This window comes from Priestia sp. MDV22-iso46 (genome assembly GCF_058629175.1).
Map to the genome: position 1 here is coordinate 1 of NZ_JBZVWT010000018.1, position 49,410 is coordinate 49,410.

Genomic DNA, 49,410 nt, shown 5'->3' on the forward strand with positions numbered 1-49,410 from the left:
TGGGACTTTGTCCCTGTGAGAGTAGGACGTTGCCAGGCACCTGAAAAAGGACTAGCTATTTTAGCTAGTCCTTTTTTTATTATTCACAGAGTATAAGCTATCTACATAAAATGGGTTAAATGAACTGCATAAAGAAGTTGCATCTTGTCGATACTTATTTAGTGGAGGTGGAGAGTAATGGAAAAACAAATTAAAACATGTTCCGTTTGTCATGAACAGCATACAAAGGGTATTGAGGTGTTTTCCAGCTTTATATGCCAACACTGCGAGGTAGAGATTGTAGAGGTGGATTCATCTCATTTTCGTTATCAATTGTTAGTAGATCAATTAAAGAGAATATCAGGAGCGTTTTCTTACTAAAAGCCCTTTTTTATAAGGGCTTCTTTATATGGTTCAAAAAAATCATCTAAGTTTGTTATAATGAAAGAAAAATGAATTTTGATAGGAAAAATACTTACATATTATATTCTTTTATCAAGTTAACAATGTTATATTTACAAAAAGTAAGGAATGGATGTATGGATACATATTTACCTTTATATAACTGTTTAGTAAGGCACAGTGAAAAGAGGTCACTCTCTTATCACGTGCCCGGCCATAAAAATGGTCAAATTCTACCTTCACATATTCAGTCTTCTTACGCAGACTTTTTGCAATACGATCTAACAGAAATTAGCGGATTAGATGATTTACATGAAGCAGAATCTGTTATTAAAGAAGCACAAGAGTTAACGGCAAAGTTGTATGGAGTAGATGAAAGCTTTTTTTTAGTTAATGGTTCTACTGTAGGCAATCTCGCAGCAATTTTATCTCTTTGTCAAGAAGGAGATAAAATTGCTGTCCAAAGAGATTCTCATAAATCTATTTTTAATGCTATTGCTTTATCAAAGGCATCACCTATTTTTTTAGCTCCTGAAATAGATTCAAAAACACATCTTAGTACAGGTGTATCCATTAAAACAATTAAGGCGGCTTTAGAGCATTCTGAGGATATAAAAGCATTTGTGTTAACAAATCCTACTTACTACGGGGTGGCGCGAGATTTAAAGGAGATCATTGACTTTATTCATGGCTACAATATTCCTATAATTATTGATGAAGCTCATGGAGCCCATTTTATTTTAGGCAATCCTTTTCCTTCTTCAGCTGTTACGTATGGAGCCGACCTTGTCGTTCAGTCAGCACATAAAACGCTGCCAGCTATGACAATGGGTTCTTATTTACATATGCAAGGAACATTAGTAAATAAGCAAGCCGTGCGGCATTATCTACAAGTACTGCAGTCAAGCAGTCCTTCATACCCTATTATGGCTTCTCTCGATTTGGCACGGTATTATCTTCAGCAGTTTACACAGCATGATATCGATAGAATGACTGACAATATTCATTCGTTTGCTGAAAAAATTAATGAGATTGATACACTTTCAACTATCGATGTGAAAACAGATCAAACTGCTACCGACCTTTTGAAAATGACGTTGACTTGTTCGGCGGCAACAGGATATCATTTGCAAAAGGAACTGGAAAAGCAAAATATTTATACAGAACTAGCTGACGTTAACTATGTATTGTTTGTTCTACCGTTAAGCAGCAGTTGGGATTTTAATGATACAATTAAGCGGGTTAGACAAGCAGTAGAGAATATACAGCGTAAGTCATATGAAAAACCACTAATCAAACCATTTCGTTTTTCAAGAGCAACCGTTCTCCTGTCTATGGAAGAAAGAAAACTAAGATCAAAGCATATGTGTTCGTTTGAAGAAGCGATTGGGTGTGTAAGCGCACAATCTGTTATTCCATATCCTCCTGGAATTCCTATTTTAATGGAGGGAGAAACGATTACGAGCAATCATATTGACTATATTTTGCATATTCAAAGGTTAAACGGTCATATTCAAGGCGGCTCTTGTATGGAAAAAGGAAAGATAGAAGTATTTAAATAGAGAAAGGAATTTATACATGTCAGGAACGTTTATTACATTCGAAGGGCCAGAGGGTGCTGGTAAGACGACCATCATCCATATGGTTCAACAAAAATTAATACAAGAGGGCTATACCATTGTATTAACAAGAGAGCCTGGAGGCATACGAATTGCTGAACAAATTCGTGAAATCATCTTAAATCCATCTAACACGGAAATGGATGCCAGAACCGAAGCACTTCTTTACGCTGCGGCTAGAAGACAACATCTTGTGGAAAAAGTGATTCCTGAGCTAAATAAAGGGAATATAGTATTATGTGACCGTTTTATTGATAGCTCACTTGCTTATCAAGGAAATGCGCGGGGTATAGGCGTAGAAGATATTTTTGCTATCAATCAATTTGCTATTGAGCAAACGATGCCACAGGCCACTTTATATTTTGATATTGAGCCTGAGGTAGGGTTAGAAAGAATTAATAATGGTCGAAAAGATGAGATTAATCGATTAGATTTAGAATCCTTAGACTTTCATTACAAAGTACGAGATGGATATTTATCTCTTTTGAGTGAATTTCCAGAGCGTATTCGACGAATTGATGCAAATCAATCCGTTGAAAAAGTCTGTGAAGAAGCTTATAAACAAATAAAATTGATTTTAAAATAAATACAGATGATCGTTATTCTTGCTATACTATTCTTAACAAAAAAGTAAAATGAGGTGTTATTCATGAAATTAGTAATGGCCGTTATTCAAGATTCAGATAGCTCAAAGCTTTTAAATGCACTTGTAGAAAGAGGGTTTCGTTCAACCAAATTATCAAGTACGGGCGGATTCTTAAAATCAGGGAATACAACAATTATGATTGGTACAGATGATCATAAAGTAGATGAAGTACTTGATATTATTAAGGGCCAATGTGAAAACCGCAGACAGATGATTTCTCCTGTGGCACCGATGGGCGGTAATGCAGATTCATACATTCCGTATCCTGTTGAAGTTGAAGTGGGCGGAGCTACAGTATTCGTACTACCAGTAGATCAATTTCATCAATTTTGAGAGAGAAGATTTTAAATAGAAAGTGATGATTGAATGGGAAATACATGGGAACAGCTTGAAGCTCTTCAGCCGAACGTATTAAAGATTTTGCAAAACAGCTTACTTAAAGAGCGAGTTGCTCATGCTTATTTATTTGAAGGAAGCAAAGGAACAGGTAAAAAACAAATTAGTTTTTTGTTTGCTAAAGCGCTGTTTTGCCAAAATCCAGTTAATCATAGGCCATGTCATGAGTGCAGTAACTGCCGGCGAATTGATTCAGGTAATCATCCAGATATTCACTTGATTGAGCCAGCTGGTCTATCGATTAAAAAAGAGCAAATTCAATTCTTGCAATCAGAATTCACAAAAACTGGTGTTGAATCTAATAAAAAGTTATATATTGTGAATCATGTTGATAAAATGACAGTAAGCGCAGCAAATAGTTTACTGAAATTTTTAGAAGAGCCTGGCAACGGAACTTATGCAATTTTATTAACAGAAAATATACAGCGCTTATTAGATACGATTATCTCACGTTGCCAAGTAATATCATTTCGATCTCTTACACCAGAACAGTTAGCTGAAAAACTAGTAGAAAATGGCCTTTCGGCAGTAGATGCGTCCATCTTGTCTAATTTAACAAACAGCATTGATGAAGCAATTGAATTAAGTAAAGATGAATGGTTTGGACTTGCAATAAAGTTAGTGATACAATTATATGAAGTGTTAACAACGAGACCTCAACAAGCTCTTCTTTTTATTCATGAAAAGTGGGTAACACATTTTAAAGAAAAAGAACAAGCTCATATTGGTTTAACTTTATTGATGCTTCTTTATCGTGATTTGTTGACGCTGCAAGTTGGACAAGAGTCTAAAATCGTCTATCGTCATAAAATAGAAGAATTAAAACAGCAAGCTCTTCAGACAACGCAGGAAAAAGCGATTTATCGCTTAGAGGTTATCTTGAAGGCCAAAAATAAATTAAATTCAAATATGAATCTACAGTTATTAATGGAACAGCTGGTGTTGGATTTGCAGGAGGGATAAAAGCTTGTATGATGTAGTAGGCGTTCGCTTTAAAAAAGCGGGAAAAATATATTATTTTGACCCTGGAGAACTTACAATTCCAGATGGTGAGTTTGTTATTGTAGAAACAGTTCGTGGTGTTGAATTTGGCAGAGTGGTTATTAATAAAAAGCAAGTAAGTGAACATGATGTCGTACTTCCTTTAAAAAAAGTAATCCGCATTGCCGAACAAAAAGACAGGCTGATTGTGGATGAAAATAAACAAGCTGCTAGAGAAGCGTATGACGTATGCGTGCAAAAAATTCAATCACACGATTTAGATATGAAGTTAGTAGATGTAGAATATACGTTTGATCGTAATAAAGTCATTTTTTATTTTACAGCAGACGGCCGTATTGATTTTAGAGAGTTAGTTAAAGATTTAGCTGCTATTTTCCGTACGCGAATTGAGCTTCGTCAAATCGGTGTACGAGACGAGGCAAAGCTGTTGGGCGGGATAGGTCCTTGTGGACGTATGCTATGTTGCTCAACGTTTTTAGGTGATTTTGAGCCGGTTTCTATTAAAATGGCCAAAGACCAAAACCTATCGCTTAATCCAACGAAAATTTCTGGTTTATGCGGACGTTTAATGTGTTGTTTAAAATATGAAAATGATGAGTATGAAACGGCAAAAGAACAGCTTCCTGATATAGGCTCAACAATTAAAACTTCAGATGGTTCAGGACGTGTAGTGGGGTTGAATATTTTGGAAAGAATTATTCAAGTGGAACTGTCAGATCACGAACAAATTTTAGAGTATACTCTGGATGAGATCAATAATGAAGGTGCTGTTTCGTTTCAAGCCACAGATTAACGAGGTGGGCAAAGGTGGATAAAAAAGAGATTTTTGATTCGGTGACAAACATGGAGGAACAAATTGGTCATTTATATAAGCAGTTAGGTGAGTTGAAAGAGCATCTTGCTGAGCTAATTGAAGAAAATCATCACCTGCAAATAGAAAATGATCATTTGCGCCGTCGCCTTGACCAGACAAACTTCGAAACGAAGCTGAAAAATAGACATTCAAAAGCAAGCGCTCAAACAAAAGAGCAAAAACAAATTGATATCGGAGAAGGATATGACAATTTGGCTCGCCTTTACCAAGAGGGTTTTCATATTTGTAACATTCATTATGGAAGTGTGCGTAAAGATGGAGACTGTTTGTTTTGCTTGTCATTTTTAAATAAAAAGTAACAACACCTCTCCCTTTTGGAGAGGTTCTTTTTATGAGTAAAAGATATAAATAATAGATGTACAAGGAGAAGAACGACTATGGTTGAGTTATATGGAGATGAACGTTTAGATTATCTATTAGCCGATGAGGAGATGCGCATTATTCAAAGTCCGTCTGTCTTTTCCTTTTCATTGGATGCTGTGCTTTTATCTCACTTTGCTTATGTCCCAATTCGTAAAGGTAACTTGGTTGATTTATGTTCAGGAAACGGTGTAATCCCACTGTTTTTATCTAAACGAACAAAGGGAAAAATCATTGGTGTAGAAATTCAAGAGCGGCTACACAGTATGGCGCAAAGAAGTATTGCGTATAATCAGCTGGACGGACAGATTAAAATGATACATGGCGATTTAAAAAATGCGCCTCAAGAACTGGGTTATGGAAAATATGATGTTGTAACATGTAATCCTCCTTATTTCACCACATCCAATAAAGAAGAGATAAATGAAAACGAACACTTTGCAATCGCTCGCCACGAAATTCATTGTTCGTTGGAAGATGTGATTAGAGCCAGCAGTCAACTAGTGAAGCAAGGCGGAAAAGTGGCATTAGTTCACCGTCCAGGAAGACTATTAGATATCGTTACGTTAATGAGGCAGTACCGTTTAGAGCCAAAGAGACTTCAGTTTGTCTATCCTAAAGATGGGAAAGAAGCAAATACACTTTTAATTGAAGGTACGAAGGATGGAAGTCCAGATTTAAAGATTCTTCCTCCGCTTGTGGTCTACCAAGATAATGATGAATACACGGACGAATTAAAAAGGATTTTATATGGAACAAAATAATCATTATTTTTATGTAGTTGAATGCAAGGACTGTACGTATTACGCTGGTTACACGAATAATTTGCAAAAACGTATTTCTGTCCATAATGAAGGAAAAGGGGCAAAATATACGAGAGCAAGAAGGCCTGTTTCACTAATTTGGCATGAGGTGTTTACTTCTAAAACAGAAGCTATGCAAAAAGAATATTGGTTCAAACAGTTAAGCAGAGTGCAAAAACAGGCTTACATTCGAAGGGAGCAAGAAAAGCAGAATGAAATCACAAAAAAGTTATGATGTATCAAATGAACGAGGCGTTTTATATTTAGTTCCCACTCCTATTGGAAACTTAGAGGATATGACATTTCGTGCGATTCGAATTTTAAAAGAAGTTGATTATATTGCCGCAGAAGATACGAGACAAACGAAAAAACTATGTAACCACTTTGAGATCGATACGCCTATTACAAGTTATCATGAACATAATAAACATACAAAAAGTGAACAGCTGTTAAGCGACTTAGACGGTGAAAAAAATATTGCTTTAGTAAGCGACGCGGGCATGCCTTGTATTTCAGATCCCGGTTATGAGTTAGTGGTAGCTGCCGTTAAAAAAGGGTATACGGTTGTTCCGCTGCCGGGGCCTAACGCAGCATTAACAGCTTTAATTGCTTCGGGACTACCTACAGGGCAGTTTTATTTTTATGGATTTTTAAACAGAAATAAAAAACAGCGTAAAGAACAGCTTCAAGAGCTTCAGTATATTAAGGAAAGCATGATATTTTATGAAGCCCCTCATCGATTAAAAGAAACACTAAAGAGTATAGAAGAAATTTTAGGGAACCGATCTATTGTGTTATGTAGAGAGTTAACAAAACGCTATGAAGAATTTTTAAGAGGAAGCGTATTAGAAGCAATTGAATGGACAAATGCCACAGATATTAGAGGCGAATTCTGCTTAATTCTTGAAGGGACAAATGAAGAAGCGCCAGATGAAAGTAATCTATGGTGGGAACAGCTCACCATTATCGAGCATGTTGATCACTATGTAGAAGAAGGACTTTCAAACAAAGAAGCTATTAAGCAAGTGGCAAAAGACCGAGATGTGTCAAAGCGAGACATTTATAGTGAATATCACGTACATTAAAAAAAGCTGTCTATCATAGACAGCTTTTCGTTTTATTTAGAAGCTTGTAAAGAATCTTGAAGTTCTTTCATGATTTGTTCTGCACCTTCACGGCTTAGAATTAATTTGCCGCTAGCAAGTTGAATGTTATCATCAGATACTTCACCTGTTACTTGGCAAGTCATGTTTGGTTTGTATTTTTTTAAGATGATGCGCTCTTCATCTACATAGATTTCTAGAGCATCTTTCTCTGCAATTCCTAATGTACGACGTAATTCAATTGGAATTACTACGCGTCCTAATTCATCAACTTTACGAACAATACCTGTAGATTTCATGTTAATCGTTCTCCTCTCAGTAATCATTTTTCTATGTTATTACTTTCGTCATTATTCGACAATTTCAATGTACTTTCATAATACCAGCGTTTCCAAAACTAGTCAATCATTTTATATGTAAAAAAATGTAGCTGGTAAAAAAATTTTTTTTCGACTTGTTTACAAGCTAATTGTGACCGTCAGTCAAGGAATGACAAGGGGTTTCATTGGAAAAAAGATTAATCGTCTAAATAGCTTGATATTAACTATTTTGAAGATAGGGTAAATATAATTCGACATAAAACGACAAAATTAGACCTATTTGTCGTTTTCATCAAAGTGACTTTTTGAATGAGGGTATATTTTATATAAAAATAGGGCGAAGCTGATACAATTAACAGGATTATTTTTTGGAAAAATAACGATTATTTAAAAATGAAGTGAATCAGTCATATTCCCGTGTATATAGGAAGAGAATGTTTTGAAATTATCATGTAAAATAGTATGATAGATAGTAGAATAAGAAGACAGGGTTTATATGATTACATACATATAAATCAAAATGTTGAAATGGAATGTTGGAGGTTATGAACATGGCAGATGGAAATAATACATTTTATATTACTACGCCGATTTATTATCCGAGTGGTAAATTACATATAGGGCATGCATATACGACGGTAGCGGGAGATGCAATGGCTCGTTATAAACGTTTGAGAGGGTTTGACGTACGTTATTTAACAGGTACAGATGAACATGGTCAAAAAATTCAGCGAAAAGCAGAAGAGAAAAACGTGACACCTCAGCAATACGTAGATGATATTGTATCTGGAATCAAAGAGCTGTGGGATAAGATGGATATTTCGTATGATGATTTTATCCGTACAACGGAACCAAGACATAAAGAAATCGTGGAAAAGATTTTCGCACGCCTTTTAGAACAAGGTGATATTTATCTTGATGAATATGAAGGCTGGTATTCAGTTCCCGATGAGACGTACTATACAGAGCATCAGCTAGTAGATCCAATCGTTGAAAATGGAAAAGTTGTAGGCGGAAAAAGCCCGGATAGCGGACACCCTGTAGAGCTCGTTCGAGAAGAGTCCTATTTCTTTAAAATGGGGAAATACGTAGATCGTTTACTAGCTTTTTATGAAGAAAACCCTTCATTTATTCAACCAGAGTCCCGTAAAAACGAAATGATCAATAATTTTATTAAGCCTGGCCTTGAAGACTTAGCTGTTTCTCGCACGACGTTTGATTGGGGGGTAAAAGTTCCAGGTAACCCAAAACACGTTATTTACGTATGGATTGATGCGCTTTCTAACTATATCACCTCTCTTGGGTATGATACAGAGAACGATGAAAGCTATCGAAAATATTGGCCGGCTAACGTACATTTAGTAGGAAAAGAAATCGTACGTTTCCATACTATTTATTGGCCAATCATGTTGATGGCACTTGATTTGCCACTTCCTAAGAAAGTATTTGCTCACGGCTGGTTATTAATGAAAGATGGAAAAATGTCGAAGTCAAAAGGGAATGTAGTAGACCCAGTGACATTGATTGACCGCTATGGATTAGATGCCCTTCGTTACTACTTACTTCGTGAAGTTCCATTCGGTTCAGACGGTGTATTCACACCAGAAGCGTTTGTTGAACGTATTAACTTTGACTTAGCAAATGATCTTGGCAACCTAGTTAATCGTACAGTGGCGATGATTAATAAGTATTTTGATGGTGTTATTCCGACTTATGAAGGCAATGTAACAGAGTTTGATGCACTTATCGTCCAAGCTCAAAAAGATACAGTGAATAAATATGAAGAAGCGATGGAAGATATGGAGTTTTCAGTGGCTCTTGCTTCTATCTGGCAATATGTAAGCCGCACGAATAAATACATTGATGAAACGCAGCCTTGGGCGTTAGCAAAAGATGAGAATAAGCGTGCAGAACTTGCTTCCGTTATGACACATCTAGCTGAATCAATTCGTCACATTGCGGTATTACTGCAGCCATTCTTAACGCGTACGCCTGAGAAAATTTTTGCTCAGATTGGTGTAAAAGAAGATGTATTAAAAACGTGGGAAAGCACGACGCGTTTTAATATGCTTAAAGAAGGCACAAAAGTAGAAAAAGGTGAGCCAATGTTCCCTCGTCTAGATCGAGAAGAAGAGGTAGCGTTTATTAAAGAGCAGATGCAAGGGAGTGCTCCAAAGGAAGAAAAACCTGTTGTGAAGGAAGAGCCTTCTGAAGAGATTATGATTGATGATTTCATGAAAGTAGAGCTTCGTGTAGCGCAAGTTACGGAAGTAGAACCAGTTAAAAAGGCAGATAAACTATTAAAGCTGCAGCTTGATCTTGGCTATGAAAAACGCCAGGTTGTATCAGGTATTGCCAAGTTTTATAAGCCTGAAGAATTAGTAGGTCGAAAAGTAATTTGTGTAACCAACTTAAAACCTGTGAAACTGCGCGGTGAACTATCACAAGGAATGATTTTAGCGGGGGAAGATGAGAATGGTCTTTCACTAGCAAGCGTAGATCAAAACTTAGCAAACGGCACGAAGATAAAATAAGTATAGGTAAAAGGGGTGTTTCACGTGTAACATGCGAGGACCCCCTTTTATTCATGGAAAGGATCGATTAGATGTTATTTGATACACATGTTCATTTAAACGCAGAACAGTATGAAGATGATTTGCAAGAAGTAATTAATCGTGCGTTAGAAAAAGGTGTTCAAAACATGGTAGTTGTTGGATTCGATGAACCTACCATCAAAAAGGCTATTCAAATAGCTGAAACGTATGACTTTATCTATGCTAGTGTAGGATGGCATCCAGTAGATGCAGTTGATATGACGGATGAGCACTTAGCTTGGATTGAAGAGTTAGCTCAGCATCCGAAAGTTGTTGCTTTAGGAGAAATGGGATTAGACTACCATTGGGATAAATCATCTAAAGAAGTTCAAAAAGACGTATTTCGCCGTCAAATTCGCTTAGCTCGCAAAGTGAATTTACCTATCATTATTCATAATCGTGATGCAACGGAAGACGTGGTAACCATTTTAAAAGAAGAGCACGTAGAAGAAGTAGGCGGGATTATGCATTGCTTCACGGGCAGTATTGAAGTAGCGAAGCAGTGTATGGATATGAATATGTATATTTCTTTTGGCGGACCTGTTACTTTTAAAAATGCGAAAAAGCCAAAAGAAGTTGCTACAGAGCTTCCTTTAGATAAACTATTAATTGAAACAGACTGTCCTTATCTAACTCCTCATCCATTCCGCGGCAAGCGCAATGAACCTGGTTATGTTTCATACGTAGCAGAGCAAATTGCAGAGTTAAAAGGTATAACGTATGAAGAATTAGCTGCTATGACAACAGCTAACGCCAAAAAGCTATTTGGCATTAATGATTAAAACTTTTTCTCATATAACAATCATTTTCGTGTTAAAGTAAAGATAGGCGCAGAGGAGAATGTTATCCTCTGCCTTTTTCAGTTAAAATAACAGGTAGATGTTTTTTAATTTAGTTGATAATAAGATAAAACGTTGATTTCATAGAAGAAAAATGATGTGCGTAACGAGCATTTCATTTTTACTGAAAAGCAAATGAACAAAACTGAATGTTTTGGAGGAAGCAATGAAGATTAAAGAAATTATTGTAGTAGAAGGCCGAGATGACACTGTAGCGATTAAACGTGCAGTGGATGCGGATACCATCGAGACAAATGGATCAGCTGTAAATGAAGAAACCATTGAGAAAGTAAAATTAGCTCAAAAAACAAGAGGCGTGATTATTTTTACAGATCCAGATTATCCAGGACAGCGAATTCGAAATATTGTTTCAGAACGTGTTCCCGGATGTAAACATGCATTCTTAGATAAAGAAGAGGCTCGCCCTAAAAATGGCAAAGGTATTGGAGTTGAACATGCTTCTATTGCATCTATTCAAAAAGCACTAGAAGATGTGAAGCAAGAGTGGATGGGGGCAGCTATGGAGATTTCTCAAGAGGATTTAATCGTAGCTCGTTTGATAGGAGATAGTAAAGCCAAGTCTCGACGTGAAAGAATAGGGAAGTTATTAAAAATTGGTTATGCCAACGGAAAGCAGCTCCATAAACGATTACAGATGTTCCAAATTTCAAAAGAGGACTTTATCAGAGCTGTTGAGCAGATAAATAAGGAGGAAAAGGGATCGTGTTAAAAGATATTGCAACGCCTAATCGAACCAAGGAAATTTTAAAGAAATACGGTTTTACATTTAAAAAGAGTTTGGGACAAAATTTTTTAATTGATACGAACATTTTACATCGTATTGTTGATCATGCGGAAATAACAGAAGAAACGGGAGCTATTGAAATTGGACCTGGTATCGGTGCCTTAACTGAACAGCTAGCAAAGCGCGCAAAAAAAGTGCTGGCATTTGAAATCGATCAGCGTTTGCTTCCGATTTTAGCTGATACTCTTTCTCCTTACTCAAATGCAAAAGTTATTCATCAAGATGTGTTAAAAGCGGATTTAAAAGGGACGCTCGAACAAGAATTTGAAAACATAGAAGATTTAATGGTCGTTGCGAATTTACCGTATTACGTGACGACACCCATTTTGATGAAATTATTAGAAGAGCAAATTCCGGTACGTGGAATCGTCGTTATGCTTCAAAAAGAAGTTGCCGACCGTATAGCAGCTAAACCGGGAACAAAAGAGTACGGTTCACTTTCTATTGCGATTCAATACTATACAGAGGCTGAGACGGTTATGATCGTGCCTAAAACAGTGTTTAATCCGCAGCCTAATGTAGATTCAGCTGTTATTCGATTGTTGAGAAGACCAAAGCCCGCGGTAGAAGTACAAGATGAAGCATTCTTCTTCCAAGTTGTACGAGCAAGTTTTGGACAGCGTCGAAAAACAATTTTAAACAATCTAGTGAACAACTTGCCAAATGGTAAGCAGAAAAAAGCGGACATTGAGCAAGCACTTTCAACTGCTGAAATTGATCCGAAACGAAGAGGCGAAACTTTATCTATTCAAGAATTTGGAAAGCTAAGTGATCAACTTTTAAAATCATTTCGCTAAATCATCACATTTTTATCATGAAGTCATAGGCTATGAAGAGAATTTATTTTTGAAGTAGCAAAGACGGAGTGAAGCATATGAACATCAAAATTGGTGATATAGTTACACGACCTTCTTATCAAAGAGATTTGCTTTTTCGTGTTATAGCTATTAATGACAGCGAAGCGGGGAAATATGCGACTTTAATAGGGGAAGACGTTCGGTTGATCGCCGACGCTCCTTGTACAGATCTAGAGGTTGTGGATGCTAAAGAACAGGATCAAAGAAAAAAACAAGAAGAAGAACTTTTAGAAAGATCTTTGGAGCTTATTCAACAGGATTATCGGCTCGTTCGAGAGAAAACTGAATATAGCATGACAAATGGATACAGCCATTCACATCGCTTATTTCAAATTCCAGGAAAGGTCCTGCACGTAGACGGAGACCCTAATTATTTACGTAAATGTTTGTTGGTTTACGAAAAAATTGGTGTTCCTGTTTATGGTGTTCATTGCGTCGAGCCAGAAATGCCGGAGAAAGTTGGAAAGCTAATTGAGGATGTAAGACCCGATATTCTGGTGCTGACAGGCCATGATGCCTATTCCAAAGGAAAAGGAAATAAAGATGATCTCCTTGCTTATAGACATTCCAAGCACTATATTCAAACAGTCCAAGAAGCAAGAAAAAGAGTTGGTAATTTAGATCAGCTGGTGATTTTTGCAGGTGCCTGTCAATCGCATTTTGAATTATTGATTCAAGCTGGAGCAAACTTTGCTAGTTCACCTTCACGTGTAAATATTCATGCGCTTGACCCTGTGTATGTAGTAGCAAAACTAAGTTTTACTCCTTTCACGGATCGTATTAATGTATGGGACGTCTTACGTAATACATTAACGGGTGCTAAAGGTTTAGGAGGAGTAGAAACAAAAGGGCTGCTTCGCACGGGCATGCCTTATGAAAGCGATGAGTAGCAATAAAAACAACTGGTTACAGCATGTACACGCATGATGTGCAACCAGTTGTTTTTTCGTATGAAGCCAAAGTATACGCTTAATTATACAAAATCATTTTCAATATTTGCTAAAGATATACATATTTCGTTGAAAAACGAGCATACTAACAGCGAAATGTAGATTCATGTTGAAAATTATTTATTGACACAATTAGAGATAGATTGTTATAATTTTATGTTTTTGACTATTTTTCTAACATGTGTTACACTATACATAGTGAGGTGGACCAATATGGCGAAAACTTTGTCTGATATTAAGCAAGCGCTGGATTTGCACCTAGGCCAACGATTAACTTTAAAAGCAAACGGTGGTCGTAGAAAAACAGTAGAACGTTCAGGTGTATTAACAGAAACGTACCCATCTGTTTTTATCGTTGAATTAGATCAAGAGGAAAACTCTTTGGAGCGCGTTTCGTATAGTTACGCAGATGTGTTAACGGAAACAGTGCAACTAAAATTTTTCTAAGAATGACATAGGCAATATAGCAAGTGGTGATGAGCAGTGGACATTGGTTTACTGCTTTTTTATTGGTCTTTTTTTCAAATTATATATGCATTATTTTTTATACATACTATACATATCGTCCTCGCGTTTCTTATGTAAAAGAGCGAGGAGATTCAGGTTGAAATTTCATTTTATACGTAAAGGAGCCATGTGCAATGTCAAGGCGTAGAGGGATTATGTCATCGAAGCTGAAAGAAGAACTGGCTAAAGAACTTGGTTTTTACGATACTGTACAAGCAGAAGGCTGGGGCGCTATTCGGGCAAAAGACGCAGGCAATATGGTGAAGCGAGCTGTAGAGCTTGCACAGCAGCAGCTAAAGCAATAGCATAGTGAAAATCAATGCTTATACGACTATTTAAAGTGAAATGAGGAAAACCGAAGTGTATAACCGCTTCGGTTTTTTTGTCCCAAAATGAAAGATAAAACAGAGGATTAAACAAAGATGTTTAAATGAACAGCTATATCTTGTTCATTTTATGATAAAATAGCGTTAAACTCGATAAGATGAAGTAGGTGAAGTAAGTTGAAATTAATGGTGAAAGCACCGGCTAAAATAAATTTGTCACTTGATGTGTTACATAAACGTCCAGATGGTTACCATGAAGTTAAGATGATTATGACAACAATTGATTTAGCGGACAGAATTGAACTTTCTGACCGTGAAGATGGACGAATTGTTATCTATTCTCATAATCGCTTTGTTCCAGATGACCAGCGAAATCTCGCTTATCAGGCAGCGCAGATTTTGAAGCGACGTTATAACATTTCAAAAGGTGTAAATATATTAATTGATAAACATATTCCAGTAGCTGCTGGATTAGCTGGAGGCAGCAGTGACGCGGCTGCTACATTACGCGGTTTAAATACGTTATGGGAATTAGGGTTATCATTAGACACACTTGCAGAAATAGGGGCTGAGATTGGCTCTGACGTATCTTTTTGCGTGTACGGAGGGACAGCTCTTGCTACAGGGCGCGGAGAGATTGTAGAGCATATTGAGGCACCTCCAAGCTGCTGGGTGATTTTGGCTAAGCCTGAAATAGGTGTTTCTACAGCAGATGTATATCGAAACTTAAAAATTGAAGAGATGGATCATCCTAAAGTAGATGAGATGGTTCACGCCATACAATCAGGAAATTATGATCAAATGTGTAGCCTTGTAGGAAATGTATTGGAAGCAGTAACGCTGAAAATGCATCCGGAAGTAGCTCTCATTAAAGAACAAATAAAGCGTTTTGGCGCCGATGCTGTGCTCATGAGCGGCAGTGGGCCAACTGTATTTGGACTTGTACAGCATGATTCACGTATGCATCGCATTTATAATGGATTACGTGGCTTTTGTGATAAAGTTTATGCAGTTAGGCTACTAGGTGAACGAATAACGCTTGAATAAATCCGTATGTTAATGTTATATTTACATTACAATATTCGGATTTTCAGGAGGATGTTATGAAGTTTCGACGTAGTGGACGATTAATTGATATGACCAACTATTTCATTCAAAACCCTCAGCGCCTTATCCCTCTTACGTATTTTGCAGATAAATATGACTCCGCAAAATCATCTATTAGCGAAGATATGGCGATTATTAAACAAACTTTTGAACAGCAGGGTATCGGAACTTTGGTTACGCTACCAGGGGCTGCCGGCGGAGTTAAATTCATTCCAAAGATGACGAATGAAGAAGCCGGTCAGCTTGTTCAAGAATTATGTGGGTTGATTGAAAAACCTGAGCGTTTACTGCCAGGTGGATATTTATATTTAACTGATATTTTAGGGAACCCCCGCGTTGTGAATAAAATCGGTCGCTTGTATGCATCGCTTTTTGCTAACCGCAAAATCGATGTGGTGATGACTGTAGCAACAAAAGGTATTCCTATTGCGTATGCGGTTGCTCAGTATTTAGACGTGCCCGTTGTTATTGTGCGCAGAGACAGTAAAGTAACTGAAGGATCGACCGTTAGTATTAACTACGTGTCGGGTTCATCTAAGCGCATTCAAACGATGCTGTTAGCTAAAAGAAGTTTAGCGGTGGGGTCAAATGTACTCATCATTGATGATTTCATGAAAGCTGGCGGTACTGTAAATGGAATGGTTAGCTTGCTTGAAGAGTTCGATGCAACTGTTGCTGGTATTGGAGTTTTAGTAGAATCAGAAGATATTGAAGAACGTTTAGTGGATGAGTATGTGTCCCTTGTACAATTAACAGATGTAAATATCAAAGATAAACAAATTCGTGTACAAGAAGGCAATTACTTAAAATATATTTGATCAAGTAAGGGAGAGGAACATATGTTACAGGTTCAAACAAAAAATGCACCGCAAGCTATTGGTCCATATTCACAGGGAATTGTTGTGAATAACTTGTTTTACAGTTCAGGTCAAATTCCACTTCGTCCAGATGGTACGTTGGTCGAAGGAGATGTTCAAGTACAAGCTACTCAAGTATTTGAAAATCTAAAAGCAGTTCTTGAAGAAGCTGGAGCTTCTCTAAATACAGTTGTAAAGGCAACCGTGTTCATTAAAGATATGAACGACTTCGCAGCGTTAAATGAAGTCTATGGCGACTACTTTGGCGACCATAAGCCGGCACGTTCATGTGTAGAGGTAGCGAGACTACCTAAAGATGTACTTGTTGAAATCGAAGTTATTGCGCTCGTTAAAGGGTAATTAAATTAACAAATTTCTAACAAAAAGCAAGTAACTTCCAATTGTTCACTTTTTTTGCGAAAATTTTCTAAAAATTTTTTCTGAATAGCAGGAAAACACAAAATTCTGTGGAATTAAGTATGTAAAGCTTCGCATAGAAAAAGGTGGTGAACAAGATGGAAGTAACTGACGTAAGATTACGCCGCGTGAACACTGAAGGACGTATGAGAGCGATTGCTTCAATCACATTAGATGGTGAATTTGTTGTTCATGATATTCGTGTGATTGATGGTAATAATGGCTTATTTGTAGCCATGCCAAGTAAACGTACACCGGATGGTGAGTTCCGTGATATTGCACATCCAATCAATTCAAATACTCGCGGAAAGATTCAAGATGCTGTTTTAGCAGAATATCATCGTTTAGGTGAGGTAGAAGTTGAATTTGAAGAAGCGGGTGCTTCGTAAACATATGATACATTAAGAGTCTACTGAAAAGTAGGCTCTTTTCTTTTTGATTACCACTTATATAATTTCACACCTTTGTAAAACTTTAGCATTACCAAAAAATAAAATTCATGACTTATAAATGATTCCTTGAAATGCTGTCATTTTTGATATAATATTCTTAATGGATAAAAAGGTAAAATTGGAGGCCTGTTATGTCAAAAAGATATGCAGTCATATTGGCAGCTGGTCAGGGTACACGTATGAAGTCATCTTTATATAAAGTGTTACACCCTGTGTGTGGCAAACCGATGGTGCAACACGTAATTGATCAGTTATCACGTTTGGATTTAACAAATTTAATTACAGTTGTAGGTCACGGTGCCGAAAAAGTGAAATCACATGTTGGAGATACAAGCTTATTTGCTTTACAAGAAGAGCAGTTAGGAACAGCTCATGCAGTAATGCAAGCAGAATCTTTACTTGCACATGAAAAAGGTACGACAATTGTTGTATGTGGAGATACTCCGCTTATTACAGCTGAAACAATTGAATCTTTATTAAAGCATCATGAAGCAACAAATGCAATGGCAACTATTTTAACAGCTCATGCAGAAGATCCAACAGGATATGGACGCATCATTCGAAATGAACAAGGTTCTGTTGAAAAGATTGTTGAGCATAAAGATGCCACGGAACAAGAGCGTCTTGTACAGGAAATTAATACTGGTACGTATTGTTTTGATAATGAGAAATTATTTGAGACACTTTCAAAAGTTTCAAATGATAATGTACAGGGAGAGTATTATTTACCTGATGTTATCGAAATTCTAAAAAATGAAGGTCAAATTATTTCTGCATATCAAACATCCGATTTTGCTGAAACATTGGGCGTTAATGATCGATTTGCTCTGTCTCAAGCAGAAGAAACAATGAAAAAGCGCATCAACAAGCAGCATATGTTAAATGGAGTGACGATTGTGGATCCTTCTAACACGTACATTTCAGCAGATGCTGTCATTGGCAGAGATACGTTTATTTATCCTGGTACGGTTATTCAAGGAACAGTTGTAATTGGAGAGAATTGTGAAGTAGGACCTAACAGTGAAATTAAAGACTGCAAAATAGGTAATAATACTTCTATTCGCCATTCTGTTGCTCACGATAGTGAAATTGGTCACGAAGTCACAATTGGCCCATTTGCACATATTCGTCCTCAATCATTAATTGGAGATGAAGTGCGCGTAGGAAACTTTGTAGAAATTAAAAAAGCATCTTTTGGCAAAGGTAGCAAAGCTTCTCATTTAAGTTATATTGGAGACGCAGAGGTCGGAAAAGGTGTAAACTTAGGGTGCGGATCTATTACAGTTAACTACGATGGGAAAAATAAATTTTTAACAAAGATTGAAGATGGGGCATTCGTAGGATGTAACTCAAACTTAATTGCACCTGTAACAATTGGTGAAGGCGCCTATGTTGCAGCTGGTTCAACCGTAACGGATGATGTGCCAGGAAAAGCATTATCAATTGCTCGTGCGAAACAAGTAAATAAAGAAAACTATGCTGAAAAGCTTGATATTAATAAAAAATCCTGACGGAGGTTTCACAATAAAATGTCAAATGTATATGCTGATGAAAATTTAAAGTTATTTACGCTAAATTCAAACAAGGCTTTAGCTGAAGAGATCGCAAAAGTAATTGGTGTGGAATTAGGTAAATGTTCGGTTGATCGTTTCAGTGACGGTGAAATTCAAATTAACATTGAAGAAAGTATCCGTGGTTGTGATGTATTTATCATTCAATCAACAAGTGCTCCAGTTAACGAACACTTAATGGAATTATTAATTATGATTGATGCATTAAAACGTGCATCAGCTAAAACGATTAACATCGTTATGCCTTACTATGGCTATGCTCGTCAGGATCGTAAAGCTCGTGCACGTGAACCAATCACTGCCAAATTAGCAGCAAATATCATTGAAAAAGCGGGAGCTACTCGTATTATCACATTAGATTTACATGCTCCTCAAATTCAAGGTTTCTTCGATATTCCAATTGACCATTTAGTAGGTGTTCCAATTTTAGGTGAATACTTCAAGAGTAAAAACCTTGATGACGTTGTTGTTGTATCTCCGGACCACGGTGGCGTAACGCGTGCTCGCCGTTTGGCGGAACGTCTAAAAGCGCCGATCGCTATCATTGACAAACGTCGCCCACGTCCAAACGTAGCAGAAGTTATGAACATTGTTGGACAAGTGGAAGGAAAAACAGCAATCTTGATTGATGACATGATTGATACAGCTGGTACAATTACAATTGGTGCAAGTGCATTAATTGAAGCAGGTGCAAAAGAAGTATATGCTTGTTGTACACACCCAGTGCTTTCAGGCCCTGCGATTGAGCGTATTCAAAACTCTACAATCAAAGAGCTAGCTGTAACAAACTCTATTGCTTTAACAGAAGATAAGAAAATTGATAAAGTAACAGAACTTTCAGTAGCTCCGTTAATCGGTGAAGCGATTATTCGTGTTCACGAAGAGCAATCAGTTAGTACATTATTTGATTGATAAATAGAACCTCTTTCCATTTGGAAAGAGGTTTTTTTGAAAAAAATTTAAATGTGCTAACCCTTGATTTTAAAGCGCTTTGGACGGAATGACCAAAGATATATTACTGTTCAAACTGGGTTTCATGTTTAGCAACCTTCTAAAAAGGGTACATTTTAAGTAGAAAACATACTGGAAGGTGAATAAAATGAGTATTTCAATTCAAGCAAATAAAAGAACGGATTTCAAAAATTCTACAAATAGAAAGATTCGCGACGAAGGAAACTTCCCAGCGGTTGTTTACGGAAATAAAACAGAATCCACACCTATTTACTTAAACAGTGCTGATTTTATTAAGACTATTCGTGAAGCAGGACGCAATGGAGTGTTAACATTACAAGTGGATAAGCAAAAATATTCCGTAATGTTACATGATATTCAAACCGATCCATTAAAAAACGAAATTGTCCACGCCGATTTCCAAGTGGTCGACATGAAGAAAGAAATTGATACTGAAGTTTCTTTATCTCTAGTAGGAGAAGCAAAAGGAACAAAAGAAGGCGGCGTATTACAGCAGTCCCTACATGAAATTTCATTAAAAGGCTTGCCGCAAGATATCCCATCATCTATTGATGTAGATGTATCAGGTTTAGGAATTAATGATACAATCACAGTAGCGGATATTAAGGTAGATAAAAAGCTAGAAATTACGCATGATGCACAAGATACAGTTGCTTCTGTACTACCTCCTCAACAGGAAGAAGAGCCGGACAGCGGCGAAGTTCAGGATGCTGAAGGCGATGTTGAAGCAACAAAAGAAAAAGATAACGAAGAATAATATAAAAAGACGTAACCAAAAGGTTACGTCTTTTTGTGTGAATTGATTATAATAAAAGTGATACTATATAGTAATGTAAAACATTAAAGACATTTACCTATTATGTACAACTTACATAGAGTGGAAAGGAGTATCTATTTTGAAATTAATCGTTGGTTTAGGAAATCCTGGAAAAGAATATGACCGTACTCGTCATAACATAGGATTTATGGCAATTGATAAAATTGCTGAACAGTTTATGATTTCATTAGATAAAACAAAGTTTAACGGAATATATGGAACAGGTATAATAAAAGGAGAAAAAGTCATATTATTAAAGCCTCTAACATATATGAATTTATCAGGAGAAAGTATTCGCCCGTTAATGGACTATTTTGATATAGACGTCGAAGACTTGCTTGTTATTTACGATGACTTAGATTTACCGTGCGGAAAAGTAAGATTGCGTACAAAAGGAAGTCCGGGCGGCCATAACGGAATAAAATCAATTATTCAGCATTTAAAAACCCAAGAGTTTAACCGAATTCGTATTGGAATTGATCGTCCGAAAAACGGTATGAAAGTAGTTGATTACGTACTAGGGCGCTTTACAGAAGATGAAATGGTTCATATGGAAGAAGCGATGAAAACGTCTGTACACGCGAGTGAAGATTTTTTAGGTAAAACGTTCTTAGAAGTAATGAATCGCTATAATTAAGTAGAATAAAATTTCTCTCAATCGTCCATACTAACACTAAAAGATTTGGGAGGATTTGTATGTCTATTCATTATTTCTGTAGACATTGTGGCGCAAAAGTCGGTATGATAGAAAAGACAGCTCACAATACAGAAGCACTCGGTTTTAATCACCTAACCGCAGATGAACGAAAAGACTTTATTCACTACCATAATAGTGGAGATATCGTGGTTAAAATTATTTGTGAAGACTGTCAAGAAGCGCTAGAACGAAATCCAGACTATCATCAGTACGAAACATTTATACAATAAAAAGCTTTGGTCTCAAACCAAAGCGTTTTTCTGTTTAGTTTAGACATATCATGGGAGGAGGGAATTCCTTTGCGAGGGATTAGACAGCAATTTGAAGAAAATAAAGAAATTGGAGCTGTTGTCAGCAGTTTAGAAGAAGGTTTGAAAGAACAGTTAGTAACGGGAATTTCCGGTTCAGCTCGATCTGTATTAATGGCACTCTTAAATGAGGATAAAAAATACCCCTTATTAGTAGTGACTCATAATTTATATCAAGCTCAAAAAGTGTATGAAGACCTTTTGCATCTTTTACCGGAAAAAGACGTTTTCTTATACCCTGTTAACGATTTAGTTGCTACAGAAGTGGGGATTGCAAGTCCAGAATTAAAGGCTCAGCGAATTGAAGTACTCAATTATTGGAGTCAACATACAGGTGGAGTAGTTGTAACACCGCTTGCAGGAATTCGAAAGCTGCTGCCTCCTAAAGCAAGATGGGAGCAAACGCAGCTGCCGTTTCAAATGGGAATTGACATCGACGTTGATCATTATTTAAAAAGGTTAGTTGAGTTGGGTTATGAGCGGGCATCGATGGTTTCAGCTCCGGGTGAGTTTAGTGTGCGCGGAGGAATCATTGACATTTATCCGTTAACAGAAGAGCTACCTGTCCGAATTGAACTATTTGATACGGAGATTGATTCCATTCGTACTTTTACAATCGAGGATCAACGCTCTCAAGAGCAGTTAAAAGAAATTTCAATCGGCCCTGCTACGGAAATCATTGTGAACCGAAATGAAGTGGCCCAAGGAATTGAAGAACTAGAAGCACAGCTGGCTTCGACGCTGCAACAAGTGAAAAACGCAGCGCTAAAAGCTACCTTAACAGAAAATATTAAAGGTGAAATTGAACAGCTGCGTCAAGGTCAACTTCTTGAAAATATGTTCAAGTATTTATCATTCTTCTACGAATCGCCTGCTAGTTTACTAGATTATTTACCAGAAGGCGGCCTTGTCATCTTTGATGAGACAACTCGAATTCAAGAAACGTCTGATCAGCTTGAAACAGAGGAAGCTGAATGGATAACAGAATTATTAGGACAGGGGCAAATTGTTCGAGACGTTCAATTATCTCATAAGCTCCCATCTCTTATTCAGCGAGCAAAACATCAGTTTTTATACTTATCGTTATTTTTGAAGCACGTATCGTATACGAGCCCGCAAAATATTATTAATATTTCATGTAAGCAGATGCAGCAGTTTTACGGCCAAATGAACTTATTAAAAAATGAAATTGAACGTTGGAAAAATGCTAATTATACGGTAGTCCTCTTAGGAGCAGATAAAGAGCGCGTGAAAAAACTCGAAGGTGTGCTAGCAGATTATGATATTGATTCATCTATTTTAGATGGAAATGGTCAGCTTGTGCCAGGTCTTGTTCAAATTATTGAAGGCGATTTACAAATGGGCTTTGAACTGCCGATGCAAAAATTAGCTGTTTTAACCGAGGAAGAATTGTTTAAAAAACGGGTAAAGAAATCAAAGCGTCGTCAAAAGCTTTCCAATGCAGAGCGTATTAAAAGCTATTCAGAGTTAAACGTAGGTGACTATGTCGTTCACGTGAACCACGGTATTGGCCGTTATTTAGGAATGGAAACGTTAGAGATTAACGGTAATCATAAAGATTATATCCATATCAAATATGAAGGCTCTGACAAGCTGTACGTTCCTGTTGAACAGATTGATCAAGTACAAAAATATGTAGGCTCTGAAGGGAAAGAGCCAAAAGTATATAAACTTGGCGGAAATGATTGGAAGAAAGTGAAACGAAAAGTTGAGTCTTCTGTTCAAGACATCGCTGATGACTTAATTAAACTGTATGCAGAGCGTGAAGCAAGTAAAGGTTATGCATTTTCCCCAGATGGCGATTTACAGAGAGAATTTGAAACAGCTTTCCCTTATCAAGAAACCGAAGATCAGCTTCGTTCTGTACAAGAAATTAAAAAGGATATGGAACATGAAAGACCAATGGATCGTCTGCTTTGTGGAGACGTTGGATATGGAAAAACAGAAGTAGCCATTCGTGCTGCGTTTAAAGCTGTGACAGATGGAAAACAAGTGGCTATTTTAGTGCCAACCACTATTTTAGCTCAGCAGCACTATGAAACCATCCGTGAGCGTTTTCAAGACTATCCAATCAACATTGGGCTATTGAGCCGCTTTCGCAGCCGTAAACAGCAGCAAGAAACAATTAAAGGGTTAAAAAACGGGACCGTAGATGTAGTGATTGGTACACATCGTTTACTATCTAAAGACGTGATTTATAAAGATTTAGGATTGTTAGTTATCGATGAAGAGCAGCGTTTTGGTGTAACGCACAAGGAAAAAATCAAGCAAATGAAAGCAAACGTTGATGTCCTTACACTCACAGCAACACCTATTCCACGAACATTACATATGTCTATGTTGGGCGTAAGGGATTTGTCTGTTATTGAAACGCCGCCTGAAAATCGTTTTCCGGTTCAAACATATGTAGTGGAGTATAATCCGGTTTTAGTTCGTGAAGCGATTGAGCGTGAGTTAGCGCGTGATGGCCAAGTTTACTTTTTATATAATCGCGTAGAAGATATTGAACGAAAAGCAGAAGAAATTTCGATGCTCGTGCCTGATGCTAGGGTAACGTATGCCCACGGAAAAATGAATGAAACCGAACTCGAAGCGGTTATCTTAAGCTTTTTAGAAGGCGAATATGACGTGATTGTGAGTACAACCATTATCGAAACAGGAGTAGATATTCCCAATGTAAATACGCTTATTGTTAATAATGCTGATAAGATGGGATTATCACAACTGTATCAATTAAGAGGGCGTGTAGGTCGTTCAAATCGCGTGGCATATGCGTACTTTACGTATCACAAAGACAAAGTACTGACAGAAGTAGCTGAAAAGCGTCTGCAAGCTATTAAAGAATTCACCGAATTAGGTTCTGGTTTTAAAATTGCTATGCGTGATCTTTCAATACGTGGTGCCGGAAACTTACTGGGTGCTCAGCAGCATGGATTTATCGATTCTGTCGGTTTCGATCTCTACTCACAAATGCTTAAAGAAGCGATAGAGGAAAGACGCGGGTCTGACGGAGAAAGTGTAAAATTTAATGTGGAAATGAATCTAGATTTAGACGCGTATATTCCTGATCAGTACATTACAGACGGCCGCTTGAAAATTGAGATGTATAAGCGCTTTAGAGGAATTGAAGGACTAGAGGATATTCAAGAATTGCAGGATGAAATGATTGATCGTTTTGGAGAGTATCCGGCTGAGGTTGAGTATTTGTTTAAAGTAGCTGAAACAAAAGTATATGCAACGCAGAACTTAGTAGAATCTATTCTTCAGTCAAAACAAGAAATTTCTATTCTGCTGTCTGAAGAAGCGAGCTCAACGGTAGACGGCCAAAAATTATTCATGCTAGGTGATCAATTTGGCAGAATGGTCAGCTTAGGTATGGAAGGCAAGAAAGTAAAATTAGTGGTTAATGTAAAAGGACTTGCTCAAAAAGAATGGCTCAATATTGTGTATCAGTTAGTAAAAGGAGTAGCCACTGTTAAAAAAGAACAAGTTACCAATTAAAACAGGCAAGACAAAAGTATTTTAGTTAAAGGAAAATCCGAACGATGAATTGAGGTTCTTGATAAAGAATCCAACTCGTTCGGATTTTTTTATTGATATGGTGAACGCAGGTTTCATGTATGTGGCTGCTTCTAGCTGGTGTCTCAAGCGGTTCACCTCATTTCTCCTATTTGTTCGTCTTTAGGCGAGATAGGTTTAGTTATGTCTCAGCCTCTTTTGTATAGTCAAATAAAAATATCCAAATCCCCATGTTTTGGCGGTTTTTTGGACATTTTTTTAATAAAAGCACACTTTTTAACAAAAAAAGAGATGGTTGGTGAATAGAAGTTGTAGAGTGAAGAATACTAACCTCAACAAAGGTGAACCTTTTATCATATAGCCATCAGTGATATTCACCAACTATTTTAATCATCATATGAAAGAGAGGCTTCAATGAATGAAAGCAACAGGTATTGTTCGTCGTATTGATGATTTGGGTCGCGTTGTGATTCCAAAAGAAATTAGAAGAACGCTTCGTATCCGAGAGGGAGATCCGTTAGAGATTTTCGTCGATCGCGATGGAGAAGTTATTTTAAAGAAATATTCGCCAATTAGTGAATTAGGAGACTTTGCAAAAGAGTATGGCGAAGCGCTATACGATAGCTTAGGTCATCCTGTACTTATTTGTGACCGCGATGTATTTATTGCGGTAGCAGGAAGTTCTAAAAAAGAATACTTAAATAAAAACATTAGTTCGTTAGTGGAATCTGTTATGGAAAGCCGCAGTTCTTCTTTAGTAACTGATGGCAAAAACCTGGAATTTGTCGATGGATACGAAGAAAATATTTCTTCTTACACAATCGGTCCGATTATTGCAAATGGAGATCCGATTGGAGCTGTTGTCATTTTCTCAAAAGATAAGTCTCTTGGTGAAGTAGAGCATAAAGCAGCCGAAACAGCAGCTAGCTTCTTATCTCGTCAAATGGAGCAGTAAGCGTAATTATCTTTATTTTACATTATTTACTGAAAAGGTAGCAGTTTCTGCTGCCTTTTTTCATGCTGTCTTACCTTAGAAATAAAGAGAACATGATATAATGGTACGGTATTTTATTTATTGGAAAGTGCAGGATGTTTTATAAGAACAAAGCTCTATTCTATTGCGGTTAGAGGCTAATAAAAAGAGTTGTTCATATCATTACAAGCTGCAGGTGAAAGGTGTAGGAATGCAGAAACAATCAAAGCTCTATTCTATTTTTAACGGCGCTGTTATTTTAACGCTCGCAGGTTTATTTACGAAAATCTTAAGTGCCACTTATCGTATTCCATATCACCATATCGCGGGAGATATAGGGTTTTATATCTATCAGCAAGTTTATCCGCTATATGGAATTGCGCTACAGCTAGGTACATATGGTTTCCCTGTAATTATTTCAAAGTTAGTAGCTGAGTATGCGGTAACAAATCGGAGAAAGGAAATCCGAGGAATACTTCAAGTTTCGTTTGCTTTTTTATTTGTAGTAGGCTGCACGATATTTGCGTTCGAATATATTTTCGCAGAAACGATTGCCGAATGGATGGGAGATCGTAAGTTAACAGTTCTCATTCAAATTATTTCATTTTCCTTTTTACTTATTCCGTTTATTGCTGTTATTCGTGGTTATTATCAAGGGTTACATAATATGTTTCCTACAGCGTTGTCTCAAATTGCAGAACAAGTTGTACGGGTAGGGACTATTTTGTATCTGTCTATTTTCTTGATCCAACATGGTTATGATTTATATACTGCAGGGGCGGGAGCTATTTTTGGTTCTATAACAGGCGGTATAACATCCCTTGTTATTTTATTTTTATTTGTTTTTAGAACAAAGACAAATTCTAAGGGAGTATTTCAACGCATAAAAAAAGCAGACATCAAGAGAATATTTAAAATCCTTGTTATTCAAGGCTTATTAATTTGTATTAGCGGTATGGGTCTGCTGTTTATCCAGCTTATTGACTCCTTTACTTTATATTCTAGTCTAACGGCGCACGGCATGGCTGAAGAGGCAGCACAAATTTTAAAAGGTATTTACGACCGTGGTCTTCCGTTGATTCAATTAGGTACAGTAGTAGGTACAGCTTTTTCGCTTTCGCTTGTACCTGTTATTTCTTCAGCCATTGCGAAAAAGAACCTGTCATTTGTGGTTGAAAAAGTTCAGCTGTCTCTCCGTCTATCGCTTGTAGTCGGAGTTGGAGCAGCTTTTGGCTTGATTGCGCTGATGAAACCCATTAATATGCTTTTATACGGTGACTCCCACGGAACGGACGTTTTACAAATTTTGAGCTTGTTAGTTATATTTACAACAGTAGCAGCAACTGCTGGAGCTGTGCTGCAGGGGATGGGCGCTGTTTTCGCGCCTGTAATAGCCGTCATCGCTGGCATGGCAGTCAAACTGATATTGAATCTTTGGCTAATACCAGATTTTCAAACCATAGGAGCAGCCATTGCTTCCTCAACTGGATTCGCTATCGTTGCAGCAATCAATCTATTTTTTCTGTATAAAAAGCTAGCTGTACTTCTTGTTCCGAAAAAGGCGAGTGGAGGTATTTTTATAACGGGCATAGCAATGGTCGTTCTTTTGCAAAGCTATTTATTTTGTTTACATCACTTTGCATGGTCTAATGGTTTAGATATAAGCAAACAAGTGGTTGAAACAGGAGCTGGTGTTTTAATAGGCGGTTTGTTTTATTTGTTTATCATTATGAAACAACATATTTTTACCGAAGAAGAATTACGTTTACTTCCAATGGGAAGTGTTTTAGCTAAATACGTATTAAAAAATAAATTAAGAAGGTGAAGCAATGACAGGTAAAGTAACAGTTATTGGTTTAGGAGCAGGCGATTTAGAACAGCTACCTGTAGGCATTTATCGCTTGCTACAGCAGGAAAAGCATATTTATATGCGCACAAAAGAACATCCTGTAATCAAAGAATTAGAAAGTGAAGGCTTGACGTATGTATCCTATGATGACGTATACGAATCTTATGATGCATTTGAACAGGTATATGAACATATATCAAGTGATTTAATCGATAAAGCTTCAATAGAAGAAGTGGTGTATGCCGTTCCCGGGCACCCTTTAGTGGCAGAACGTACGGTTCAATTACTTTTACAAAAAGGAAAAGAACGAGGCATTCCTGTTGAAATTAAAGGAGGACAAAGCTTCTTAGACCCAATTTTTGGTGCGCTAAAGATCGATCCTATCGAAGGGTTTCAGCTACTAGACGGAACAGATTTAAAGCGAAGCGAAATAGAGTTAACCGGTCATGTTCTAATTGCTCAAGTGTACGATCAGTTCGTTGCCTCAGAGGTAAAGCTAACGCTGATGGAACATGTTCCTGATGATTACCTCGTTTACATTGTAACAGCAGCGGGAAGCAGCGAAGAAAAAATCCAGCCGGTCAAGCTGTATGAATTGGATAGAGAAATGTCGCTCAATAACTTAACGACTATTTATGTCCCTCCAGTAGCAGATGAAACAATTTTATACCATCAATTTGACGCATTCAGAAGGATTATTGCCACGCTCAGAGGACCAAACGGATGTCCTTGGGATCAAAAACAAACGCATGAATCGCTCAAGCGCTATTTGTTAGAAGAGTCTTATGAGTTATTAGATGCAATTGACCGTCAAGATGACGATAATATGATTGAAGAGCTTGGTGATGTATTGCTACAGGTATTGCTTCATGCACAAATCGGTGAAGATGAAGGAATGTTTTCAATTGATGATGTCATTCGCAGTGTTGCAGAGAAAATGGTAAGGCGCCATCCGCATGTATTTGGTGAAGTAAGCGTAAATGATGCAGACGAGGTCTTAAAAAATTGGGATGAAATCAAAAAAGAAGAAAAAGGAGAGGAACCTTCTTCTCTGTTAGCTTCTGTACCTGGGGCTATGCCTTCTTTAATGAAAGCGCATGGATACCAAAAACAAGCTGCAAAAGTTGGTTTCGATTGGTCAGAAGTTGAACCAATGTGGGAAAAAGTACAGGAAGAACTTGCTGAATTCCAAGAGGAAGTACAGCATGCTGATAAAGAAAAAATGAGCGATGAATTTGGAGATATTTTATTTGCTTTAGTGAATATTGCAAGATTCTATAAAATCGACTCTGAAGCTGCATTAGCCAAAACGAATACAAAATTTTTAAATCGATTTCAATATATTGAAGAAAAAGTGAGAGCTTCTGAAAAACCATTTGAATCTTTTTCGTTAGAAGAGTTAGATGAATTTTGGGAAGAAGCAAAAAAAACAGGTTTGTAAAACAGAAAGGTGAGGGAATTATGAGGTTAGATAAATTTTTAAAAGTATCACGTTTAATTAAGCGCCGTACATTAGCAAAAGAAGTATCAGACAAGGGCCGTATTACCATTAATGGAATCGTTGCAAAAGCAAGCACAAATGTGAAAGTAGGAGATGAATTAGCGATCACATTTGGCACGAAGAAAATTACCGTTAAAATAGAGGCTCTTCAAGAAGCAGCTAAAAAAGAAGAAGCAGCTAATTTGTACTCAATTGTCAAAGAAGAGCGTATTTCATCTGAAGTATAACTGATGAAGGCTTGTTCTAAATCACCTTTCTCATTCATATGTTTTAAACAACAGATAACAAGAGCGAATGCTCTTAATGAATGAGGTGGGGATGAAGATATGAGCCAATTTTACGAAACAAGCAATTCAAACAAAGACCATACTCCAAATCATGATTTAGTGATGAAGGGTCGGCGTCTCTTAGATATCACGGGTGTGAAGCAGGTAGAGAGCTTTGACAATGAGGAATTTTTACTTGAAACAGTGATGGGTTTCTTGTCAGTTAGAGGGCAAAATCTGCAAATGAAAAATTTAGACGTTGATCAAGGAATTGTATCGATAAAAGGAAAAATCTTTGATATAGTTTACTTAGATGAGAACCAATCGGAGAAGGCTAAAGGATTCTTTAGTAAGTTGTTTCGATGAGTTTAAACATTCAGCTCTATACAATGCTTGCGATGGTATCGATGGGAAGCGGTTTAGGTGCTTCTCTCGATACTTATCGTTACTTTGTTAATCGCTCTAAATCACGCCCATGGTTTGTATTTGTGAATGACGTATTGTTTTGGATGGTGCAAGCTCTTCTCATTTTTTATGTGTTGTTTTTAGTGAATGAAGGAGAACTGCGTTTGTATGCATTTCTTGCTTTGTTTTGCGGCTTTGCCGCGTATCAAAGCTTATTTCAATCACTGTATTTAAAAGTATTAACATTTACTGTCTCGAGCGTATTAAGTTTATATCGAGGTGTTTTAACGCTTAGTAATATTTTTTTGGTCAAGCCTATCCGCTTCTTTATTCATATTTTAGTTGTAGTCGCTTTAGGGATCTACCAAGCTGTTCATAAGCTGCTCGTATTCTGTCTAAAGCTTATTTACGTACCGACCAGGTGGGTTCTTTTCGTATTTTGGAGAATGATGCCTAAACCTGTAAAACGATTTTTACATATGGGTTTTCGGTATATAGAAGGAATTTACAATCGTGCAAAGAATATGATAATGAGAATCGTTGCATGGGTGAACACTTTAAAAAACAAGGGGGACGACTAATTCAATGAGTGCGGTACGAAAAAAAAAGGTCGCGAAGTTAAATACTGATTATAGCCATAAACAAGAGCAAATTAAACAAAATACAGATCGAAAGCGTATCGGTTTAATTAGGCGTTTGACTGTTTTCGGAGTGTTGGCCTTAATCATTGGTGGATTGATGGTATCAGCTTTAATTACGCAAACCTCAGCTATTGAGAACAAAAAAGCTGAGAAGGTGAAATTAGAACAGCAGCTGACAAAATTACAAAGCAAGCAAAAACAGTTAAAAGGTGAAATCGTCAAGTTAAATGACGATGATTATATTAAAAAGATTGCCCGCAGAGATTATTTTTTATCAGAAGACGGGGAAATTATCTTTAATGTAAAAAAAGACTAAACGTATGGTTCGTTGACAGTGTATTTTTGCTTTTTGTATAATATAATAAATTGATTTCTTTTATCATTTAAGGAGGAGCATTTTTTTTATGTCAATCGAAGTAGGCAGCAAGTTACAGGGAAAGGTAACAGGTATTACGAACTTTGGAGCTTTTGTTGAGTTACCAGGAGGTTCAACAGGCTTGGTTCATATCAGTGAAGTAGCTGATAATTACGTAAAGGACATTAACGACCATTTAAAAGTGGGCGACGAAGTTGAAGTCAAAGTAATTAACGTTGAGAAAGATGGTAAAATTGGTCTTTCAATTAAGAAAGCGGTAGACAAACCAGAACGTCCAGAAAGACCAGAGCGTCCTGCAAGAGCGCCACGCTCAGACCGTCCACGTGATTCACGCCCACAACGTAATAATAATCGTGGTGGCGGTAATGATTTCCGTACAAAAGAAACATTCGAACAAAAAATGAATCGTTTCTTAAAAGACAGTGAAGAACGTTTATCTTCCCTAAAACGCCATACCGAATCAAAACGCGGTGGACGCGGTGCAAAACGCGGTTAACTTGCTGCTTATATCAAATAGATAGCGAGTTTTTGGAAAGTACCTTTTATTTAAAAGGTGCTTTTTTTATATGTAAAAAAGAGTAGAAAAAAAGCATGTACTGTTGTACATGCTTTTTGATGACCCGTACGGGATTCGAACCCGTGTTACCGCCGTGAAAGGGCGGTGTCTTAACCGCTTGACCAACGGGCCGTTATTCGAGTAGCGGCGGAGGGGATCGAACCCCCGACCTCACGGGTATGAACCGTACGCTCTAGCCAGCTGAGCTACACCGCCATTATACGTTCTCTAAAAGACATTTATAATAATATAAAAAAGCAGGGTTATTGTCAATAACTTTTTTGTTATTTTTATAGACCTTTATTTGCTTTTAAAAAAGAATGATGAGCATAGGCTTTCTCTGAGGCAAACAGTATCTCTGATATTTTTTAAATTGCCATGTAAGATTGTACATCTTTTTGTATAGTTTTCAATATAATACTAGAAAATAGTCGAACGATTATAGGTATTTTGCTAGTCCGTTTGACAAAATTTCACCTTTCGCCGCGATATAATAATGAATAAGTATAATTAGCGGGTGGTGGGAGAATGCAAAAGACGGAAAGAGATTTTGCAAGTCCAACAACAGAGGCGGTATTTAACCGAACTAGATTAGAAATGTCCCGTGTGTTTACAAAGGCGGGTATGAAAACGGAAAAGGTGTTATTTCAATGGGGATTGTTGCTGCTAGTCGTAGGTTTTTTATTAGGACGAGCGTTAATTTTAATGAAAATCATGCCATTTGCTTTGCCATTCTTTGCAGCTGTAATGGCTATAAAGAAAGAAAAAGCACCGCTAGCAAGTTTAGCCGTATTGGCAGGGGCATTTAGTGTTTCCATTCAAAATGGAGGTACCGTATTTGCTACACTATTTGTTTTCTTACTAATTCATCGATTTAGCGGCATACTGACAATGGATCCGTTAAAGAAGCTGCCGTTCACTGTATTTAGCGCGATGTTACTTACAAAACTAACTATTTTTTATGTGTTTACCAAGGAATTCACCATGTATGATTTTACATTTGTGGCAGTAGAAGCGGGGTTGAGCTTTATCTTAACAATGATTTTCTTACAAAGCGTGCCTTTAATTTCATACCGAAAGCGAAAACAATCATTAAAAACAGAAGAAGTGATTTCTCTAATTATTTTGTTGGCATCTGTTATGACGGGGACAATAGGGTGGATGATTTACGGGCTTTCGGCCGAACATATATTATCTCGTTACTTAGTATTAGTTTTTGCGTTTGTATCTGGCCCCACGATAGGAGCTACGGTAGGGGTCGTAACCGGTTTAATTTTAAGTTTCGCGAATGTTTCTAGTTTGTACGAAATGAGTTTACTCGCTTTTTCAGGCTTGCTTGGAGGACTTTTAAAAGACGGTAAAAAGCTAGGCGCAGCTCTTGGGCTGGTTGTTGGTTCATTGCTAATTGGCCTATATGCTCAGGCAGATCAAGGATTGACGACTAATTTGTATGAATCACTGACGGCCGTTGTCCTATTTTTATTAACCCCATCTTTTGTTTTGAAAAACTTAAGTAAACTCGTACCAGGGACATCTGAAAACATGCTTGAACAACAGCAGTACGTGCGCAAGATCCGAGATGTAACAGCGAATCGCGTAGAACAGTTCTCAAATGTTTTTCAAGCACTTTCCAAAAGCTTCACGCAAAATGGATTTTATGATGAAAAGCCAAGCGCGGATAAAGAAGTCGATTATTTCTTAAGCAGCGTTACCGAAAGGACGTGCCAATTTTGTTTTAAAAAAGAACAATGTTGGGCACAGCAGTTTGATACAACCTATGAATATATGAAGGAAATTATGCTTGAAGTTGATAATGGCACTCTTGAACAAAATCCAAGACTAATCCGAGAAATGGACAAACATTGTGTGAAATCGAAAAAAGTCATCGATGTGATTGAGCATGAACTTACGTATTTTAAAGCCAATCAGCACTTAAAAGCCCAAATTCAAGAAAGTAGAAGGATTGTAGCAGAACAGCTTCACGGTGTTTCTGAAGTCATGGGGAATTTTGCAAAAGAAATTAAGCGAGAGCGCGAAAATTTAAATGTACAAGAAGAACAGATTTTAGAAGCTCTTCGTAACTTTGGGATGGAAATCAATCAAATTGAAATTTATAGCTTAGAACCTGGAAATGTAGATATTGAAATGTGGGTGCCATATTGTCACGGAAGAGGAGAATGCGAGAAGATTATTGCGCCAATGCTTACAGATATTTTAGGTGAAAGTATTGTAGTAAAGAACGAAGAATGTGCTAAATATCCTCAAGGCTATTGCCACGTTTCGTTTGGCTGTACAAAAGCGTACGTTGTTGATACAGGCGTAGCACATGCTGCTAAAGGCGGAGGGTTTGTATCCGGTGACAGCTACTCCATGATTGAGCTAAACGCCGGTAAGTATGCACTAGCTATTAGCGATGGTATGGGGAATGGAGAGCGTGCCCACTATGAAAGCAGCGAAACGCTTCAGCTGTTAAAACAAATTTTACAAACAGGAATAGAAGAGACAATTGCAATTAAATCGATTAACTCTATTTTATCGCTGCGTACAAACGATGAGATCTTTTCTACGTTAGATTTAGCGATGATCGACTTACAAGATGCCAATGTAAACTTCTTGAAAATCGGTTCTACGCCAAGCTTCATCAAACGCGGAGATAAGGTAATTAAAATACAGGCAAGCAATTTGCCAATGGGCATTATTGAAGAATTTGAAGTGGATGTTGTGAATGAACAAATGAAGGCGGAAGATTTATTAATTATGATGAGTGACGGCGTATTTGAAGGACCGAAACACGTTGAGAACTACGAAATGTGGATGAAGCGAAAAATTGGCGAGCTTCAAACAAACGATCCACAAGAAATTGCAGACTTAATTATGGAAGAAGTTATTCGAACAAAATCAGGTTTAATTGAAGATGATATGACGGTAGTTGTGGCAAAACTTCAGCACAATACCCCGAAATGGTCATCGATTCCTTCTTACGCTTATCGTAAAAAAGCACAATAGTTAGATAGAAGTATATTTTATCTCCTCCTCGTCTATCATGTTAATACTGATAATGAGGAGGGGATTTTTTTATGAAAAAAGGTACATTGAAACAGATGTTGGTCATTACGGACGGTGGTTCGAATACAGGTGAAGATCCGGTAGCAATGGCAGCACTGGCTAAAGAACAAGGGATTAGTGTAAACGTTATTGGTGTGATGGAAGAGGACACAATTGATGAGCAAAGCACGAATGAAATAGAAGGCATTGCCATGTCAGGCGGTGGCGTGAGTCAAATTGTTTACGTAAAACAGCTGTCTCAAACTGTTCAAATGGTTACAAGGCAGGCAATGACGCAAACACTTCAAGGCGTTGTAAATAAAGAACTTCAGCAAATTCTAGGTTCCTCTAATTCAAGATTAGAAGAGTTATCTCCTGAGAAGCGAGGAGAAATCATGGAAGTTGTTGATGAACTTGGGGAAACGGTTGACTTAGAGATTCTTATTTTAGTTGACATGAGCGGAAGTATGAAAAATAAGCTTCCTACTGTAAAGGAGTCGCTGTTAGATTTATCGTTAAGCTTGAATGCTCGCATGGGGCATAATCAATTTTCAATCTTTTTATTTCCTGGGAAAAAGAAAGACGTAGAGAAGCTAATGGACTGGAATCCAAGGTTAGAGTCGCTTTCAACGATTTTTCCGAAACTAACAGCAGGAGGTATTACGCCTACTGGACCGGCTATCAAAGAGGCTACTCATTATTTCACCAAAAAGCGCTCATTGAGAGGGTTGTTAAAAAATAATGAACAATACATTGAAGAATCAGGTATGTAACCTATCTCCGGGAACAGAAATTCAAGGAAAATGGCATCACGTCCATTATAAAATTCTTGAGAAATTAGGCGTGGGGGCAACTGGAGTTGTCTATTTAGTTCAATTAGTAAACGGAACGCTAGCGGCGTTAAAAATAAGCTTTTCCAACATGTCCGTTACAGCAGAAGTGAATGTATTAAAAAAGCTCTCTCAAGTCAAAGACAAAGTGCTAGGACCGCGCTTACTTGATGTAGATGATTGGAGCTATGGTTCTCACGCTCTTTCTTTTTATGTAATGGAATATGTGAAAGGGCAGCCTCTCCTTTCCTTTATCTCAACAAGAGGGACAGAATGGCTGCAAGTATTTGCAAGTCAGCTCTTAACAGACTTAGAAAACCTTCATGAAGAAGGGTGGGTATTTGGCGATTTAAAACCAGAAAACCTGGTCGTAACATCTAACCCCGTAAAAGTTCGGTGGATTGACGTCGGGGGAACAACTCTACAAGGGCGGTCAATAAAAGAATTTACTGACTTTTATGATCGAGCGCACTGGGGGCTTGGCTCCCGAAAAGCAGAACCAACATATGATTTGTTTGCTGTATCTATGGTTTTGATTCACGCAGCTTATGGCAAGCGAATTAATAAAACAGACAAACCAGCTGAACAATTAAAACAATTTATATTAACAACAAAGCAGTTAGAACCTTTCGGAGACGTTTTGTATCAAGCGGTTACGGGAAAGTATAAGTCAGCTAAAGAAATGAAAACAGAGGTGTTATCGGTCGAAAAAAGAAGAGGGGCAAAAAGTAAGGGAACAAAGCCTCAAAACGTTCGTCAACCGTCTGCCCCTCGTGTTAAAGTAAAGAAGAAGCGTTCTCACGTGTTAGAGACGCTACTACTTTGTACGTCTGTAATGTTGATTTATATTTTGTATCTATTTATTCAAGTGCTATAAAGTTTGGAGAAATTGTGAAACTTTCCTTATAGTCATTCGTATAAAGTAAATTAATGATACATTATTGCGTGTACATTATAAGGATGAGTCATTCCTATGGAAAAGCAAGTGAACAATTTTATGACAAAACATCAGTTATTATCCGCAGGCTCTACAGTGGTTGTAGGTATTTCTGGTGGTCCTGATTCTTTAGCACTGCTGCATTTCTTATGGAGTCTGAAAGAGCAAAAATCTCTCACGATTATTGCTGCTCATGTTGATCATATGTTCCGGGGCAAAGAGTCAAAGCAAGATATGGAATATGTGCAGACCTACTGCAAACAATTGAATATTAAATGTGAGGCGAAGCAGATTGATGTTACTGCCTATCAGAAGGAAAGAAAGTTATCTTCTCAAGTAGCAGCCAGAGAATGCCGCTATACATTCTTTAATCATGTTATGAAGAAGCACAAAGCAAATCTTCTTGCATTAGGACATCACGGAGATGATCAGATTGAAACGATGTTAATGCGAATGGTCCGAGGCAGTACGATGAATGGATACGCAGGGATGCAGCCCAAGCGGCCATATGCGGATGGATTTATTATTAGGCCGTTCCTAGCCGTAACGAAAGAAGAAATCAATCGCTACTGTAAGCTACATGGCCTTACCCCTCGGATTGATCCGAGTAATGAGAAAGACTCGTACACAAGAAATCGGTTTCGTCATTACGTTTTGCCATTTTTAAAGCAAGAAAACGCAGCTGTACATGAAAAATTTCAACAATTTAGCGAGAACTTGCATGAAGATCAAGCATACTTAGAGGAATTAACGACCGGTGTGATGAATAAAGTAATGAGAAAGAAATTGCAAAATGAAATTCTCATTGATAGAGATTGTTTTCTAAGGATACGCAAGCCTTTACAAAGGCGTGGTATTCAACTAATATTAAACTATCTCTATAAAGAAATTCCTCCAACCCTTTCCTCAGCGCATATTGACATGTTAGTAGGATTTTGTGAAAGTGAAAAACCGTCTGGTACGCTTGACTTTCCAAATGGTTTGCGCATTATCCGATCTTACAACGACTGTCTTTTCACCTTTAATGAGGGGAACATCGAGCCATATGAATTTATTGTTCCGATTCCAGGGGTCGTCGAGCTTCCAAATGGTCACCAGCTTATTTGTGAAATACATAATAAAGTCGAAGATATAAAAGGAAACGATGTTTTTCTTTTAGATGAAGCTCACGATTTACAATCATTAAAGGTAAGGACACGAAAAAATGGCGATAAAATGCGAGTAAAGGGCATGAAGGGACATAAAAAAGTAAAGGATATTTTTATCGATGAAAAAATCCCTTTACAATTCAGAGATCATTGGCCGGTAGTGGAAGATAGCCAAGGAACTATTTTGTGGCTACCTGGTTTGAAAAAATCTGCTTATGAACTGCATACACATAAGTCCAGATATGTTATTTTATACTATAAGTAGCGAAAACTTCTAGGAGGCAAGTAAGGAATGAAGCAGGATATTCAAGAAATTTTGATTTCAGAAGAAGAAATACAACAGAAAGTAAAAGAATTGGGTAAGCTATTATCTGAGGAATACGCTGACCGTTTTCCCTTGGTAATCGGTGTATTAAAAGGCGCTATGCCTTTTATGTCTGATCTAATTAAGCGTGTTGATACATATTTAGAAATGGATTTTATGGATGTATCAAGTTATGGCAATGCGATGGTTTCTTCTGGTGAAGTAAAAATCCTAAAAGATTTAGATACATCAGTTGAAGGTCGAGACATTCTTATCTTAGAGGATATTATCGACAGCGGCTTAACGCTTAGCTATCTTGTAGAGTTATTCAAGTACCGTAAAGCTAAGTCAATTAAGATTGTCACACTCTTAGACAAACCAACAGGTCGTAAAGCATCTATTAAAGCAGATTACGTTGGATTTGAAGTACCTGATGCATTCGTAGTAGGGTATGGATTAGATTATCAAGAAAAATATCGTAACCTGCCGTATATTGGGGTTCTTAAACCGCAAGTATACAGCAATTAATAAGCACATATCCAAGTGCAATTTATTGGATAGGATAAATGTTCTATGTTAGTATTGAATACAGTATTTGTTTATCGTGGGAGGAGGTAAGAAATGAATCGGATCTTCCGTAATACCATCTTTTATTTACTTATATTTTTAGTCATTATTGGCGTGGTAAGCTTCTTTAGTGGCTCTAATCAAAAAGCAGAACCAATGAGATACGATACATTTGTTCAACACTTAGACAAAGGTGATGTAAAATCACTCTCTATGAAGCCTGAAAGAGGCGTGTATGTTGTGCAAGGGAAGTTAGATTCTTATAAAAAGGATCAAACGTTCCAAACTTACATCGTAGATGGTGACAAAGCACTTGATCGTATTGACGCTGCTTCAGAAAATAATCAAGTAGAAGTTGATTTTAAACCTGCTGATGAAACAAGCGGCTGGGTAACGTTCTTTACGTCAATCATTCCGTTTGTTATTATTTTCATCCTATTCTTCTTCTTACTGAACCAAGCTCAAGGTGGCGGAAGCCGCGTTATGAACTTCGGTAAAAGTAAGGCTAAGCTTTACAGTGAAGAAAAGAAAAAGGTTAAATTTAAAGACGTAGCTGGTGCAGACGAAGAAAAGCAAGAACTTGTGGAAGTTGTTGAGTTCTTAAAAGATCCTCGTAAATTCGCAGAGCTAGGTGCAAGAATTCCGAAGGGTGTCTTACTTGTGGGACCTCCTGGTACTGGTAAAACATTATTAGCAAGAGCTGTTGCTGGTGAAGCAGGCGTTCCTTTCTTCTCTATCAGTGGTTCAGACTTTGTTGAAATGTTTGTTGGGGTCGGTGCTTCTCGTGTTCGTGATCTATTCGAAAATGCGAAGAAGAATGCTCCATGTATTATCTTTATTGATGAAATCGATGCTGTAGGTCGTCAACGTGGCGCAGGTCTTGGTGGCGGACACGATGAGCGTGAACAAACATTGAACCAATTGCTTGTTGAGATGGATGGTTTTGGTGCTAACGAAGGTATCATTATCATTGCAGCAACAAACCGCCCGGATATCTTAGATCCAGCGTTATTACGTCCAGGCCGCTTCGACCGTCAAATTACGGTAGATCGTCCAGATGTAAATGGCCGTGAAGCAGTGCTTAAAGTACATGCTCGCAATAAGCCTTTAGATGAATCAGTAAACTTAAAAGCAATTGCTATGCGTACGCCAGGTTTCTCAGGTGCAGATCTCGAAAACTTGTTAAACGAAGCTGCCTTAGTAGCTGCTAGACAGGACAAAAAGAAAATTGAAATGGTTGACATTGACGAAGCAACAGACCGCGTAATTGCAGGTCCAGCTAAGAAAAGTCGAGTTATTTCTAAAAAAGAACGCAATATTGTTGCTTATCATGAAGCAGGACATACAATTATCGGTGTCGTATTAGACGAAGCTGATATGGTACATAAAGTAACCATTGTTCCACGTGGGCAAGCTGGTGGATATGCTGTTATGTTACCAAAAGAAGATCGCTACTTTATGACGAAGCCAGAGCTGCTGGATAAAATTGTTGGATTGCTTGGTGGTCGCGTAGCTGAGGAAATTATTTTCGGCGAAGTGAGTACAGGTGCTCACAATGACTTCCAGCGTGCAACAAGCATCGCTCGTAAAATGGTAACAGAATACGGTATGAGTGAAAAGTTAGGACCAATGCAATTCGGTCAATCACAACAAGGCCAAGTATTCTTAGGTCGTGATTTACACAGTGAACAAAACTACAGTGATGCGATTGCTCATGAAATTGATAATGAAATCCAACGTTTCATTAAAGAAAGCTATGAGCGTGCGAAGCAGATCTTAACGGAAAACCGTGACAAGTTAGAGCTTGTAGCTCAAACATTGTTAGAAGTAGAAACGTTAGACGCTGAGCAAATCAACCACTTAGTAGATCATGGAACTCTTCCAGACCGTTCTAGTCACGTAACAGATGAAGATGTTAAAGTAAACATCCAAACAAAGACAGACGATGAAGAGCCAAAAGCATAAGACAATAAAAATCAGTGGAGATATTCTCCACTGATTTTTTTATGAGCAAAAGTTGGATTTGATAAAAGGTTTTCGTATATATGGTGGATAAGTAGGATATCCACTAGAGAATCGTGTCATTATATTCCTATTTTATCTAGAATATACACGTCTATTTACCAGTTATGGTATGATGGTTTCAGTGTGAATACTGAATTTATATAAAGTGGTGATTGAAATGATTTTTGTATTAGATGTTGGAAATACGAATACGGTATTAGGTGTATACGATGGAGATGAATTAAAGTATCATTGGCGTGTAGAAACAAGCCGTAATAAAACAGAAGACGAGTATGGCATGACAATCAAAGCCTTGCTTGAGCACGTTAGTTTATCTTTTAAAGATATTCATGGTATTATTATTTCCTCTGTTGTTCCTCCTATTATGTTTGCATTGGAGAGAATGTGTCAAAAGTATTTTCATTTAAAGCCGCTTGTTGTTGGTCCTGGAATTAAGACGGGTTTAAATATTAAATATGAAAATCCGCGTGAAGTGGGAGCAGACCGTATTGTAAATGCTGTTGCTGGAATTCAGCTATACGGAAGCCCTTTAATTATCGTTGATTTTGGTACCGCAACCACGTATTGCTATATTGATGAAAATAAGCAATATATGGGTGGTGCGATTGCCCCTGGTATTAATATTTCGACAGAAGCTCTTTATTCAAGAGCATCTAAGCTTCCGCGAATTGAAATTGCGCGACCAAATAGCATTGTGGGAAAAAATACAGTATCTGCGATGCAAGCAGGTATTTTATATGGATACGTTGGACAAGTAGAAGGAATTGTAGCAAGAATGAAAGAGCAAGCAACAGTAAATCCTAAAGTTATTGCTACTGGAGGACTCGCAACATTGATTGCTAAAGAGTCGGATATTATTGATATTGTGGATCCATTTTTGACTTTAAAAGGATTGCAAATAATTTATACAAAAAATATGGAGTAAGAGGTGTATATTATGGGTGACTATTTAGTAAAAGCACTAGCTTACAATAGTCAAGTTCGCGCTTATGCAGTAAAAACAACGGATACAGTTGGAGAAGCGCAGCGCCGTCACTATACATGGCCTACAGCCTCTGCAGCATTGGGACGTTCAATGACTGCGGGAGTCATGATGGGGGCTATGCTAAAGGGTGAGCAAAAGCTAACAATTAAAATTGAAGGTCGCGGCCCAATTGGCGTTATTTTAGTAGACAGCAATGCTAAAGGGGAAGTGCGCGGATATGTAACGAATCCACAAACGCACTTCGATTTAAATCAGCATGGAAAATTAGATGTAGCACGTGCTGTAGGTACAGATGGCACGCTAAGTGTCGTAAAAGATATCGGAATGCGTGATCAATTTAACGGACAAGTACCTATTGTATCGGGAGAATTAGGAGAGGATTTCACGTATTATTTTGTGACATCTGAACAAGTCCCATCTTCAGTAGGTGTAGGTGTACTTGTTAACCCTGATAACACGATCTTAGCTGCGGGCGGATTTATCATTCAGCTTCTGCCAGGAACAGATGATAAAACGATTACAGCTATTGAACAACGCTTACAGACGATTGAACCAATTTCAAAACTGATTCAAAAAGGTCTTTCTCCTGAAGAAATCTTAGAAGAAGTTCTTGGAAAAGAAAATGTAAAGTTTCTGGAGACAATGCCTGTAGAGTTCAAATGTCAGTGCTCAGAAGAAAGAATTGCCAATGCTATTATCAGCTTAGGACAAGAAGAGATTCAATCGATGATTGAGGAAGACGGCCAAGCTGAAGCCCAGTGTCATTTCTGTAATGAGACCTATCGTTTTGATAAAAAGCAGCTTGAAGAAATGAAAGAACAAGCAATTTAAATGAAATAAAAGATTCTTAAAAGGCGTCATTTTATAAATGAGCGCCTTTTTTATAGATATTAAGTTCTATTTCTGTATATATTGATCTAAAAATATAACAAAATTAGGTAAATGGAAAGACAAAATGATTGACAATTTAGAAAACATCTGATAAATTGTATACAAAATCAATAAAATTAGTTGGTATTAGGAGTGGTCATATGGCACGTATTGCAAATTCAATTACAGAGTTAATTGGTCAAACACCAATCGTAAAACTAAACCGTCTAGTTGAAGAAGATATGGCGGATGTATATTTAAAATTAGAATTTATGAACCCGGGGAGCAGCGTAAAAGATCGTATAGCATTAGCGATGATCGAAGATGCGGAAGCAAAAGGTGTGTTAAAACCTGGCGACACAATCATTGAACCAACAAGTGGTAACACAGGAATTGGCTTAGCAATGGTAGCTGCAGCAAAAGGATACCGTGCTATTTTAACAATGCCTGAAACGATGAGTATTGAGCGTCGTAATCTGCTTCGTGCGTACGGTGCAGAGTTAGTGTTAACACCAGGTCCAGAAGGAATGAAAGGGGCGGTTAATAAAGCAACTGAGCTTGCAAAAGAGCACGGCTACTTTATTCCTCAGCAGTTCCAAAACGAGGCGAACCCAGAAGTGCACCGTCAAACAACGGCTAAAGAAATTATCGAGCAGTTTGGCGATCAGCTAGATGGATTTGTGGCAGGTATCGGTACTGGCGGTACTATTACAGGTGCTGGTGAAGTGTTAAAAGAAAAGTATCCAAATATCAAAATTTATGCGGTAGAGCCAGCTGATTCTCCGATTTTAAGCGGTGGTCAACCAGGACCTCATAAAATTCAAGGAATTGGTGCAAACTTTGTTCCGGATACGCTTAACACGGAAGTATATGACGAAGTTGTCGCTGTTCAAAACGACCAAGCTTTTGAATATGCCCGTAAAGTAGCAAAAACAGAAGGTGTACTAGTAGGTATCTCTTCTGGGGCTGCGATTTATGCTGCGTTAAAAGCTGCAAAACAGCTTGGAAAAGGTAAAAAAGTGTTAGCGATTATTCCAAGTAACGGTGAGCGTTACCTAAGTACTCCATTGTTCCAATTCGAGGAACAAACACAAGCATAAAAACGATAAAAAAACAGCTTCTATATGAAGCTGTTTTTTTTCATCTAAGAATCATGTAAAATGAAAGCAGGTGATTTATTTTTAGGAGAGTGAACAAATGCAGCAAAGAATGACTTGGGGCGAATCTATTTCTATCTCTAAAAACCAATGGTTCAAAAAATATCAAGAGTTGTCAAAAGAGGAACCGAATCATATCCTGCTTGAAAGCGGTCGAGGCGGAAAGTTTCAAATGATGGGATTAAAACCTGTAGCCATTTTGCGAGGCGAACAAAACGAGCTTCATATCAAAACGGATGACCAAGCTACTGTTCAAAAAGGTAATCCGCTTCATCTTATGCGAGACTGGATGAAGAAGTTTGAATCAGAGGTGAATCCAGATCTTCCTCCTTTTCAAGGTGGAGCAATTGGCTTTATTAGCTATGATTATATCCGCTATGTAGAAACCATACCTGACCTTGCTGAAGATTCATTGAAAACGCCGGACGTTTATTTCCTTATTTTCGATGACGTATTTGTATACGATCAAGAAAAGGAAAAGCTCTGGATTATCGTTAATGACGAAGCAGATTGTAAAGAGCAGGCACATAAGCGTATTGATCAATACAAAAAGGACTGGATGGAGGCAAGTACTGAAGGACTCTCATATGAGCGGATTCATCGTGTTGCCGAAAAGAGTGAGGTTTCGATGTCTGAAGCTGCTTTTTCAGATGCCACAACTCGCGTACATGAGTACATTGGGCAAGGCGATGTGTTTCAAGTGAACTTATCTGTTCGACAGTCTCAACAGCTTCAAACTCATCCTATGCATATCTACGAACAGGTACGAAAAATCAACCCGTCTCCTTACATGTCTTATATGCAGACAGAAGAATTTCACATTGTGAGCTGTTCACCAGAACTATTAGTGAAAAAAGCCGGTGATGAAATCAGTACGAGACCGATTGCGGGAACGCGCTCTCGCGGTAAGGATGATCAAGAAGACCAACAGTTAGCGGATGAGCTTATTCATAACGAAAAAGAGCGTGCAGAGCATGTGATGCTTGTTGACTTGGAGCGTAATGATCTTGGTAGAGTAAGCGAATATGGTACCGTACATGTTGACGAGTTTATGGTTATTGAAAAATATTCACATGTCATGCATATTGTGTCTAATGTAAAAGGCAAGCTCGCGCGCAGCAAAGATTTTGTAGATATCGTAGATGCGGTTTTTCCTGGAGGGACGATTACTGGAGCACCTAAAGTTCGTACAATGGAAATCATTGAAGAACTTGAACCAGTTCGACGAGGAATTTATACAGGATCGATTGGTTGGATTGGGTTTAATGGAGATATGGAATTAAATATTGCGATTCGCACTATGATTATTCAAGACGGCCAAGCTTATGTGCAGGCTGGTGCGGGTGTTGTGATTGATTCAAATCCGAAACACGAATACAAAGAATCACTGAAAAAAGCAATTGCACTATGGAAAGCAAAAGAGCAGAGCGAAAATGAGCTGAGTGAGGGTGAGTAAAGATGATATTAATGATTGATAATTATGATTCTTTTACGTTTAATTTAGTACAGTATTTAGGTGAGCTAGGGCATGAGCTTCTTGTAAAAAGAAATGATGAAATTACACTTTCTGAAATTGAAGTGCTAAATCCAGATTTCTTGATGATCTCCCCGGGACCATGCAGTCCTAACGAAGCGGGAATCAGTCTAGAAGCCATCGAGTATTTTGCAGGTAAGATTCCAATATTCGGCGTATGCTTAGGGCATCAGTCGATTGGGCAAGCTTTTGGAGGGAATGTGATTCGTGCGGATAAATTAATGCACGGTAAAACATCTGAAATGCATCATGATGGCCGTACTATCTTTAAAGGTCTTGATAATCCGTTCACGGCAACGAGATATCATTCTTTGATTGTAGAAAAAAGTTCACTGCCGGATTGCTTTGAGATTTCAGCGTGGACAGCAGAAGATGAAATTATGGCGATTCGCCATAAATCATTACCTATTGAAGGAGTACAGTTCCATCCTGAATCTATCATGACTTCTTACGGTAAAGAAATGCTGAAGAATTTTATTGAAACTTACGAAAAAAAGCGAGTGTAATGATATGTATATATACGTAAATGGCGAAGTAAAGCCTGCGTCTGAAGCCACTATTTCTCCGTTTGATCACGGATATATGTATGGCCTAGGGCTGTTTGAAACGTTACGAGTTTATGAAGGTCATCCATTTTTAGTGGAAGACCATCTGGATCGACTGTGTAGCAGCTTACGTGAATTAAATATTGTATGGGACTACTCTACACAGGACGTGTTGGGAATCATTAATAGTCTGTTAATGAAAAACAATGAGAGAAATGCGTATGTTCGATTAAATGTCTCAGCAGGAAATGGCGGAATTGGCTTGCAGGTGGAAGAATACGACAAGCCATCTACAATCGTATATATGAAATCAATGCCTCATCCATCGAGCCCCCTTGTAAAAGAGGGGCTTATTCTTGAGACGAAGCGAAATACGCCCGAAGGAACCATGAGATTAAAGTCTCATCATTATTTAAACAATGTACTAGCTAAGCGAGAAGTTGGTTCAGACTTAAATAAAGAGGGTATCTTTTTAACAAAAGAAGGGTTCTTAGCCGAAGGTATTGTGTCAAATTTATTTTTTGTAAAAGGTGATTGTGTATATACGCCGTCTCTTGAAACAGGTATCTTAAATGGAATTACGAGACAGTTTATCTTTACGCTTTTACAAAAGAAAAACATAGAGGTTGTAGAAGGCTTATTTACGGTGGAACAGCTCTTGGAGGGTGATGAAGCTTTCGTTACAAATTCCATTCAAGAAATCGTACCTCTTCGAAGTATAAAGGATAAGCAGTTTTCAGTAGGAGACCATACGCTGACAGCTCAGTTGCAAAAAGAGTATAGCTCTTACACTATGTCGCTAATGAGTCGACACGAGCTACATGTATAAAAGCGAAAGGAGAGGCTAAAGATGGATAAAATTTATGTGAACGATATGCGTTTCTATGGATATCATGGCGTATTTCCAGAAGAAAATAAATTAGGGCAGCGTTTTCACGTGGATTTAGCTGTAGAACTGGATTTAAAGCAAGCCGGTACTACGGATAATTTAGAATACTCGGTGAGCTATGCAGATTTATACCAAACATGCCAGGAAGTCGTAGAGAAGCGCACGTTCAAGTTAGTTGAAACGGTGGCCGAAACGATTGCATCTGAATTGCTTGCTAATTACGAACTCGTGCAGGCTTGTACAGTAAAGGTATATAAGCCCGATCCGCCAATTCCCGGTTATTATCAATCGGTAGCAATTGAAATTAAAAGGAGCCGTTGAATGACAACAGAAGCATATATTGCATTAGGATCAAATATTGAAAATCGAATGGAACATTTGAAGTCAGGAGTTACTGGCTTGATGAAACACTCTGAGGTTAAGGTAGTGGCTGTTTCATCTGTTTATGAAACGGCCCCGGTCGGGTATACGAATCAAGCAAGCTTTTTAAACATGGTAGTAAAAATACAAACAACGTATTCGTCAGAGCAACTTTTAGATTGTTTGCAAGCCATTGAACAAGCGGCAGGTCGAAAAAGAGAGATTGTATGGGGGCCTAGAACCCTTGATTTAGATATCTTACTTTATAGTAATGAAATCATTCATACGGATAGATTGAGCGTCCCTCATCCCCGAATGTTTGAACGGGCGTTTGTGATGGTTCCTCTAAACGAGCTAGCTCCATCTCTTATTCTCCCTGTAGCAGAAGAAAAAGTTGAAACCATCACAACACGTTTATCGGATTTAAAAGATGTAAAATTATTTCGAGAGCAAACAACTGGTATAATAGATATGTTCGAAAATAATAGTAATGATTTACATAAGTAAAAACGAATCTTATTAGTTGATTCATTTTTATATTGGCGTAAAGTAGAGTTCAGAGTAAAAAGTTTAAGGTTTGGGTTCGCAGGTTGTTGGTTTATTCGGTAGCTTGTTAGAGAAATCGAAGAAAAAGAGAAGCGAAGCAAGAATAAAGCGATTTGACATAGAGAAACGACTGAACCTATAATAATTTTAAAGAAACGTAGTAGTTGCCAGTAAACATGCTGGCCTTTTTTCTGTTTCGGAAAACTTAATTATACGATGGAGATGAGTAAACGATGAGTCATGAAGAATTAAATGATCAATTTCTCGTTCGTCGCGAAAAAATGAGCAACCTACGAGATCAGGGTATTGATCCGTTTGGTCAACGTTTTGAACGTACACATACATCACAGCAATTAATTAGTGAGTATGACGAGTTAACAAAAGAACAGTTAGAAGAAAATGAAGTGCCTGTGTCACTAGCTGGTCGTATTATGACAAAGCGTGGAAAAGGAAAAGCAGGTTTCGCTCACGTTCAAGATTTAACAGGACAAATTCAGCTTTATGTACGTAAAGATGCAATTGGCGAAGAACAGTACGAAATCTTCAGCAGCGTAGATATCGGTGACTTGGTAGGGGTTGAAGGTGTTTTATTCAAAACAAAAGTTGGCGAACTTTCTATTAAAGTAAAAGATTTTACGTTACTAACAAAAGCGCTTCGTCCACTTCCAGATAAATATCATGGTTTAAAAGATATTGAACAGCGCTACCGTCAACGTTACTTAGATTTAATTACAAACCCAGAAAGTAAACAAACATTTATCTCAAGAAGCCGCATTATTCAATCGATGCGCCGTTACTTAGATAATCATGGATACTTAGAAGTTGAAACACCGATGATGCATTCAATCGCAGGTGGAGCAGCAGCTCGTCCGTTTGTGACACACCACAATGCGCTTGATATGGAACTTTATATGCGTATTGCGATTGAACTTCATTTAAAACGTTTAATCGTAGGTGGATTAGAAAAAGTATATGAAATTGGCCGTGTATTCCGTAATGAAGGTGTATCTACACGTCACAACCCTGAATTTACAATGATCGAATTGTACGAAGCGTATGCGGACTACAAAGATATCATGGCTTTAACAGAGAACTTAATTGCACACATTGCGCAAGAAGTGCTTGGTACAACAAAGATTCAGTACGGCGACCAAGAGGTGGATTTAACTCCAGAGTGGACAAGACTTCATATGGTCGATGCTATTAAACAATATACGGGCGTAGACTTCTGGGGAGAAACATCTGTTGAAGAAGCTCGTGCTTTAGCGAAAGAACACGGGGTAGAAATCACTGAACATATGCAATATGGACATATTGTAAATGAATTCTTTGAACAAAAAGTAGAAGAGCAGTTAATTCAACCAACGTTCATTTACGGACATCCTGTAGAAATCTCTCCATTGGCTAAGAAAAATGCGGAAGATCCGCGTTTTACTGACCGTTTTGAGCTGTTTATCGTTGCGCGTGAACACGCGAACGCATTTACAGAGCTAAATGATCCAATTGACCAACGTGAGCGCTTTGAAGCTCAGTTGAAAGAGAAAGAACAAGGAAATGATGAAGCGCATGAGATGGATGATGACTTCATTGAGGCATTAGAATATGGTATGCCACCTACAGGTGGTCTAGGAATCGGTATTGACCGCCTTGTTATGTTACTAACAAATGCACCGTCAATCCGTGATGTACTATTATTCCCACACATGCGTCAGCGCTAAAAAAGAGATGGCTACGGCCATCTTTTTTTTAGTTGATAATATTAGAAAATTTAAACTTTTAATTTACCTCTTGTTTTTATGAAATTGATTTGGTATATTTATATCTGTTGCTAACGCAGACAAGCGAAAACAACAAAAAGAAATAAAAAAATTGTTGACATTACGTTAATAACTTGATAAGATAGTAAAGTCGCTTAAGAGCGGCGGTTGAACTTTGAAAACTGAACAAAGCGACAAACGTCAACGTTAAATTTTATTTTTTA

51 protein-coding genes and 2 tRNA genes are annotated in these 49,410 nt (G+C 37.7%); 50 read left to right on the top strand and 3 right to left on the bottom strand.

Annotated elements, in window-relative coordinates; all coding sequences use genetic code 11:
• Positions 1–177: 177 nt before the first annotated feature.
• The 10 genes from AC4NPH_RS29710 (at position 178) to rsmI (ending at position 7,166) form a co-directional block, all read left to right on the top strand.
• Complete coding sequence (locus AC4NPH_RS29710; RefSeq protein WP_013054842.1) at positions 178–360, top strand: sigma factor G inhibitor Gin; 183 nt, start codon at positions 178–180, stop codon at positions 358–360.
• A gap of 158 nt (positions 361–518) precedes the next feature.
• Positions 519–1,943, top strand: coding sequence for an aminotransferase class I/II-fold pyridoxal phosphate-dependent enzyme (locus tag AC4NPH_RS29715; RefSeq protein ID WP_029325197.1), 1,425 nt, complete (start codon positions 519–521; stop codon positions 1,941–1,943).
• Between the two features lie 16 nt (positions 1,944–1,959).
• Positions 1,960–2,586, top strand: a complete 627-nt coding sequence (gene tmk, locus AC4NPH_RS29720) for a dTMP kinase (RefSeq protein WP_013054844.1) — start codon at positions 1,960–1,962, stop codon at positions 2,584–2,586.
• A 63-nt stretch (positions 2,587–2,649) separates the two neighbouring features.
• The gene (gene darA, locus AC4NPH_RS29725; RefSeq protein ID WP_013054845.1) at positions 2,650–2,979 is read left to right on the top strand and encodes a cyclic di-AMP receptor DarA; all 330 of its coding nucleotides are present in this window, start codon (positions 2,650–2,652) and stop codon (positions 2,977–2,979) included.
• A 33-nt stretch (positions 2,980–3,012) separates the two neighbouring features.
• Positions 3,013–4,005, top strand: a complete 993-nt coding sequence (holB, locus tag AC4NPH_RS29730) for a DNA polymerase III subunit delta' (protein WP_013054846.1) — start codon at positions 3,013–3,015, stop codon at positions 4,003–4,005.
• Positions 4,006–4,009: 4 nt separating this feature from the next.
• The gene (locus AC4NPH_RS29735; protein ID WP_013054847.1) at positions 4,010–4,837 is read left to right on the top strand and encodes a PSP1 domain-containing protein; all 828 of its coding nucleotides are present in this window, start codon (positions 4,010–4,012) and stop codon (positions 4,835–4,837) included.
• 14 nt (positions 4,838–4,851) lie between these two features.
• Complete coding sequence (gene yabA, locus AC4NPH_RS29740; RefSeq protein ID WP_013054848.1) at positions 4,852–5,217, top strand: DNA replication initiation control protein YabA; 366 nt, start codon at positions 4,852–4,854, stop codon at positions 5,215–5,217.
• 78 nt (positions 5,218–5,295) lie between these two features.
• Positions 5,296–6,042 (top strand): tRNA1(Val) (adenine(37)-N6)-methyltransferase, encoded by a 747-nt coding sequence (locus tag AC4NPH_RS29745; RefSeq protein ID WP_013054849.1) that lies wholly within the window; start codon positions 5,296–5,298, stop codon positions 6,040–6,042.
• The gene (locus tag AC4NPH_RS29750) at positions 6,029–6,316 is read left to right on the top strand and encodes a GIY-YIG nuclease family protein (protein ID WP_013054850.1); all 288 of its coding nucleotides are present in this window, start codon (positions 6,029–6,031) and stop codon (positions 6,314–6,316) included. Before AC4NPH_RS29745 ends, AC4NPH_RS29750 begins: the two co-directional genes overlap by 14 nt.
• The gene (gene rsmI / locus AC4NPH_RS29755) at positions 6,294–7,166 is read left to right on the top strand and encodes a 16S rRNA (cytidine(1402)-2'-O)-methyltransferase (protein WP_029325198.1); all 873 of its coding nucleotides are present in this window, start codon (positions 6,294–6,296) and stop codon (positions 7,164–7,166) included. Before AC4NPH_RS29750 ends, rsmI begins: the two co-directional genes overlap by 23 nt.
• A 32-nt stretch (positions 7,167–7,198) precedes the next feature.
• On the opposite strand, the gene abrB is transcribed toward rsmI, so the two are convergent.
• Positions 7,199–7,489, bottom strand: coding sequence for a transition state genes transcriptional regulator AbrB (gene abrB, locus AC4NPH_RS29760; protein WP_170836841.1), 291 nt, complete (start codon positions 7,487–7,489; stop codon positions 7,199–7,201).
• 566 nt (positions 7,490–8,055) lie between these two features.
• On the opposite strand from abrB, the gene metG reads away from it, so the two are divergent.
• The 25 genes from metG (at position 8,056) to AC4NPH_RS29885 (ending at position 31,627) form a co-directional block, all read left to right on the top strand.
• The gene (metG, locus tag AC4NPH_RS29765; protein ID WP_013054853.1) at positions 8,056–10,038 is read left to right on the top strand and encodes a methionine--tRNA ligase; all 1,983 of its coding nucleotides are present in this window, start codon (positions 8,056–8,058) and stop codon (positions 10,036–10,038) included.
• 71 nt (positions 10,039–10,109) lie between these two features.
• On the top strand, positions 10,110–10,880 hold the full coding sequence (locus AC4NPH_RS29770) for a TatD family hydrolase (protein ID WP_491939339.1): 771 nt from the start codon (positions 10,110–10,112) through the stop codon (positions 10,878–10,880).
• Between the two features lie 223 nt (positions 10,881–11,103).
• The gene (gene rnmV, locus AC4NPH_RS29775; RefSeq protein ID WP_013054855.1) at positions 11,104–11,667 is read left to right on the top strand and encodes a ribonuclease M5; all 564 of its coding nucleotides are present in this window, start codon (positions 11,104–11,106) and stop codon (positions 11,665–11,667) included.
• Positions 11,661–12,539 (top strand): 16S rRNA (adenine(1518)-N(6)/adenine(1519)-N(6))-dimethyltransferase RsmA, encoded by an 879-nt coding sequence (gene rsmA / locus AC4NPH_RS29780; RefSeq protein WP_013054856.1) that lies wholly within the window; start codon positions 11,661–11,663, stop codon positions 12,537–12,539. The genes rnmV and rsmA overlap by 7 nt, the downstream gene beginning before the upstream one ends.
• 77 nt (positions 12,540–12,616) lie before the next feature.
• Positions 12,617–13,489: a sporulation peptidase YabG gene (gene yabG, locus AC4NPH_RS29785; RefSeq protein ID WP_013054857.1), complete on the top strand. Its 873-nt coding sequence runs from the start codon at positions 12,617–12,619 to the stop codon at positions 13,487–13,489.
• A 273-nt stretch (positions 13,490–13,762) separates the two neighbouring features.
• A complete protein-coding gene (veg, locus tag AC4NPH_RS29790; protein WP_013054859.1) occupies positions 13,763–13,996 on the top strand; it encodes a biofilm formation stimulator Veg in 234 nt (77 codons plus the stop codon).
• Positions 13,997–14,190: 194 nt separating this feature from the next.
• Positions 14,191–14,361 (top strand): small, acid-soluble spore protein, alpha/beta type, encoded by a 171-nt coding sequence (locus AC4NPH_RS29795; RefSeq protein ID WP_013054860.1) that lies wholly within the window; start codon positions 14,191–14,193, stop codon positions 14,359–14,361.
• Positions 14,362–14,559: 198 nt separating this feature from the next.
• Positions 14,560–15,429 carry a 4-(cytidine 5'-diphospho)-2-C-methyl-D-erythritol kinase gene (gene ispE, locus AC4NPH_RS29800; RefSeq protein WP_013054861.1) on the top strand — a complete coding sequence of 290 codons (870 nt, stop codon included), beginning with the start codon at positions 14,560–14,562 and terminating at the stop codon, positions 15,427–15,429.
• A gap of 56 nt (positions 15,430–15,485) precedes the next feature.
• Entirely contained in the window at positions 15,486–16,307 is an 822-nt protein-coding gene (gene purR / locus AC4NPH_RS29805) for a pur operon repressor (RefSeq protein ID WP_013054862.1), read from the top strand.
• Between the two features lie 21 nt (positions 16,308–16,328).
• Complete coding sequence (locus AC4NPH_RS29810) at positions 16,329–16,706, top strand: RidA family protein (protein WP_013054863.1); 378 nt, start codon at positions 16,329–16,331, stop codon at positions 16,704–16,706.
• Positions 16,707–16,861: 155 nt separating this feature from the next.
• A complete protein-coding gene (spoVG, locus tag AC4NPH_RS29815) occupies positions 16,862–17,152 on the top strand; it encodes a septation regulator SpoVG (RefSeq protein ID WP_013054864.1) in 291 nt (96 codons plus the stop codon).
• A 194-nt stretch (positions 17,153–17,346) separates the two neighbouring features.
• On the top strand, positions 17,347–18,726 hold the full coding sequence (gene glmU, locus AC4NPH_RS29820; protein WP_098197579.1) for a bifunctional UDP-N-acetylglucosamine diphosphorylase/glucosamine-1-phosphate N-acetyltransferase GlmU: 1,380 nt from the start codon (positions 17,347–17,349) through the stop codon (positions 18,724–18,726).
• Between the two features lie 18 nt (positions 18,727–18,744).
• Positions 18,745–19,698: a ribose-phosphate diphosphokinase gene (locus AC4NPH_RS29825; protein ID WP_013054866.1), complete on the top strand. Its 954-nt coding sequence runs from the start codon at positions 18,745–18,747 to the stop codon at positions 19,696–19,698.
• A 187-nt stretch (positions 19,699–19,885) separates the two neighbouring features.
• Entirely contained in the window at positions 19,886–20,515 is a 630-nt protein-coding gene (locus AC4NPH_RS29830) for a 50S ribosomal protein L25/general stress protein Ctc (protein ID WP_013054867.1), read from the top strand.
• Positions 20,516–20,654: 139 nt separating this feature from the next.
• Positions 20,655–21,212: an aminoacyl-tRNA hydrolase gene (gene pth, locus AC4NPH_RS29835; protein ID WP_013054868.1), complete on the top strand. Its 558-nt coding sequence runs from the start codon at positions 20,655–20,657 to the stop codon at positions 21,210–21,212.
• A gap of 59 nt (positions 21,213–21,271) precedes the next feature.
• Positions 21,272–21,502: an anti-sigma-F factor Fin gene (gene fin, locus AC4NPH_RS29840; protein WP_013054869.1), complete on the top strand. Its 231-nt coding sequence runs from the start codon at positions 21,272–21,274 to the stop codon at positions 21,500–21,502.
• A 69-nt stretch (positions 21,503–21,571) separates the two neighbouring features.
• Positions 21,572–25,102 (top strand): transcription-repair coupling factor, encoded by a 3,531-nt coding sequence (gene mfd, locus AC4NPH_RS29845; RefSeq protein ID WP_013054870.1) that lies wholly within the window; start codon positions 21,572–21,574, stop codon positions 25,100–25,102.
• A 436-nt stretch (positions 25,103–25,538) separates the two neighbouring features.
• On the top strand, positions 25,539–26,075 hold the full coding sequence (gene spoVT, locus AC4NPH_RS29850; protein ID WP_013054872.1) for a stage V sporulation protein T: 537 nt from the start codon (positions 25,539–25,541) through the stop codon (positions 26,073–26,075).
• Between the two features lie 229 nt (positions 26,076–26,304).
• Positions 26,305–27,918 (top strand): putative polysaccharide biosynthesis protein, encoded by a 1,614-nt coding sequence (locus AC4NPH_RS29855; RefSeq protein WP_063670387.1) that lies wholly within the window; start codon positions 26,305–26,307, stop codon positions 27,916–27,918.
• A 4-nt stretch (positions 27,919–27,922) separates the two neighbouring features.
• On the top strand, positions 27,923–29,383 hold the full coding sequence (gene yabN, locus AC4NPH_RS29860; RefSeq protein WP_053487849.1) for a bifunctional methyltransferase/pyrophosphohydrolase YabN: 1,461 nt from the start codon (positions 27,923–27,925) through the stop codon (positions 29,381–29,383).
• A 20-nt stretch (positions 29,384–29,403) separates the two neighbouring features.
• Complete coding sequence (locus AC4NPH_RS29865) at positions 29,404–29,670, top strand: RNA-binding S4 domain-containing protein (RefSeq protein ID WP_013054875.1); 267 nt, start codon at positions 29,404–29,406, stop codon at positions 29,668–29,670.
• 99 nt (positions 29,671–29,769) lie between these two features.
• Positions 29,770–30,075 (top strand): sporulation protein YabP, encoded by a 306-nt coding sequence (gene yabP / locus AC4NPH_RS29870; protein WP_013054876.1) that lies wholly within the window; start codon positions 29,770–29,772, stop codon positions 30,073–30,075.
• Complete coding sequence (gene yabQ, locus AC4NPH_RS29875; RefSeq protein ID WP_013054877.1) at positions 30,072–30,695, top strand: spore cortex biosynthesis protein YabQ; 624 nt, start codon at positions 30,072–30,074, stop codon at positions 30,693–30,695. The genes yabP and yabQ overlap by 4 nt, the downstream gene beginning before the upstream one ends.
• A gap of 4 nt (positions 30,696–30,699) precedes the next feature.
• The gene (locus tag AC4NPH_RS29880; protein ID WP_013054878.1) at positions 30,700–31,071 is read left to right on the top strand and encodes an FtsB family cell division protein; all 372 of its coding nucleotides are present in this window, start codon (positions 30,700–30,702) and stop codon (positions 31,069–31,071) included.
• A gap of 88 nt (positions 31,072–31,159) precedes the next feature.
• Positions 31,160–31,627, top strand: a complete 468-nt coding sequence (locus AC4NPH_RS29885; protein WP_013054879.1) for a S1 domain-containing RNA-binding protein — start codon at positions 31,160–31,162, stop codon at positions 31,625–31,627.
• A 120-nt stretch (positions 31,628–31,747) separates the two neighbouring features.
• Here the strand turns inward: AC4NPH_RS29885 and AC4NPH_RS29890 are convergent.
• A tRNA-Glu gene (locus AC4NPH_RS29890) sits at positions 31,748–31,819 on the bottom strand.
• A gap of 10 nt (positions 31,820–31,829) precedes the next feature.
• Positions 31,830–31,903 (bottom strand) — tRNA-Met (locus AC4NPH_RS29895).
• Between the two features lie 312 nt (positions 31,904–32,215).
• On the opposite strand from AC4NPH_RS29895, the gene spoIIE reads away from it, so the two are divergent.
• The 15 genes from spoIIE (at position 32,216) to lysS (ending at position 49,147) form a co-directional block, all read left to right on the top strand.
• Positions 32,216–34,693, top strand: coding sequence for a stage II sporulation protein E (gene spoIIE / locus AC4NPH_RS29900; RefSeq protein ID WP_013054880.1), 2,478 nt, complete (start codon positions 32,216–32,218; stop codon positions 34,691–34,693).
• A gap of 71 nt (positions 34,694–34,764) precedes the next feature.
• A complete protein-coding gene (locus tag AC4NPH_RS29905) occupies positions 34,765–35,505 on the top strand; it encodes a VWA domain-containing protein (protein ID WP_013054881.1) in 741 nt (246 codons plus the stop codon).
• The gene (gene prkT / locus AC4NPH_RS29910; RefSeq protein ID WP_034654932.1) at positions 35,474–36,439 is read left to right on the top strand and encodes a serine/threonine protein kinase PrkT; all 966 of its coding nucleotides are present in this window, start codon (positions 35,474–35,476) and stop codon (positions 36,437–36,439) included. Before AC4NPH_RS29905 ends, prkT begins: the two co-directional genes overlap by 32 nt.
• Positions 36,440–36,535: 96 nt before the next feature.
• On the top strand, positions 36,536–37,912 hold the full coding sequence (tilS, locus tag AC4NPH_RS29915) for a tRNA lysidine(34) synthetase TilS (RefSeq protein ID WP_491939340.1): 1,377 nt from the start codon (positions 36,536–36,538) through the stop codon (positions 37,910–37,912).
• Positions 37,913–37,939: 27 nt separating this feature from the next.
• Positions 37,940–38,479 carry a hypoxanthine phosphoribosyltransferase gene (gene hpt / locus AC4NPH_RS29920; protein ID WP_013054884.1) on the top strand — a complete coding sequence of 180 codons (540 nt, stop codon included), beginning with the start codon at positions 37,940–37,942 and terminating at the stop codon, positions 38,477–38,479.
• Positions 38,480–38,572: 93 nt separating this feature from the next.
• A complete protein-coding gene (gene ftsH / locus AC4NPH_RS29925; RefSeq protein ID WP_013054885.1) occupies positions 38,573–40,483 on the top strand; it encodes an ATP-dependent zinc metalloprotease FtsH in 1,911 nt (636 codons plus the stop codon).
• A 217-nt stretch (positions 40,484–40,700) separates the two neighbouring features.
• Positions 40,701–41,468: a type III pantothenate kinase gene (locus tag AC4NPH_RS29930; RefSeq protein ID WP_013054886.1), complete on the top strand. Its 768-nt coding sequence runs from the start codon at positions 40,701–40,703 to the stop codon at positions 41,466–41,468.
• A 12-nt stretch (positions 41,469–41,480) separates the two neighbouring features.
• Positions 41,481–42,359: an Hsp33 family molecular chaperone HslO gene (gene hslO, locus AC4NPH_RS29935; protein WP_013054887.1), complete on the top strand. Its 879-nt coding sequence runs from the start codon at positions 41,481–41,483 to the stop codon at positions 42,357–42,359.
• A gap of 200 nt (positions 42,360–42,559) precedes the next feature.
• On the top strand, positions 42,560–43,498 hold the full coding sequence (gene cysK, locus AC4NPH_RS29940) for a cysteine synthase A (RefSeq protein WP_013054888.1): 939 nt from the start codon (positions 42,560–42,562) through the stop codon (positions 43,496–43,498).
• 97 nt (positions 43,499–43,595) lie between these two features.
• Complete coding sequence (gene pabB / locus AC4NPH_RS29945; protein ID WP_279825589.1) at positions 43,596–45,011, top strand: aminodeoxychorismate synthase component I; 1,416 nt, start codon at positions 43,596–43,598, stop codon at positions 45,009–45,011.
• A 2-nt stretch (positions 45,012–45,013) separates the two neighbouring features.
• Positions 45,014–45,595: an aminodeoxychorismate/anthranilate synthase component II gene (gene pabA / locus AC4NPH_RS29950; protein ID WP_013054890.1), complete on the top strand. Its 582-nt coding sequence runs from the start codon at positions 45,014–45,016 to the stop codon at positions 45,593–45,595.
• 4 nt (positions 45,596–45,599) lie between these two features.
• Positions 45,600–46,463, top strand: coding sequence for an aminodeoxychorismate lyase (pabC, locus tag AC4NPH_RS29955; protein WP_013054891.1), 864 nt, complete (start codon positions 45,600–45,602; stop codon positions 46,461–46,463).
• Between the two features lie 21 nt (positions 46,464–46,484).
• Complete coding sequence (folB, locus tag AC4NPH_RS29960; protein WP_013054892.1) at positions 46,485–46,844, top strand: dihydroneopterin aldolase; 360 nt, start codon at positions 46,485–46,487, stop codon at positions 46,842–46,844.
• Positions 46,845–47,390 carry a 2-amino-4-hydroxy-6-hydroxymethyldihydropteridine diphosphokinase gene (gene folK, locus AC4NPH_RS29965; protein WP_013054893.1) on the top strand — a complete coding sequence of 182 codons (546 nt, stop codon included), beginning with the start codon at positions 46,845–46,847 and terminating at the stop codon, positions 47,388–47,390. It begins immediately after the preceding gene.
• A gap of 272 nt (positions 47,391–47,662) precedes the next feature.
• Entirely contained in the window at positions 47,663–49,147 is a 1,485-nt protein-coding gene (gene lysS / locus AC4NPH_RS29970) for a lysine--tRNA ligase (protein ID WP_013054894.1), read from the top strand.
• Positions 49,148–49,410: the final 263 nt, after the last annotated feature.

Coding starts and splice junctions, on each gene's coding strand:
- AC4NPH_RS29710 (WP_013054842.1), top strand. CDS start 178: ATGGAAAAACAAATTAAAACATGTTCCGTTTGTCATGAACAGCATACA.
- AC4NPH_RS29715 (WP_029325197.1), top strand. CDS start 519: ATGGATACATATTTACCTTTATATAACTGTTTAGTAAGGCACAGTGAA.
- tmk (WP_013054844.1), top strand. CDS start 1,960: ATGTCAGGAACGTTTATTACATTCGAAGGGCCAGAGGGTGCTGGTAAG.
- darA (WP_013054845.1), top strand. CDS start 2,650: ATGAAATTAGTAATGGCCGTTATTCAAGATTCAGATAGCTCAAAGCTT.
- holB (WP_013054846.1), top strand. CDS start 3,013: ATGGGAAATACATGGGAACAGCTTGAAGCTCTTCAGCCGAACGTATTA.
- AC4NPH_RS29745 (WP_013054849.1), top strand. CDS start 5,296: ATGGTTGAGTTATATGGAGATGAACGTTTAGATTATCTATTAGCCGAT.
- AC4NPH_RS29750 (WP_013054850.1), top strand. CDS start 6,029: ATGGAACAAAATAATCATTATTTTTATGTAGTTGAATGCAAGGACTGT.
- rsmI (WP_029325198.1), top strand. CDS start 6,294: ATGAAATCACAAAAAAGTTATGATGTATCAAATGAACGAGGCGTTTTA.
- metG (WP_013054853.1), top strand. CDS start 8,056: ATGGCAGATGGAAATAATACATTTTATATTACTACGCCGATTTATTAT.
- AC4NPH_RS29770 (WP_491939339.1), top strand. CDS start 10,110: ATGTTATTTGATACACATGTTCATTTAAACGCAGAACAGTATGAAGAT.
- rnmV (WP_013054855.1), top strand. CDS start 11,104: ATGAAGATTAAAGAAATTATTGTAGTAGAAGGCCGAGATGACACTGTA.
- yabG (WP_013054857.1), top strand. CDS start 12,617: ATGAACATCAAAATTGGTGATATAGTTACACGACCTTCTTATCAAAGA.
- veg (WP_013054859.1), top strand. CDS start 13,763: ATGGCGAAAACTTTGTCTGATATTAAGCAAGCGCTGGATTTGCACCTA.
- AC4NPH_RS29795 (WP_013054860.1), top strand. CDS start 14,191: ATGTCAAGGCGTAGAGGGATTATGTCATCGAAGCTGAAAGAAGAACTG.
- purR (WP_013054862.1), top strand. CDS start 15,486: ATGAAGTTTCGACGTAGTGGACGATTAATTGATATGACCAACTATTTC.
- AC4NPH_RS29810 (WP_013054863.1), top strand. CDS start 16,329: ATGTTACAGGTTCAAACAAAAAATGCACCGCAAGCTATTGGTCCATAT.
- spoVG (WP_013054864.1), top strand. CDS start 16,862: ATGGAAGTAACTGACGTAAGATTACGCCGCGTGAACACTGAAGGACGT.
- glmU (WP_098197579.1), top strand. CDS start 17,347: ATGTCAAAAAGATATGCAGTCATATTGGCAGCTGGTCAGGGTACACGT.
- AC4NPH_RS29825 (WP_013054866.1), top strand. CDS start 18,745: ATGTCAAATGTATATGCTGATGAAAATTTAAAGTTATTTACGCTAAAT.
- AC4NPH_RS29830 (WP_013054867.1), top strand. CDS start 19,886: ATGAGTATTTCAATTCAAGCAAATAAAAGAACGGATTTCAAAAATTCT.
- fin (WP_013054869.1), top strand. CDS start 21,272: ATGTCTATTCATTATTTCTGTAGACATTGTGGCGCAAAAGTCGGTATG.
- spoVT (WP_013054872.1), top strand. CDS start 25,539: ATGAAAGCAACAGGTATTGTTCGTCGTATTGATGATTTGGGTCGCGTT.
- AC4NPH_RS29855 (WP_063670387.1), top strand. CDS start 26,305: ATGCAGAAACAATCAAAGCTCTATTCTATTTTTAACGGCGCTGTTATT.
- yabN (WP_053487849.1), top strand. CDS start 27,923: ATGACAGGTAAAGTAACAGTTATTGGTTTAGGAGCAGGCGATTTAGAA.
- AC4NPH_RS29865 (WP_013054875.1), top strand. CDS start 29,404: ATGAGGTTAGATAAATTTTTAAAAGTATCACGTTTAATTAAGCGCCGT.
- yabP (WP_013054876.1), top strand. CDS start 29,770: ATGAGCCAATTTTACGAAACAAGCAATTCAAACAAAGACCATACTCCA.
- yabQ (WP_013054877.1), top strand. CDS start 30,072: ATGAGTTTAAACATTCAGCTCTATACAATGCTTGCGATGGTATCGATG.
- AC4NPH_RS29880 (WP_013054878.1), top strand. CDS start 30,700: ATGAGTGCGGTACGAAAAAAAAAGGTCGCGAAGTTAAATACTGATTAT.
- AC4NPH_RS29885 (WP_013054879.1), top strand. CDS start 31,160: ATGTCAATCGAAGTAGGCAGCAAGTTACAGGGAAAGGTAACAGGTATT.
- spoIIE (WP_013054880.1), top strand. CDS start 32,216: ATGCAAAAGACGGAAAGAGATTTTGCAAGTCCAACAACAGAGGCGGTA.
- AC4NPH_RS29905 (WP_013054881.1), top strand. CDS start 34,765: ATGAAAAAAGGTACATTGAAACAGATGTTGGTCATTACGGACGGTGGT.
- prkT (WP_034654932.1), top strand. CDS start 35,474: ATGAACAATACATTGAAGAATCAGGTATGTAACCTATCTCCGGGAACA.
- tilS (WP_491939340.1), top strand. CDS start 36,536: ATGGAAAAGCAAGTGAACAATTTTATGACAAAACATCAGTTATTATCC.
- hpt (WP_013054884.1), top strand. CDS start 37,940: ATGAAGCAGGATATTCAAGAAATTTTGATTTCAGAAGAAGAAATACAA.
- ftsH (WP_013054885.1), top strand. CDS start 38,573: ATGAATCGGATCTTCCGTAATACCATCTTTTATTTACTTATATTTTTA.
- AC4NPH_RS29930 (WP_013054886.1), top strand. CDS start 40,701: ATGATTTTTGTATTAGATGTTGGAAATACGAATACGGTATTAGGTGTA.
- hslO (WP_013054887.1), top strand. CDS start 41,481: ATGGGTGACTATTTAGTAAAAGCACTAGCTTACAATAGTCAAGTTCGC.
- cysK (WP_013054888.1), top strand. CDS start 42,560: ATGGCACGTATTGCAAATTCAATTACAGAGTTAATTGGTCAAACACCA.
- pabB (WP_279825589.1), top strand. CDS start 43,596: ATGCAGCAAAGAATGACTTGGGGCGAATCTATTTCTATCTCTAAAAAC.
- pabA (WP_013054890.1), top strand. CDS start 45,014: ATGATATTAATGATTGATAATTATGATTCTTTTACGTTTAATTTAGTA.
- pabC (WP_013054891.1), top strand. CDS start 45,600: ATGTATATATACGTAAATGGCGAAGTAAAGCCTGCGTCTGAAGCCACT.
- folB (WP_013054892.1), top strand. CDS start 46,485: ATGGATAAAATTTATGTGAACGATATGCGTTTCTATGGATATCATGGC.
- folK (WP_013054893.1), top strand. CDS start 46,845: ATGACAACAGAAGCATATATTGCATTAGGATCAAATATTGAAAATCGA.
- lysS (WP_013054894.1), top strand. CDS start 47,663: ATGAGTCATGAAGAATTAAATGATCAATTTCTCGTTCGTCGCGAAAAA.